This window comes from Orenia metallireducens (assembly GCF_003001995.1).
Lineage (GTDB): Bacteria > Bacillota > Halanaerobiia > Halobacteroidales > Halobacteroidaceae > Orenia > Orenia metallireducens_B.
The window spans coordinates 57,672-102,940 of record NZ_PVNB01000014.1; the positions used below are offsets into that span (position 1 = coordinate 57,672).

General features: G+C 33.7%; 38 protein-coding genes, 2 tRNA genes and 1 riboswitch (1 of these 41 only partly in view). Of the genes, 31 read left to right on the top strand and 9 right to left on the bottom strand.

The genetic code is table 11. The features are described from left to right. Window positions 1–297 carry the final stretch of a molecular chaperone HtpG gene (htpG, locus tag BX659_RS10610; RefSeq protein ID WP_097018695.1) on the top strand. The gene continues 1,605 nt to the left of window position 1, outside the view, so 297 of the gene's 1,902 nt are visible here — the last part of the coding sequence; the start codon falls outside the window, past its left edge; the stop codon is at window positions 295–297. A gap of 206 nt (window positions 298–503) precedes the next feature. Next, window positions 504–1,301, top strand: coding sequence for a hypothetical protein (locus BX659_RS10615; RefSeq protein ID WP_097018694.1), 798 nt, complete (start codon window positions 504–506; stop codon window positions 1,299–1,301). Window positions 1,302–1,470: 169 nt separating this feature from the next. Here the strand turns inward: BX659_RS10615 and BX659_RS10620 are convergent, their stop codons facing one another. Beyond that, window positions 1,471–1,917, bottom strand: coding sequence for a staygreen family protein (locus BX659_RS10620; protein ID WP_097018693.1), 447 nt, complete (start codon window positions 1,915–1,917; stop codon window positions 1,471–1,473). A 443-nt stretch (window positions 1,918–2,360) separates the two neighbouring features. Here BX659_RS10620 and treP point away from each other — a divergent pair, with 443 nt between their 5' ends. The 5 genes from treP to BX659_RS10645 all read left to right on the top strand — a co-directional run bounded on the left by treP (window position 2,361) and on the right by BX659_RS10645 (window position 8,551). Beyond that, window positions 2,361–3,785 (top strand): PTS system trehalose-specific EIIBC component, encoded by a 1,425-nt coding sequence (gene treP / locus BX659_RS10625; protein WP_097018692.1) that lies wholly within the window; start codon window positions 2,361–2,363, stop codon window positions 3,783–3,785. A 304-nt stretch (window positions 3,786–4,089) separates the two neighbouring features. After that, window positions 4,090–5,796: an alpha,alpha-phosphotrehalase gene (treC, locus tag BX659_RS10630; RefSeq protein ID WP_097018691.1), complete on the top strand. Its 1,707-nt coding sequence runs from the start codon at window positions 4,090–4,092 to the stop codon at window positions 5,794–5,796. Window positions 5,797–5,818: 22 nt separating this feature from the next. Next, window positions 5,819–6,532: a trehalose operon repressor gene (treR, locus tag BX659_RS10635; protein ID WP_097018690.1), complete on the top strand. Its 714-nt coding sequence runs from the start codon at window positions 5,819–5,821 to the stop codon at window positions 6,530–6,532. Window positions 6,533–7,140: 608 nt separating this feature from the next. Continuing rightward, window positions 7,141–7,869 carry a ZIP family metal transporter gene (locus BX659_RS10640; RefSeq protein ID WP_097019384.1) on the top strand — a complete coding sequence of 243 codons (729 nt, stop codon included), beginning with the start codon at window positions 7,141–7,143 and terminating at the stop codon, window positions 7,867–7,869. Between the two features lie 70 nt (window positions 7,870–7,939). Next, window positions 7,940–8,551 carry a DUF3298 and DUF4163 domain-containing protein gene (locus BX659_RS10645; protein WP_097019385.1) on the top strand — a complete coding sequence of 204 codons (612 nt, stop codon included), beginning with the start codon at window positions 7,940–7,942 and terminating at the stop codon, window positions 8,549–8,551. Between the two features lie 238 nt (window positions 8,552–8,789). Here the strand turns inward: BX659_RS10645 and BX659_RS10650 are convergent, their stop codons facing one another. Then, on the bottom strand, window positions 8,790–9,728 hold the full coding sequence (locus tag BX659_RS10650; protein ID WP_097019386.1) for a hypothetical protein: 939 nt from the start codon (window positions 9,726–9,728) through the stop codon (window positions 8,790–8,792). Between the two features lie 842 nt (window positions 9,729–10,570). Between BX659_RS10650 and BX659_RS10655 the strand changes: the two genes are divergently transcribed. Together BX659_RS10655 and BX659_RS10660 are read left to right on the top strand one after the other, a co-directional pair. After that, entirely contained in the window at window positions 10,571–11,104 is a 534-nt protein-coding gene (locus tag BX659_RS10655) for a DUF6155 family protein (protein WP_097019387.1), read from the top strand. A gap of 224 nt (window positions 11,105–11,328) precedes the next feature. Further along, window positions 11,329–12,192, top strand: a complete 864-nt coding sequence (locus BX659_RS10660; protein WP_097019388.1) for an AraC family transcriptional regulator — start codon at window positions 11,329–11,331, stop codon at window positions 12,190–12,192. Window positions 12,193–12,228: 36 nt separating this feature from the next. Here BX659_RS10660 and BX659_RS10665 read toward each other — a convergent pair whose 3' ends face one another. Then, window positions 12,229–13,053, bottom strand: coding sequence for a CPBP family intramembrane glutamic endopeptidase (locus BX659_RS10665; protein ID WP_097019389.1), 825 nt, complete (start codon window positions 13,051–13,053; stop codon window positions 12,229–12,231). A gap of 524 nt (window positions 13,054–13,577) precedes the next feature. Here BX659_RS10665 and BX659_RS10670 point away from each other — a divergent pair. Then, window positions 13,578–14,012, top strand: a complete 435-nt coding sequence (locus tag BX659_RS10670; RefSeq protein WP_181186434.1) for a hypothetical protein — start codon at window positions 13,578–13,580, stop codon at window positions 14,010–14,012. Between the two features lie 3 nt (window positions 14,013–14,015). Beyond that, window positions 14,016–16,175 carry a cell division protein FtsA gene (locus BX659_RS10675; protein ID WP_097019391.1) on the top strand — a complete coding sequence of 720 codons (2,160 nt, stop codon included), beginning with the start codon at window positions 14,016–14,018 and terminating at the stop codon, window positions 16,173–16,175. A gap of 189 nt (window positions 16,176–16,364) precedes the next feature. Here BX659_RS10675 and BX659_RS10680 read toward each other — a convergent pair whose 3' ends face one another. Continuing rightward, window positions 16,365–17,741, bottom strand: coding sequence for an MATE family efflux transporter (locus BX659_RS10680; RefSeq protein WP_097019392.1), 1,377 nt, complete (start codon window positions 17,739–17,741; stop codon window positions 16,365–16,367). 458 nt (window positions 17,742–18,199) lie between these two features. Between BX659_RS10680 and BX659_RS10685 the strand changes: the two genes are divergently transcribed. From BX659_RS10685 to BX659_RS10710, 6 genes are all read left to right on the top strand, one after another. Further along, entirely contained in the window at window positions 18,200–19,492 is a 1,293-nt protein-coding gene (locus BX659_RS10685; protein WP_097019393.1) for a glucose-1-phosphate adenylyltransferase, read from the top strand. A gap of 440 nt (window positions 19,493–19,932) precedes the next feature. Beyond that, a complete protein-coding gene (locus BX659_RS10690) occupies window positions 19,933–21,222 on the top strand; it encodes a glucose-1-phosphate adenylyltransferase (protein WP_097019394.1) in 1,290 nt (429 codons plus the stop codon). Between the two features lie 150 nt (window positions 21,223–21,372). Beyond that, window positions 21,373–21,474, top strand: a riboswitch (purine riboswitch). Between the two features lie 285 nt (window positions 21,475–21,759). Beyond that, the gene (locus BX659_RS10695; protein WP_097019395.1) at window positions 21,760–22,329 is read left to right on the top strand and encodes a xanthine phosphoribosyltransferase; all 570 of its coding nucleotides are present in this window, start codon (window positions 21,760–21,762) and stop codon (window positions 22,327–22,329) included. Between the two features lie 63 nt (window positions 22,330–22,392). After that, window positions 22,393–23,742 carry a nucleobase:cation symporter-2 family protein gene (locus BX659_RS10700; RefSeq protein ID WP_097019396.1) on the top strand — a complete coding sequence of 450 codons (1,350 nt, stop codon included), beginning with the start codon at window positions 22,393–22,395 and terminating at the stop codon, window positions 23,740–23,742. A 221-nt stretch (window positions 23,743–23,963) separates the two neighbouring features. Then, window positions 23,964–24,248: an autorepressor SdpR family transcription factor gene (locus tag BX659_RS10705; RefSeq protein ID WP_253250810.1), complete on the top strand. Its 285-nt coding sequence runs from the start codon at window positions 23,964–23,966 to the stop codon at window positions 24,246–24,248. After that, window positions 24,241–24,885 (top strand): SdpI family protein, encoded by a 645-nt coding sequence (locus tag BX659_RS10710; RefSeq protein ID WP_172432002.1) that lies wholly within the window; start codon window positions 24,241–24,243, stop codon window positions 24,883–24,885. Before BX659_RS10705 ends, BX659_RS10710 begins: the two co-directional genes overlap by 8 nt. A gap of 159 nt (window positions 24,886–25,044) precedes the next feature. Here the strand turns inward: BX659_RS10710 and BX659_RS10715 are convergent, their stop codons facing one another. The 3 genes from BX659_RS10715 to BX659_RS10725 form a co-directional block, all read right to left on the bottom strand. After that, window positions 25,045–26,328 carry an alpha-amylase C-terminal beta-sheet domain-containing protein gene (locus tag BX659_RS10715; protein WP_253250811.1) on the bottom strand — a complete coding sequence of 428 codons (1,284 nt, stop codon included), beginning with the start codon at window positions 26,326–26,328 and terminating at the stop codon, window positions 25,045–25,047. A gap of 426 nt (window positions 26,329–26,754) precedes the next feature. Continuing rightward, window positions 26,755–28,038, bottom strand: coding sequence for an alpha-amylase C-terminal beta-sheet domain-containing protein (locus BX659_RS10720; RefSeq protein WP_253250812.1), 1,284 nt, complete (start codon window positions 28,036–28,038; stop codon window positions 26,755–26,757). Between the two features lie 560 nt (window positions 28,039–28,598). Next, entirely contained in the window at window positions 28,599–29,708 is a 1,110-nt protein-coding gene (locus BX659_RS10725; RefSeq protein WP_097019401.1) for a tyrosine-protein phosphatase, read from the bottom strand. A 430-nt stretch (window positions 29,709–30,138) separates the two neighbouring features. Between BX659_RS10725 and BX659_RS10730 the strand changes: the two genes are divergently transcribed. Continuing rightward, window positions 30,139–30,441 carry a Dabb family protein gene (locus tag BX659_RS10730; protein ID WP_097019402.1) on the top strand — a complete coding sequence of 101 codons (303 nt, stop codon included), beginning with the start codon at window positions 30,139–30,141 and terminating at the stop codon, window positions 30,439–30,441. Between the two features lie 68 nt (window positions 30,442–30,509). On the opposite strand, the gene BX659_RS10735 is transcribed toward BX659_RS10730, so the two are convergent. After that, on the bottom strand, window positions 30,510–31,187 hold the full coding sequence (locus BX659_RS10735; protein ID WP_097019403.1) for a DUF421 domain-containing protein: 678 nt from the start codon (window positions 31,185–31,187) through the stop codon (window positions 30,510–30,512). A gap of 314 nt (window positions 31,188–31,501) precedes the next feature. Between BX659_RS10735 and BX659_RS10740 the strand changes: the two genes are divergently transcribed. Together BX659_RS10740 and BX659_RS10745 are read left to right on the top strand one after the other, a co-directional pair. Then, window positions 31,502–32,680, top strand: a complete 1,179-nt coding sequence (locus BX659_RS10740) for an SPL family radical SAM protein (RefSeq protein ID WP_097019404.1) — start codon at window positions 31,502–31,504, stop codon at window positions 32,678–32,680. 271 nt (window positions 32,681–32,951) lie between these two features. Further along, a complete protein-coding gene (locus tag BX659_RS10745) occupies window positions 32,952–33,764 on the top strand; it encodes a formate/nitrite transporter family protein (RefSeq protein WP_097019405.1) in 813 nt (270 codons plus the stop codon). 91 nt (window positions 33,765–33,855) lie between these two features. Here BX659_RS10745 and BX659_RS10750 read toward each other — a convergent pair whose 3' ends face one another. Next, complete coding sequence (locus BX659_RS10750; protein ID WP_097019406.1) at window positions 33,856–35,472, bottom strand: methyl-accepting chemotaxis protein; 1,617 nt, start codon at window positions 35,470–35,472, stop codon at window positions 33,856–33,858. Between the two features lie 828 nt (window positions 35,473–36,300). Between BX659_RS10750 and BX659_RS10755 the strand changes: the two genes are divergently transcribed. The 11 genes from BX659_RS10755 to BX659_RS10805 all read left to right on the top strand — a co-directional run bounded on the left by BX659_RS10755 (window position 36,301) and on the right by BX659_RS10805 (window position 45,264). Further along, a complete protein-coding gene (locus BX659_RS10755; protein ID WP_097019407.1) occupies window positions 36,301–37,122 on the top strand; it encodes a Cof-type HAD-IIB family hydrolase in 822 nt (273 codons plus the stop codon). Window positions 37,123–37,750: 628 nt separating this feature from the next. Then, entirely contained in the window at window positions 37,751–38,770 is a 1,020-nt protein-coding gene (asrA, locus tag BX659_RS10760) for an anaerobic sulfite reductase subunit AsrA (protein ID WP_097019408.1), read from the top strand. Beyond that, window positions 38,763–39,563 carry an anaerobic sulfite reductase subunit AsrB gene (gene asrB / locus BX659_RS10765; RefSeq protein WP_097019409.1) on the top strand — a complete coding sequence of 267 codons (801 nt, stop codon included), beginning with the start codon at window positions 38,763–38,765 and terminating at the stop codon, window positions 39,561–39,563. Before asrA ends, asrB begins: the two co-directional genes overlap by 8 nt. A 15-nt stretch (window positions 39,564–39,578) precedes the next feature. Beyond that, window positions 39,579–40,583 carry a sulfite reductase subunit C gene (gene asrC, locus BX659_RS10770; RefSeq protein ID WP_097019410.1) on the top strand — a complete coding sequence of 335 codons (1,005 nt, stop codon included), beginning with the start codon at window positions 39,579–39,581 and terminating at the stop codon, window positions 40,581–40,583. Between the two features lie 98 nt (window positions 40,584–40,681). Beyond that, window positions 40,682–41,359, top strand: a complete 678-nt coding sequence (locus tag BX659_RS10775) for a Crp/Fnr family transcriptional regulator (protein ID WP_097019411.1) — start codon at window positions 40,682–40,684, stop codon at window positions 41,357–41,359. 79 nt (window positions 41,360–41,438) lie between these two features. After that, window positions 41,439–42,113: a hypothetical protein gene (locus BX659_RS10780; RefSeq protein WP_097019412.1), complete on the top strand. Its 675-nt coding sequence runs from the start codon at window positions 41,439–41,441 to the stop codon at window positions 42,111–42,113. 319 nt (window positions 42,114–42,432) lie between these two features. Beyond that, entirely contained in the window at window positions 42,433–43,074 is a 642-nt protein-coding gene (locus BX659_RS10785) for a hypothetical protein (protein WP_097019413.1), read from the top strand. 238 nt (window positions 43,075–43,312) lie between these two features. Continuing rightward, window positions 43,313–43,996: an NAD(P)/FAD-dependent oxidoreductase gene (locus BX659_RS10790; RefSeq protein WP_097019414.1), complete on the top strand. Its 684-nt coding sequence runs from the start codon at window positions 43,313–43,315 to the stop codon at window positions 43,994–43,996. Window positions 43,997–44,092: 96 nt separating this feature from the next. Further along, the gene (locus BX659_RS10795) at window positions 44,093–44,806 is read left to right on the top strand and encodes an NAD(P)/FAD-dependent oxidoreductase (RefSeq protein WP_097019415.1); all 714 of its coding nucleotides are present in this window, start codon (window positions 44,093–44,095) and stop codon (window positions 44,804–44,806) included. 259 nt (window positions 44,807–45,065) lie between these two features. After that, window positions 45,066–45,150 (top strand) — tRNA-Tyr (locus tag BX659_RS10800). A 25-nt stretch (window positions 45,151–45,175) separates the two neighbouring features. Continuing rightward, window positions 45,176–45,264, top strand: a tRNA-Leu gene (locus tag BX659_RS10805). Window positions 45,265–45,269: the final 5 nt, after the last annotated feature.

Consider the following 45,269-nt stretch of genomic DNA (forward strand, 5'->3'; position numbering starts at 1 on the left):
AAATCAAGTGCAGTCTGCTTGGTCAGTGATGAAGCTGGGATGAGTATGTCAATGGAGAGAATCTTACAGGGGATGAATCAAAATCTAGGCAAAGCCCGTAGAATTTTAGAGATCAATCCAGATCACCAAGTCTTTTCTACTATAGAACGTTTATATGAGCAGGATGCAGAGAGTGAAACCTTAAAGGAGTATAGTGAATTACTTTATTCATTATCATCTTTAGTGGAAGGCTTTAACCCAGATAATCCTGTAGAGTTTGCTAATAAGATTAGTGATTTGATGGCAAAAGCTTATTAATATCATTAGATTATTTCAAAAGAGAGATTAGCTTAATTAAGCTAATCTCTCTTTTTTATTAAGAGGTTATAGCTAATCTATAAATTTTTAAACTCCCTTTAACCTCATCATAACTTGTTCTTAACAATAGTATTATAGATTATAATTAGAGCAGAGTATCTCAATATATCAAAAATGTAGCTAAGTAGAGAGGGGAGCAAATTTTAATGAAATACAAGGTATCTATTTTATCACTTATTGCACTGATATTTTTATTAAGCTTTAATAGCACAGCAGAAGAATTTAATAAGTTTAAAGGAGCTATTGAATTATTTCCAAATCATATTGAGAAGGAAGGGGAGTATATAGGTCCTACTAATGAAGAACCTGTTGAATTTAGATATAAGGTGGATGTTGATAAAGAAGCAAAAGAGATTTCTTATATCGCTCAGTCTCCATTATCCAAGAGGACATCTAGCTTGGATAGTTATTTAATGCCTATCAGAACTGAGATGAGATTTAATAGCAAATACCAAGAATTATTGAAATTACATGGCTATGAACAGCGAGTCTCAAAGTTTGATAGCAAGAAGAAGCAGATGGTTGTATCACTGTATAAAGAAGAGAAAGAGCAGGATAAATTTATAGTTAATTATGAGAATGAGACAATTGATGCAGATAATATCTTTCTTTATTTGCAGGCATATTTATTAATGGAAAAGAGAGATGATTTTCAAATAGATATGTTGGCTAATGAACGAGGGAAAACTGTGAAGATGGATTTTAATCTGATACAATCCAACAAACTCCAAGGTATCTCATCAGAATATGATCTTCCTAAAGGTTTATTAGAGATTATTGGGGGGATAGATAAATTCTATATCTTTGAAATGAAACTGTCAGGATTTCTAGGACTGATTTGGAGAACAAAATATTACTGTCTCTTTGAATATCAGCAACCATATAACTTTGTAGCTTATTGGGGTGGGTCTGAAGGAAAGGAAGAGTTTATATATTGTCGATAAATATCATAAAAATACTAAGATAGATGAACAACTCTAAAAAGAAATTTAAAACATTCTAGTTAATTAGTGTTAATTAGTGGCTAATTATTTTGTGATTTTATTTCACTTTAAGCTGGGGCATCTATATTTTAAGACTAAGTAGTAAAAGAGATCAATTAGCTTATTTTGGCTACTTATAAGTAGAGACTTTCCCCCAATATTCAGTCCGGCTGAAAGCAGGGTAGCTAGAGATAAAATTTACATAAATAGGTGACTTATTTAAGTTGGGATGGGCTTTAAAAAAATCGCGATCACCATAGACTATAGCTTCTAAAGCAAGGGGTAACTCTTGAATGAAGATTCTATTTCTGATAAATGCTTTGACTAAGCCAAACTCACCATCAACTAAGACACTTGCATACAGATAATAGCCATGTTCATCTACTCTCCATTCTGCCAATACCTCATCTCGATTTGGATTAATCTGATTATAGGCATATTTTTGAGCAATAGTCAAAAATAGTTCAGCAGTGATATCAGAATGGGTTAGAGTATATCTTCTAGGTGTAATAGGATCAGTGGGAGTAACTCCAGAACCAAACTCGACAGATAGCTTATCAGGGTCTAACCTTTTCATACTCTTCTCCTCCTTTGTTGAAACTAGATTAATATATCATATGGGATTATAGAGGGTTTGGTACGTGGTAATTTTTAATTGAGCTTTATAGCTGTTGAGGGAAGAGTAAATTTTTTTCTTGACATACTTGTATATACAAGTTATAATATTCTTAGAAAGAAAGTTGTATATACAAGTTTGAAAATGAGGTGTGTATACAGATTATAAGATTATAACCTATATAAAGATATTAATTTACAGGCTATTTTTTAGATTTCTGATTATAATTAGTTTTTGTTTAGAGAAAAGAATAAGATTAACAGCCACTATAACCCTATAATATTTGATAAGAGTGGATAGTTATCTAAAAAAGTTAATCAGATAATAATCTAGTCTTTCTTTTCTGAAACTAGTTCTCAGTTAATTTTAAAATAGTTTGTATAAAGAATATAGGGGGGTTACAAATGGCTAAATTTACAAAGCAAGCAGAAGAATTATTAGAGTATATCGGTGGCAAGGAGAATATTTCAGCGGTATCACATTGTGTTACAAGGATGCGTTTTGTATTAAATGATAATCAGAAAGCAGATATGGAAAAAATTGAAAAGATTGATTGTGTAAAAGGAACCTTTACCCAAGCAGGGCAGTTCCAAGTTATTATCGGTAATGAGGTCTCTGATTTTTATAATGATTTTGTCAAGGTCTCAGGTGTTTCTGGAGTGAGTAAGGATGTAGCTAAGAAGAATTCAAGGCAGAATCTTAATTGGTTACAGAGAATGATTTCACATTTAGCTGAGATATTTACACCATTAATTCCAGCTTTGGTAGTTGGTGGTCTGATTTTAGGTTTCCGTAATGTAATTGGAGATATTAAATTATTAGAAGAGGGTACTAAAACTCTAACAGATGTCTCTCAATTTTGGGCTGGAGTCCATCACTTCTTATGGTTGATTGGTGAGGCCATCTTCTTCTTCTTACCTGTAGGAATCACTTGGTCTATCTCTAAGAAGATGGGAGCAACAGAGATATTGGGGATTATACTTGGTGTTACTTTGGTCTCTCCACAGTTATTAAATGCTTATGCAGTAGCTGGTGGGGCAGAGGCTCCAGTCTGGGACTTTGGTTTTACCCAGATTAAGATGATTGGTTATCAAGCCCAGGTTATTCCAGCAATTTTAGCAGGATTTACTCTGGCTACCTTGGAGAATTGGTTACGTAAGTTTGTTCCAGAATATATCTCAATGATTGTGATTCCTTTCTTTGCCTTAGTGCCAACTGTCTTATTGGCCCATGTTGTCTTAGGTCCAATTGGTTGGACAATCGGTTCATATATTTCAAATGTTGTATATGCGGGACTAACATCAGCTTTTGGATGGTTATTTGCAGCAGTATTTGGTTTTACTTATGCACCGTTAGTAATCACAGGATTGCATCATATGACAAATGCTATTGATTTACAGTTGATGAGTGAATTTGGTGGAACTAACCTCTGGCCGATGATTGCTTTATCTAATATTGCTCAAGGTTCTGCAGTACTAGCAATAATCTATCTAAATAGAGATGATGAAGAGGAGAAGCAGGTTTCTATTCCAGCAGCTATTTCATGTTATTTGGGAGTAACTGAGCCAGCTATGTTTGGTATCAACTTAAAGTATATCTTCCCCTTCTTAGCTGCGATGATTGGTTCAGCAATTGCTGGTTTGGTCTCAGTAAGCTCAGGTGTTATGGCTAACTCGATTGGAGTTGGAGGACTACCAGGTATCCTATCAATCCAACCTCAGCATATACTGATGTTTGCTGTAGCAATGCTAATTGCAATAGTTGTTCCCTTTATCCTAACAATCTTCTTTGCTAAAAATAAGATTGCTGTAGGTAAGAAGAGGATATAAATATTATATCTAAATTTAGATTAGGATTTTGATATGGGGTTATAGAATGATAATGCGATACTTTTTTAATAGCCACTAGCTACTGGCTACTAGCCTCTAGCTTCATAAGTTCTTAGCTAATAGCAGATTTATCACGGAGGGTTTATGATTTTCAAACCCGTAGGAGAGGCCAGAAGCTAATAGCTAAAGCGTCACACTATACTCATTAAGCAACAATTTATAATCTTTAATAATAAAAAACAAATACAAAAGCTCTCCTGTTATTAAATTAATGGAGAGCTTCTTTTATAAGAGGTGATGTATTATGAAAAGTAATGGTAGTGAATGGTGGAGAAAATCGGTTGTCTATCAAATCTATCCTAAGAGTTTTAATGATACTACAGGAAATGGTGTGGGTGATTTACAGGGTATTATAGATAAGCTAGATTATTTAAAGAAATTAGGTGTTGACGTAATCTGGTTAACCCCTATCTATCAATCTCCCCAAAATGATAATGGTTATGATATCAGTGATTATTATAGTATCCACAAAGGATATGGTGATATGGAGGGCTTTGAGAGATTATTAGCAGAAGCACATCAGAGGGATATCAAAGTAATTATGGATATTGTCATCAATCATACCTCTACAGAACACCAATGGTTTAAAGAGTCTGCCAAATCTAAGGATAATCCCTATCGAGACTTTTATATCTGGAAGGAGTCTCAAGAGGGTAGAGAGCCAAATAATTGGAAGTCTAAATTTGGTGGTTCTGCTTGGGAGTATGATGGGACTACAGGAGAGTACTACCTACATCTCTTTGATGTGACTCAGGCTGATTTGAACTGGGAGAATGATGAGGTTCGAAAGAAGCTCTATCAAATGATGGACTTCTGGCTAGAAAAGGGTGTAGATGGTTTTAGATTAGATGTTATCAATTTAATCTCTAAGAATCAAGATTTTCCAGATGATGATGGATCAGTAGCACCTGGTGATGGAAGGAAGTTCTATACAGATGGTCCTAGAGTCCATGAGTATTTACAGGAGATGAATCAAGAGGTCTTCTCTAAATATGAGATGATGACAGTAGGTGAGATGTCATCAACAGATATTGAGAACTGTGTTAAGTATACTAATCTAGAACGTAAGGAGCTGAATATGACCTTCAGCTTTCATCATTTGAAAGTAGATTATCCTAATGGAGAGAAGTGGACTGCTGCAGACTTTGACTTTATTGAATTAAAGAGAATCTTATCAGAATGGCAAGTCGGAATGAATCAAGGTGGAGGGTGGAATGCATTATTTTGGTGTAACCATGATCAGCCACGAGTTGTAAGTAGATTTGGTGATGATGGTCAGTACCATAATCAGTCAGCCAAGATGTTAGCTACTACAATTCATTTAATGCAAGGAACACCTTACATCTATCAAGGTGAAGAGTTTGGTATGACCAATCCAAACTTTACAAATATTGATGATTATCGTGATGTCGAGTCCTTAAATGCTTACAAAATTCTTAAGGAAGCAGGAAAGAATGAAGAGGAGATTATGGCTGCTATTAAGGCAAAATCAAGGGATAACTCTAGAACTCCAGTTCAGTGGGATGCTACTGAAAATGCTGGTTTTACTACGGGTACTCCTTGGATTGGAGTAGCAGATAATTATCGAGAGATTAATGCTAAAAAGGCTGTTACAGATGAAGGTTCAATCTTCTATTATTATCAAAAGCTGATTAGACTAAGAAAGGAACTTGATATTATCACTTATGGTGATTATAAATTAATCTTAGAAGACAGTGAGGATATTTTTGCTTACCTAAGAAGCTATAATAATGAGAAGCTATTGGTTATTAATAACTTCTATGGCAAAGAGACAGAGTTTGAATTGCCTGCTGAATTATTAGATTTTAATGATTATGATAGTAGAATCTTGATCTCAAATTATGAAGATTCTGTAGAGGATATTCAGAATATAAGGCTAAGACCTTATGAATCTATCGTCTACCACCTTGCTAAATTACCTTTAAAATGATAGAATATTCTGGGTGATGATAATGAATAATAAATATCTAAAGATATATAATGAACTTGCTAAAAAGATAGAAACTGGAGAGATACGCCCTAAAAGTCAATTACCTTCTGAAAATCAGCTAAGCAAAGAGTATGATCTATCTAGAGGGACAGTCAGAAAGGCCTTGGACTTATTAGTGCAGAATGGTTATATCCAGAAGGTTCATGGTAAAGGCTCGATTGTACTGGATATCAATAAATTTGATTTTCCTGTCTCTGGTGTGGTCAGCTTTAAAGAGTTATCTCAGAAGTTGGGACAGGACTCTAAGACTATTCTCCTTGAACTAGATATATTACAAGGTGATGAGTTTTTAATGGAAGAGTTGCACTTGGACAAAGAGGATGAGGTCTGGAAACTGGTGAGGGTTAGAGAGATAGGTGGGCAGAAGATAATCTTGGATAAAGACTATCTTAAAAGAGATGCAGTTCCTATGTTAACCAAAGAGATATGTGAAGATTCAATTTATGAATATATTGAAGGTGAGCTTGATTTAAAGATTAGCTTTGCTAAGAAGTTGATCTCTGTAGAAGAGCCGACTTTAGAGGATAAAGAGAATTTAGATTTAGCTGGTTATAATGTAGTGGTAGTAGTTAAAAGTTATGTTTATTTAGAGGATGCAACTCTCTTTCAATACACTGAATCTAGGCATAGACCTGATAAGTTTAGATTTGTAGATTTTGCTAGAAGAAGCCATTAATAGATATTAAAGAGAAGCCATAGCAGTTGCTGTGGCTTCTCTTTTTTTATTTATAGATAGTGACAAGTGGAGGAGTAGATTATCTTATTATATATTTTAATTTTGAAGTTAGACTTAATGGATATATTACGACACTTTTTACTTTTAAAAAGTGAGCAAAATTATTAAAACAATTTTCGGGAAAGCTTATCAGCTTTTTTTCCGAGTTACTTTTAGCATTGCCCTAAAAGTAACCAAACCTACGGGTTTTAAAATACAAAAACCCTTCGTGATAAATCCGGTCTAGAAAAAATAAAACTCACTACGCAATCAAAATAATAAATATTATCACTTATTATCTCTCTAATTAAAACCTAATTGCACTCTAAATTCTATCTCAATTTTTGCTCCGTTCAAACAATAATTCTTTTCACCTCTAAAAACCTTAACTGTCAACTGTACACCGTACACTGTAAACTCAAACAAAAGTGTCGCAATCTCTCTTTACTCTCAATTCTTCTAGTATAATCAAGTAATACTAATAAAATCTTTTCTGATAATAAAAAGACCCTTGCTGAGGAATATTAAAGAATAACACTAAAATCTTTAAACACAAAGGAAGATAAGAGATGTTAAGAGCAGCATTATGGGGTGGGTTAGCAGGTTCAGCAGTCTTTTTAGGAGCAGCAGTAGGGTTATCTTTTGATATAGAGAAGAAGGCTATTGGCTTTATTATGGCCTTTGGTACTGGGATTTTGATTGGAGCAGCCTCCTTTGAATTGCTTACTGAAGCAGTGGAAGAGGGAGGGATAAAGCTAACCACGATTGCTTTTATAGTGGGAGCTTTATTATTTACTATCTTTAATCTATTGATAGCTAAGCAGGGCGGACATCAGAGAAAGAGGTCGAAGGGAAATCCAGTAGGTCATTCAGGTCTGGCAATTTTTATCGGTACCATTATGGATGCTATTCCTGAATCTTTGATTATTGGTGCTAGTCTAGTAGATTCTACCAAGGTAAGCTACTTATTAGTTATTGCTGTCTTTTTAAGTAACTTCCCTGAAGGTTTATCTAGTAGTATCGGTTTGAAGAAGGATGGCTATTCTAAGATAAAAATATTAGCTTTATGGATATTCGTTTCTTTACTTGCTTTGTTGAGTTCTTTATTAGGATTTATCCTGTTAAAGGATAGTTCAGCAGCTATTATTGCTATGATTAGTGCCTTTGCTGCTGGTGGAATAGTGGCCATGGTCTCATCAACTATGATGCCAGAAGCCTATGAAGAAGGTGGAGTGTGGGTGGGCTTAATAGCAGCCTTGGGGTTGATTAGCTCTGTGATTTTAATTAATTTAGAATAGTATCTCCTTAGCACTAATCACTCCTTTTATGAATAAGATAAAGGAAAATCATAAAAGGAGATGGATAGAAATGGATGATTATATTAAACTTCCTGTTAATATCAGTACTGTTAGGGTCCGTAAACCTAGATTAGAGCTCTATTATCCTAAGGTTAGGGGTTTAAGAGACAAAGGGATTCAGGATAGGATTAATAGCAGGATTCGTGAAGCAGTTGATGAATTGATTGAAGCACAAGGGTATTATGAGAATCCTCTAACAGAGATTACAGCCTATTATGAGATTAAGACAAATGAAAGGAATGTCCTTAGCTTATCTTTAATTAATTATGCTTTTTCAGGTGGAGCTCATGGGATGACCCTTGTTAAATCACTGACCTTTGATATTGATACAGGTAAGGAGTATGAGTTGAGTGAACTATTCAAAGAGGGTAGTAACTATCAACAGATACTATCTGAGATCATTAAAAAGCAGATTGAAGAGCGTGAGCTTCCTTTGTTGGGAGAATTTGAGGGGATTAGCCCCAACCAAGCTTATTATATTGCTGATAAATCCTTAGTGATATACTTTGCCTTATATGAGATATCTCCATATTATGTAGGTTTACCACATTTTCCAATATCTATTTATGAGATTGAAGATATAATTGCTGAAGGTAGTCCCTTAGCTAGGATGTTTGGATAAAGCAGGGCAGGTTTCAATCTGCCCTTTTATTAGAGTGGTAAATTTACTTGTGAGATGGTCAGTTATGACTAAATATAGAAAATTATTACAATATAAATATTTAATCTTTAAAGTAAAAAGCTCCCCCTTTTTAGTTTATATTTAAAGGGGAGTCCTCTGCATCACAGCCATTCTAAAAGAAAACGGATATATTAATCTTTTTACTGATTACTGCTTACTCGTCACTCTATACTGCCCCTCAAAGTTCTATACAGCTTGCACATTGACTTTTCATCATTGCTGCAGAATTTTTGATAGTGAACTTATAATCTGAAATTTGATAACTCTCTTTTTCGAAGACAGTAAAGCTGACAGAATTGTCTTCAAATTCAATGGTAACTGGTACAGTCATCTTAATCTCATTATTGAAAGGGTGTGTTTTAGAGCCTGGTTCAATTATGGTAATATTACCCTCTTTATTGGTGATTTCTATGATGTCAGTTGATGTCTTTAGTGATTTAAGCTCTCCAGATCGATAAAACTTAAGGGAATTGATATCTCCATTTATTCCCAGAGACTCACAGTCATAAGCCATAATAGTTCCTATAGGAGTTTCAATAGGTGTAGGCTGAATTGGTTCACAGGACTCTAATAAGCCATCTTGATATAGGGATAAGCCTATATGTATCTCTAGTTCTTGGTCTAAAGCCTTGATTTTTGCTCTCTCCTGTGGCCAGAGAGTGATACTCTTAATTGCTCCATCTTTGTAAAAGCGGATGTTGATGACCTTATTATCTAGCTTTCCACATTTCAAATCAAAGGATAGCTTCTCTGCCAGTTCATACTCATTCTCTTCAGTCCAGTACCCTGTAACCTTTCCATCTAAAGGGAAGATACATCTGATCTCTCCACTTTCATAAAATAAGATGCGCTCAGCCTTATAAACATCACTCTTCATCTCAATTTCTGTTGCTTTGTTTAGAGAGATACTCTTTATCTCACCATTTTCATAAAATGAGATGGAGTCTTTATATTTTCGTCTAGCCTCAGAGTCTTCATATTGTGGCACTAGTAAGCCATAAGGTGTTTCTATTAGATTGTATTCATTTAACCTACATGACTTTATTTCCCCATCAGAATAGGTTTCACAGGAACTAACACCTTTTAAGATCCCATATTTTTTATTAGCCTCTCTCATAGAATTGACCTCCTTATTTTAGATAATATTGAAAAGTCTATAATTTCTAATTAATAAAATTATTTCTTGATTATTAACATAAACCTTACATGTGTATTATCTGTAGTATATCCTATTAAGTCTTTGATGTCAAAAAATATGGTTCTATGTCAAGTATCATGGTAAAAATCTTACATTGAATTGTTGTCTTTAGCTATGCACATTTCTGCTCTCTATGAATATGATAAAGAAGTATGGATATTTGGAGAGGAGGGTGTCTAGTGGGCGATTATGCTGGAGGTGGAGATGGTATGTTACTTATCTTCTTAATTCTAATTTTATTGCTTATGGGTGGAACAGGATTAAAATACTAATGTTCAAAGCATAAAGAGCCTTTAAAAGGCTCTTTATCTATATAGAAACCGATAAAGATTTCATATTATATATCTAAAATTTAAGAGTTCATAATTATTTAAAAGCTTAAATTCAAAAGAATTTATTGGACGCAGACTTACGCAGACAAAAGCGGACTAAGGAAAGAAGATAAAAGAAATAGAGGGTATAATTGTTTTGAGTCAGCTCTTAGTCGGATTTTAGTCAGCATCAAAATAGGTTTTGACTTTAATTCATTGATAGATAAATTTAAATTCTTTTTCATGTTCTATATAATTGAGCTGTTTTTAGTAAGTCTCTAATTGTACGGATTACTAAATCATACTTTGGATTAATTTCTTAAAAATAGTGAATCCAATCTCCACATTAATTCCTGATACTATAAAAACTCTTTTTGAGTTTTTATATAGACAAGCTAAGGGTATATTTATATAATTTAGGTACATGTTACTTAGAATGGAGGAGATATTATGGCTAAGACCAAGATAAAAGTCAAGGAATTAAGAGATTATTTAAATACATTGGATAATAAAGAGATGATTAATGAGCTGGTGGATTTGTTTAAAACCTTTCCTGATGTTAAAGAGTACTATTTAGCAAGGCTTAAGCCTGAATATTTAGAAGAGGTTTTAGAGGATTATCGCAAGGTGATTATAGATGAGTTCTTTCCAGCTAGAGGTGATGGTAAGTTAAGATATTCTGTGATGAAGAAGGCTATCTCAGATTTTAAGAAGATAAGTGACAAAGCAGATTATATTGCTGAGCTAATGTTAACCTATGTAGAGCAGGGTGTGAAGTTTACTAATACTTATGGAGATATCAGTGAGCGGTTTTATATTAACATAGAGAAGATGTTTGAAAGTACATTAGATTACATAATAAAGAATGATTTAGAGAAGCAATTTAGGAAGAGATGTAAGAAAGCTATGGATAATTCTTCAGGTATAGGATGGGGATTTGCCGATTCTATGATGGATATATATTATACTTATTTCAGTGAATAATGATTTTTTCTATATCTACAGAGCTATAGGGCTAACTCCTGTAGTTTTTTCTTTTCTAAGGAGAAAAAATATCAATTCTTTCAAGGAATATAATGCTAGATGATTAATTTATATAAGTAATTATAATTAACTCTATATTAAGTAGAATCTGTCTGCAAAGAGCACATAATGACAGGAAAGACTAGATAATTAATGTTATTCTTATTGTAAAGGGGAGAGAAAGAATGGAATGCTTACAAAGAATGAATGATAGTCTAGATTATTTAGAAGAACATTTATGTGAAGAAGTAAATATTGAGAAGGTAGCCAAGGTGGCTTGTTTATCGAAATTTCATTTTCAGAGAATGTTTCATATATTAACAGATGTAACGATAGCTGAATATCTTCGCAAGAGGAGATTGACCTTAGCGGCTCAAGAACTAGCTACATTTGATAGTAAAGTAATTGATGTGGCCTTAAAATATGGCTATTCTACACCTGAATCATTCTCCAAGGCCTTTAAAAAGTTGCATGGGATAAACCCTTCAAAGCTAAGAGATAGTGGAGTAACTTTAAAAGCATATCCACGCTTTTTCTTTCAAATACAATTAAAGGGAGCTGAAAGAATGAACTATAAGATCATTGAGAGAGAGGCATTTAAGATTGTTGGGAAGGCTATTAGAGTTTCTACCGTAGATGGGGAAAACTTTAAAGCTATTCCTCAATTTTGGGATGAATGTTGTAGTAGTGGTTTTTATGATAAATTAACAGAGAAGATGGGTGGCTTAGGTGTCATGGGAGTATGTGGTGTAGACTGTGATGGTCAAAAAGATGAATTTACTTATATGGTAGCAATTGAAAAGCCAGAGGATAAGCTGGAGCTTGATATAGTTGAACGAGAAATTCCAGCTTCGACTTGGGCAGTCTTTGAATCTATTGGTCCTATGCCTGATGCTATTCAAGAAGTATGGAAACGAATTTTTGCTGAATGGTTTCCTTCCACTGGTTATGAACATGCAGGTACTGCTGAATTAGAGGTCTACTATCCAGGTAATCCAGATGATGCTGATTATAAATCTGAAGTCTGGATTCCAATCATAAAAAAATAAATTTAATGAAAGGTCTCAGCTCAAGCTGAGACCTTTTCAATTATCTCCTCTCTTTAAATCAATATATAGCAATAACACTCCTAAGATAAGTAGAACCACCCCTAAGAGGTTAAACCAAAGAGGCTGGAAGGTTGCTACACTGGTTAGTTTACTATTAAATCCTCTTATTTTATAGGGTAATAGATAAATTGCCATCATTGTAATACTATGATAGAGAATTCTTCCTAAGGTAGCATTAATTAAAGAGCCTGTCCTAGCATAAAGCCAGCCTAATAATAGGTGTAAGGTAAATAAACTGATAATATGCTGAAGGTCAAATGAAAATAAAAGGGCAAAGCATGAGGTTGAGAGTATAGCAATACTTACAGAGTATCTCTGTAACAAGGTCTTTAAGATAATTCCCCTAAAGAAGATCTCTTCTAAGGTAACTGTGATGACTGTTGAAATGATAGATATAATAGTAATTGGTAGAGAGCTATTAAAAAGGTGAATATTGATCTCTTTAACAGAGTTTTCTGAGAGTGGAAAGAAGCATTGTAGAATATTGTTCAATTCTGATAAGATGATATTTAAGGATATTGCCAATATCAATAAGGCTATAAGCTTAAGAAGAGATAGGTCTGTGTTTCTAAATAAGCTTTTGACTTTTATTTTACTCCTTTTGAAGCCAAAATATAAGATTAAGCCAAAGGAGATAGGTGGAATCGACAGACTATATATTAAATTAATCTTATCCTGTGTTAATTCAAAGGGTAATAAGATTAAATTTAAAATAATCATTGTAATATATTGAAAGAAAAGAAATACTAAAAATAGCAATAATAAGTCGAAAATTTTAGGTCCAAAATCTTTTTTCTTCATCAACTCCACGCTCCTGTTTTGGGATTAATTGTAACTGAAAGCTGTTATCATTATAATATATTTTAGATGAAGATGCAAAAACTTAATTATATATAAACAACTTTAGAACCAAAGTTAAATATGACGTTATAAAAAGATAGTGTGAGACTTTTACAAATAATAGTGAATAAATAAAAACTTATCTTTCTATAAGCTTTAAGGATTTTGAACTTAATTATTATTTATACTTTATTAATTATTCACTGGTTTAAAAAGTGTCATAATCTACCTATTAAGTAATAAAAATTCTACTGATAGAGTAATTCTATGTCGATTAAAGTATAATCTAAGGGAACTAAGCAGGAGATTAGCAAGAAAGGTTTAAATAAATATATAGTTGTAGTTGTGTTTAACAGAACAAATGATTGTTAATAGTTGATAATGAAGTTGGATTCTAGGTTTGAGATTGAATTTTTAGCTTAGTTTATATAATCTTAAATAGATGTGGAGCTGATAAGATGAAAAAATATTTTTTAATGATATTTATGTTATTGTTAATAAATGCCTCGGCTTTTGCTAGTGGTAGTTTAAATGCTGGTAAGTCTGAGCCTGCAAATTTAGTAGTGTACCGATCTAAGAGCTTGTCGACAGCAGGATATTGGGATTTATCAGACTATAAACTTCCTGCTAAGGCTGTCATTACTGGTATTAAAGTTAAGTGGGATTATTTTAGTAGTTTAAGTAATCAGCGTTATAGTGGGTTAGAGCTCTACCTTTATAATCAAAAAGGTAAAAAAGTCTTATTGAAAAATAATCTGATTGGTAGTTATGCTAGTACCGATAAGTTTAATGGAGAGCTACCTAAGCAGAAGTGGAAATTAAGGTATAAGGTCAAGGATTTTAAATATGAGGGAAGTTACTTTGCTATCACTCCCCAGTTGATTATTTATTATGAGTTCAAGAAGGATAAGGAGGACTAGTCTATGGAGATGAGAGAAGATGTAGTTTTTGCTTTAGATATAGGGACGAGAACAGTAGTAGGAGCTGTACTTGAAGGAACAGAGGATGGTCTAGAATTAATAGCGTCTGAAGTTATTGAACATAAAAGCAGGTCTATGTTAGATGGTCAGATTCATAATGTAAGTGATGTAGCAGAACAAGTTAAGGAGATTAAGAGAAGATTAGAGGAGAAGACCAATATTCAATTGAAGAAGGTAGGGATTGCAGCAGCAGGTCGTGCTTTAAAGACCTTGACAGGACACCATAAAATAGAGTTTAAGAATAAAAAAGAGGTTGATGTAGATGATGTTAAGATGCTGGAGTTTGCCGCTGTACAGGATGCCCAAAAACGGTTGGCAGTAGGGAAGGATAGGGATAAGGCAAGTGGTTATCATTTTGTTGGCTATACCTTATTACAGAGCAAACTCGATGGGATTAAGGTTGGTAGTCTTATCAGTCAGAGTGGAAAGGTGATAGAGGTTGATTTGATTGCTACTTTTTTGCCAAGGATAGTAGTTGATTCTTTATTAACTGTAATTAGACAAGCCGATTTAGAGGTAGATCATCTGACCTTAGAGCCGATAGCTGCTGCTAATATTATAGTTCCCCAGCAGATGTATAACTTTAATCTAGCTTTAGTAGATATTGGAGCAGGTACTTCTGATATTGCTATTACTAGAGATGGTGCTATCATCGGTTATGATATGGTTCCAGTAGCTGGTGATGAGATAACTGAGGCAATCTGCGAGAACTACATGGTAGATTACCATACTGCTGAAAGGATTAAACGGGAATTGACCAGTCAAGAAGAGGTAGAGGTGAAGGATATTCTAGATCAGACTGTGGCTATCTCTACTGCAAGTATTATCAAGATGATAGAGTCTAAGATCGATAAATTGGCTGAATTGATAGCTCAAGCCATCTTAAAGTTAAATAGTAGAGCTCCTCAGGCTGTTATCTGTATCGGTGGTGGTAGTTTGACCCCGTTATTAAAAGAGAAGCTAGCCCAACAGCTAGAGTTACCGATTAATCGTGTTGGAGTTAAAGATGGTAAAGAGATTCAAGGAGTAACTGGTAAGATTGAGGGTATCTCAGGAACACAATCTATCACACCCTTTGGAATTGCCATGAGTTGTAAGATCAATAAGAGTAGGGCGAACTTTATCGATATTCAGTTAAATAAAGACCCATTACATTTATTTACCTTAACTGAACCTAAGGTCTCGGATGCTTTACTAGCAGCAGAGCTTGATATTAAGGCTTTAAAGGCTACTCCAGGTCTTGCATTAGGAGTAGAGGTCAATGGTAACTTGAAGATGATACCTGGTACTATGGGAACTTCTGGTAAGGTCTATATTAATGGCGAAGAGGGAAATATTGATAGTCAGATTAAGCAGGGAGATTCTTTAGAAGTTCAATTAGGTGATCGTGGTAAAGCAGGAGAAGGTATAATAGCTGATGTAGTTGCTGATTTGCCAACAAGAGAGATATCAATTAATGGTGATAAGGTGACTATAGGAGCAATTTACTATAAAAATGGTAAACAGGCTAACTTAAATAGTAAATTAGCCGATGGTGATAAGATAGAGTATACTATTGTCCAGACTGTAGGTGATGTCTTGCAGGATATTATGGATATCCCTGTAACTCAGCTAAAGAAGAGTAAAATTACCTATATCCTCAATGATGAAGAACGGGAGTATAGACGTCAGAACTATCGCTTAGAGTTAAATGGTCAAGCTGCAACTTTGGAGATGGAGATAGATGATGGTGATGAACTGATTTTTATTGAAAACAGCAAAAAGAGACTAAAGATAGAAGATGTTTTAGGAGAAGATGCTACTTTAGCTAATCTTAATATTATCTTTAATGATAAACCAATAACTGTTCCAGCTAAAGATTATAAACTAATCAAGAATAACAAGCCTGCTCAATTGGATGATCTAATTAATACTGGAGATGTAATTGAATATCAAAGTGGAGGAATTAGATTGAATCAGCTATTAGATTATATCAATTATAAGATCCCAACCTCTCTAAGTGGAAAATTGATTATCGAAAGAAATGGCAAAAAGGCACAACTTATAGAACCTCTAAGTGATGGTGATCAGGTTAAGATCTATACTGAGAGTTTTAGAGATTAGATGTAAAAAGACTAATAAGTATGAGTATAAGTCTAAGACTAAGTAAAACATTAAAGCTATATTTTTATGATTTACTCAATCTTAGTCTTAATCTTAGACTTAAATTTAAACTATCATTTTATTCTATCAACTTTCAATTAGCATAATAAGCTAGAAATTAAAAAATTCCACTTATTTAAGTGGAATTTTTTAATTAGTAACTAGATTTCTCTTTCTCATCTTAGCAAAGACCTCTTTTAAAGTAGACCTTAACCAGAATATCATCAAAACTGATGCTATTAACTCAGAAATTGGAAAAGCAAACCATAGCATATCTAGGCCAAATAATCTGCCTAATAGATACATAATCGGTAGGAGCAGTATCATCTGCCTTAAAAATGATAGTAATAAACTAGGAAATCCCTTTCCAATGGCTTGAAAGGTAGTTGAGCCGATAATAGCAGGTCCAATGATAGGGAAGGCTAGACTGATTCTTCTTAAGGCTACCTCTCCAATGCTCAATAGCTCTTGGTCCTTATTAAATAATAATAGTAGTTCTTTGGGAAATAATTGAAATACGATAAGACCAGCTGTAGTAAAAGAGAAAGCTATGAATAAAGAGTATTTGATCGTCTTTTTCATTCTGTCAGGATTGTTATGACCATAATTGTACCCAACTATTGGCATAAATCCTTGATTTAAACCAAAGACTGGCATAAAGACAAAGGACTGTAATCTAAAGTAGACCCCCATTACAGCAATTGCTGTTAGATTATAACCGCCTATAATCATATTGACTCCAGCGATCATTATACTTGCTAATAATTGCATAATCATTGCTGGAAAACCAACCTGATAAATTCCTTTGATAATACTGAAATCAAATTGAAACTCCTCTAACTTTAATTTAATCTGATTCTTATCACTAAATAGGATAAATAATATAAATATACCACTGATTATTCTCGATAGTACCGTTGCATAAGCAGCCCCTGCTACACCTAATTTAGGAAAGATTCCTATTCCAAAGATAAAGAAAGGGTCTAAGATGATATTTAAGATAGCGCCGATTAATAGTGTAACCATTGGCATAATGGTATTTCCTTCTCCCCGTAGGATATTATTAGCGATCATGGGGAAGAAGAGTGCTAGAGAACCAATTAGGATAATTCTAGTATACTCTACCCCCAATTCAAGTAGTACAGGGTCTTGGGTAAAGATACTAAAAATCTCTCTAGTAAAGAAGAATCCTGCTAAAGCAGTTATGATTCCATAGGCGATTGTAACAAAGATAACATGTTCAGCTACATTATTGGCACGATGCTCCTGTTTTTGACCCAAAAGTCTAGAGATTAGAGAACTTGTTCCTACCCCAGTACCAACAGCAATAGCTATTAACACCATCTGAATTGGGAATGATAGTGATAGGGCAGATAAGGCTTCAGTGCTAACCCTACCAATATAGATACTATCTACTACATTATATAGTGCTTGGATTACCATCCCCAAGATTGATGGGATAGATAACTTTAATAATAAGGATACTATAGGTTCTGTTCCTAAGCGGTCTGATTTATTTTCTTCCATATGTATTCCTCCCTTAAATTCCTTAATTAGTCAGAACTAAATTACCTCTTTAGTTGATAAGCCAACTAATATCATATAACAACATAGCTTAACTGTCAATTGTATTGCTTGCTTTATATTATCTCTTATATATATTGACTGCTATTAAAGAAGATATACATAGGTAATTGTTTAATAAAGATTAGATATAGTCTATTATATCGATAGAGAAGTAATACTTCTGAATTTTTGTAATTAACAATGAAATTTAATTAGCATAGCGGGTAAATAAAAGACAGATAATCAGCTATATTTAATGATAAGCTATCAATAAAGTCTCTTTTTATCACTAGATATTTATTTCATTTGTTTTCTTAAGATAATCTTAAGAAAATAGTAATAATCGAAATAGATTATGATAAGAATAAAGGGTGTAATTAGGAAATCAACGACATAAAAATTGAATTAGGAGTGGTAGTGTGGAGACTTTAGCATTAATTTTAGCCGGTGGTAGGGGCACACGATTAGATCTATTAACAGAGTATCGTGCTAAACCAAGTGTCCCCTTTGCAGGAAAGTTAAGACTAATTGATTTTGCATTAAGTAATTGTGTCAATTCAGGAATCTATAATGTAGGTGTATTAACTCAGTATCTGCCTATGTCCCTTCATGATCACATCGGGATAGGTAAGCCTTGGGACTTAGACAGAAAGATTGGTGGTGTAAATCTCTTACAGCCTTATACAGGAAGGGATAAGAAATATGGTTGGTATCAAGGAACAGCCCATGCCGTTTGCCAAAATATCAATTATATCAAGAAGAATAATCCCAAATATGTACTGATTTTATCAGGGGATCATGTATATAAGATGGACTATAGTCAAATGATAGATCATCATCGCCAAAAGGGTGCTGAATTGACTATTGCTGCCCAAAGGGTTCCTTGGGAAGAAGCCAGTCGTTTTGGAATTTTAGAGACCGATGATAATTTAGAGATTTTAGATTTTAAAGAAAAACCAGAAGAACCATTAAATAATCTAGCTTCAATGGGGATTTATGTATTTAATGCAGACCTCTTAATTGATATGCTAGAAGAGTATTGTAATCAGGAAAATTCTGATTTTGGTCATCATATTATTCCGCCAATAATTGAAAGATCTAAGACTTTCTCTTATGAGTTTGAAGGATATTGGAGAGATGTGGGAACTATTCAATCTTTCTGGGAAACTAATCTCTCTTTAGCAGCTGCTGTACCTGAATTGAATCTCTATGATGATAATTGGAAGATCCATACTAGAAGTACAGAACAGCCACCAGCAAAGTTTGGAGCCAAAGGTAGTGCCAAGCAGAGCTTGATTTCAAGTGGGTCTATCATCAATGGTATTGTAGAGAATTCGATAATTTCACCTGGAGCCTATATTGAAGAAGGTGCAGTAGTTAGAGATTCGATAATCTTTAATAATACAAGAATTAAAGCAGATTCAATTGTCTTTAGCTCAGTGATAGACAAAGGGGTTGTGGTAGGAGAGAAGTCCAATATAGGATTTGGAAATGATTTAACTGCTAATGTGGACAAGCCAAATCTATATAAAACAGGGTTAACAGTAATCGGCAAAGGTGCGGTTATTCCAAATAAGATCAAAATAGGTCGTAATTGTAGAGTTCTTCCTTATATTGAGGAGAAGGACTTTGGAGATAAAAAAGAAATAGCCAGTGGTACGACTGTTAAACCAGTAATGGATAAAGAGCTCTCTTTAGTTGAAACTGGATAATAGAATATCTATGTTAATAATTTAATAAATTAGATATAAAAAATAAGACTATGTTAACATAGTCTTATTTTTTATATAACTATAATTGGGAATATAAGGTAATTTATGTTAAAATTAAGAAAGTGTGAATAAAATTAATTTTTAAGAGTATATATGATATGTAGAGTTATCATAGGTAATAAAGTTTAAAGGTTGAGCAGATATATATCTTATTATCTTTATAGATCTTATAAATAAGTATTCTAAGAGGAGGTGTTAATATGTAAGGGACTTACATATTATTATTTGTTCTTATCTATTATCTTTTTAGTAGAATTATAGGTAGTTGGAGAATAAATTATTGCTACTTTCTATGAAATATTAATAATTAAAATATATCTATAAGATTATAAGATGTTATTTAAAAATTGACTATAATTAAATAATTTAGGGGGAATATAATGAAGACATTAGCATTAATATTAGCAGGTGGTAGAGGAACTAGGTTGGATATTTTATCAGAACATAGAGCTAAGCCTAGCGTACCCTTTGCAGGTAAATTCAGATTAATTGATTTTGCATTAAGTAATTGTGTAAATTCAGGAATCTATGATATTGGAGTTTTAACACAATATTTGCCGTTATCATTAAATGACCATATTGGAATAGGAAAGCCTTGGGATTTAGACCGTAGAATAGGTGGAGTTACTATATTGCAGCCATATACTGGAAGAAAGGGTGGGTGGTATCAAGGGACTGCTCATGCTGTCTATCAAAATGTTAACTTTATTAAAAAGCATAATCCTAAGTATGTAGTTGTCCTCTCTGGAGACCATGTATATAAGATGAATTATGATGAAATGATATCATCCCATATAGCAAAGGGAGCAGATTTGACTATTGCAACTCAGAGGGTTGCTTGGGAAGATGCTCACCAGTTTGGAATTTTAGAAGTAGATAATAATATGCAGATTATAGATTTTAAAGAGAAGCCTGAGAATCCACCAAGTAACTTAGCTTCAATGGGTATTTATATCTTTACAGCAGATGTCTTAATTGATAAATTAGAGAGCTTTTGTAATCAAGAAAATTCTGATTTTGGTCATCATATCATTCCGGAGATGATTGAAAACAATAATGTATTTGCCTATGAATATAAAGGGTATTGGAAAGATGTAGGTACTCTTAAATCTTTCTGGGAAACAAATTTATCATTGACCGACCCAGTGCCTGAATTGAACCTATATGATAAAAATTGGCGGATTCATACAAGAACTGAACAGGAACCTCCTGCTAAGTTTGGAAGTAAAGGTAGAGCAATTGAAAGTCTTATCTCAAATGGTTCAATTATTAATGGGGTAGTGGAGAACTCTGTTATCTCTCCTGGAGTAGTAATTGAAGAGGGGGCAGTAGTTAGAGATTCAGTTATATTCAATAATACTACCATTAAAAAGGATTCAATAGTATGTAAGTGTATAGTTGATAAAGGTGTAGTTATCGAAGAGAATTGTCATGTAGGATTTGGCAATGATTATACTTCTAACTTAGAGAAGTCAGAGTTATTAACCAATGGGCTAACTGTAATAGCTAAGAGGGCTCATATCCCAGCCAATACTCAGATTGGACGTAACTGCAGGATCTTATCATATGTAGATCAGAATGATTTTGAAGATAAAATTGTTTTAAGTGGTAAGACTGTTAGGCATAAAGTCCAAGATGAGGTTTATACAAAGTTGACTGTAGCTAAATAATAGAGCTTTTAGAGAAAGGTGTTGCTGATATCAGCAACACCTTTCTCTCTTTCATAATTTTACATTAAAACTTATTATTTCTTAATAGTATCTATAAGTAATAATTTTTTCTTGCAAAAGAAACTTATATATGTTATTTTATTATTGATAAGGATAAATATTGCTAGTACTCGTATAATATCGAGAATAAGGCTCGAGAGTTTCTACCAGATGGCCATAAACTATCTGACTACGAGTGGAAGTGTACCTAAAAGACAGTTTACAGTTGATAGTTAGCAGTGTACAGTTAAGATCCATAAAAAATTAGAGTAATTGTAAAAGACTTTAATTTTGTGGTCTTAACTGTATACTGTAAATTGTACACTATACACTGAAGTCTAAGAGGTATTGATACATCTGTATTATCCAGAAGGAAAAAACCCAGATGGATAGCTTTCACTTGTAAAGGTGAGGTCTATCTATCTGGGTTTTTTGTATTTTAGTAGCTCAATTTAAAAATAATTATCATATTAGTTGAACTAATGGGAGGGAAGTATAATGAAGTTGTTAAAGGAGAAGATCAAGGAAGATGGAAAGTTGATTGGGAGTAATATTTTAAAGGTGGATTCCTTTTTAAATCATCAAATAGATCCTAAGCTGATGGCAGAGATAGGAAAAGAGTTTGCTCAACGCTTTCATAAAGAGGAGATTACTAAGGTTTTGACAATTGAAGCTTCAGGGATTGCAGTGGCTTTGATGGTAGGTTTAGAATTAGATGTACCAGTACTTTTTGCTAAAAAGAAGAAGGCGTCCACTATGGATGGAAGAGTCTATACTGGTAAGGTAGAGTCTTTTACTAAAAACCAAGTTTACGATATCAGTGTTGCTGCTAAATATCTAAATGAAGATGATAAGGTCTTAATCATTGATGATTTCTTGGCTATGGGTCAAGCTTCACAAGGATTGATAGAGATTGTTGAAGATGCTCAGGCAAAGTTAGCAGGTGTTGGAATTGTAATTGAAAAAGGGTTTCAGCCTGGTGGCAAGCAGTTGCGTAAGCAAGGGGTTAGAGTAGAATCTTTAGCTATTATTGAGAGTTTAGAGGATAATCAGATTAGTTTTGCTTAAGATAGAAGTTCTTTTTTACTTATTTTTAAAATTTTAATCACAATTATATAAGGAGGAAATGAGATGAGCCAAGAGTTAGTCTATCAAGAAGAATTAATTAATGAAGTAGAGTCTAAGCAGAAAATAGAGGGTGAATTGTCCTATGGGATTGAAGATAGACCGGAGCTGAAGATAGCTATTCCCTTAGCTATTCAGCATATTGTAGCTGCTTTTAGTGGAATAGTAGCTGTACCCTTAGTAGTTGGTGGTGTATTAGGCTTAACTCCAGTAGAGATGGGATATTTGGTTAGTGCTGCTTTATTTATGGCTGGATTGGCTACCTTTATTCAGGCTAAGGGCTTTGGGAAGGTAGGTTCTAAATTGCCTTGTATAATGGGAACCGATTTTACCTTTGTTGGTCCTTCAATAGCTGTAGGAAGTACTATGGGGTTGCCAGGAATCTTTGGAGCAACCTTATTGGCTGCACCAATTGAGATGATTATCAGTAAATTCTTTCCTAAGATTAAGAAGTTCTTTCCTCCAGTGGTAACAGGTTGTGTAGTAACTTTGATAGGTTTAACAGTTTTACCAGTAGGGATTGATTGGGCTGCAGGTGGTTTTGGAGCAGCTGATTATGGTAGTTTAGAGAATATTGGGGTATCTTTAGCTGTTTTGGCAGTAATTATTACATTAAATCAATTTGCTAAAGGTTTTTGGAGCTCTGCTGCTATCTTAATAGGTATTGTGTTTGGATATGTTATTTCATATCCATTGGGAATGCTAGATTTTTCTGCTGTTCAACAGGCAGCATTGATTAACTTACCAATGCCTTTTAAGTATGGAATTGCCTTCAGTTTAACAGGGTTTTTAGCTTTTATTCCAGCATATTTAGTGACTAGTGTAGAGACTGTAGGAGATTTATTGGCTGTGGGCGAGGCTTGTAATAAGGAGTTAGAGAGTGAGGATATTTCAAAAGGTTTAATGGCTGATGGTGTGGGAAGTATGTTAGCTGGGGTTTTTGGAGCTGGTCCTAATACTTCTTTTAGCCAGAATGTTGGAATTATTCCCTTAACAGGGGTAGCTAGTAGATTTGTAGTTATTTTAGCTGGAATTATCTTAATGATTTTAGGTATCTTCCCTAAGCTAGGAGCATTGATTGCTATTATGCCTAATCCAGTATTGGGTGGAGCAGGAATTGTCATGTTTGGAATGATAGCTGCTAGTGGAATTAAGGTGTTACATGATGCTGAGCTTAATAGAAGGAATTTATTGATTATTGCTATCTCTTTGGGCTTAGGCTTGGGTGTAGTTGTTAGACCAGATATTCTAAGCCATTTACCAAAGGGCTTAAATACCTTCTTCCAATCAGGGATTACTACAGGAACTTTAACAGCACTAGTGTTGAATATAGTCCTTCCGGAGATGGAAGAATAGAGTATAGATATGAGAAGACTCCAATGAGATTGGGGTCTTTTTTTATTGACACTGCTTTTAATTAAGATTATAATTAATTTAGATATTTAGATAATTATCTAAATATCTTTTAACTATTAATTTTAGCAAGTAGAGCTTATATTATTTCTACAGGTCTATTACTTCTTAATGTCTGACAATTTCATTATCTATTAATTATGGTAAAGAAGGGTGGAGAGAATGTGTCTTTAAATTTTGACAAGACCTTTAAAGCTTTGGCTGATGGGAATCGGCGTAAGATACTGATATTATTAAAGGGGGAGGATTTGACTGCTGGAGAGATAGCAGATAAGTTTAATATCAGCAAACCCTCTATTTCACATCACTTGAAGATACTAAAAAATGCTGACTTGGTAGATGATAGAAGGGAAGGACAACAGATATACTATTCTTTGAAGATGACCGTTTTTCAAGAGATAATGAATGGTTTTCTCAATATATTTGAAGGAGAGGATAGCAATGAGTAACTTCAATATTAAACGAGATTTATATGCAATTATTATTTTATTATTAGGATTAGGCGTTGTAGTTTGGGCTTATCCACAATTGCCTGAGCAGATACCATCACATTGGAATATGAAAGGGGAGGTTGATGGCTATACAGCTAAGCCTTTGGGAGCCTTTATAAATCTCTTAATTGCAACAGCAGTTTATTTAGGTTTTTATTTTCTAGCTAAGATAGATCCATTAAAGGATAACTATCAACGTTTCAATGGAGATTATCTTTTAATTAGAGATATAATGATTACTTTTTTTGTGATTCTTAATACGATGCCAGTCTTATTTGTATTAGGCTATATTGAAGATGTTAGTAGAAGCATCTTTATTTTATTTTCAGTACTGATGATATTTATGGGCAATTATATGCCTACCTTTAAACGTAATTGGTTTTTAGGAATTAAAACTCCTTGGACAGTTTCTAGTGAAGAGGTCTGGAACCGCACCCATCGATTAGGTGGAAAGTTATTTATGGTAGGGGGATTATTGGGATTAATAGAGGCTATCTTTATGGACAGTACCTATCTCTTTTTAGTAGGTGTTATTGGAGCTTCTTTGGGAAGTACAGTTTATTCTTATTTTTTATATAAAAAGATAGATAAGTAGGGTGAAGGGGTTCTATTGTGCAGGTTAAAGAGTCAATTATAGATCCAATAAGATATATCTGTAATGAAACTTATTAGCTATCTTATTTAAGTGTTTAGAGTTATAATATTTTCAAAGAATAAAACTAGCCAGATATAATATCTGGCTAGTTGTTAATTGTTATTGTGTCCAAACAGCCCATTCATTTCCAGAAGCACGAAGAATCCAGCCTGAACCAGGGCTCCAGTCACCGGGACCGATTTTTACTGCTAAGCTACTATTAATTATTGCTGCATATTTACTACTATCTGCTACTTGGATACTTACAGGACTTGTAGAGGTAATTCCTTGCTCTTTTCTAAGGCTGATCAAGGTCTTGATCTTTGATTGTAGATCATTACCCCAATCAAAGTAATGAGGCCAATAGACGCAAGGGGTTCCAGGATGAGTCAAGATATAAGCATATCCTTGCTCTACTTTAGCCATTTCAAAAGGCCAGTGCTCTTGCCCACCATCTGGTGAAGGGCCTGTATCATGGTTATCGATGAAGGTAACAGACATTTCAGGCCACCAGCCAATCGCTCCAATCGGATTTCCACTAGAATCCTGTAATCTCCAATATTCACTCTGTGAAGTTGCCAACATTAGCTGCCATTTTGTAGTAAAGTCAAAAGCTGTAGATTTTGCTCCAGTGGCATCGATCCAATCTATTAACTTTTGCCTATGATAATTTACATTATCACCTGAAGCATAGTAATCACCTGTGATATCTGGCCATAGCTCACCAACAGAGAAGTAAGGTGAGGTAGCATCATTGTAGACTCCGTTATAGTAAGCAGAGTAACCTTTGACATAGTCATAACGCCAACCTTTAAAGCCTACATTATCTTTTAACCAATTCATCCAATATTTAATTTCTGTCTGTACATCATAATAAGTATGGTCAAGGTCACGTGCAGCACCATAACTATCACCTGTATCATAGCTTCCTGCTCCCTGCCCCCATTCATCATCACTAGTAACTGCATTAGCGTTATCATCAAAGGCAGGATTACTAAAGTCAGCCCAATCTGCTGTTCCAACTCTATGGTTAATAACGATATCTGCGATAGGTTTTATTCCTCTGTTATTCATTGCACTTACAGCTGCTCTAAGTTGAGCCTCAGTACCATGATCAGAGTCCAAATTATACCATTCATTAGGCAGATAACCTGTTCCTCCAGTAGATTTTGATACAGGTGGGAACCAGACCATAGTAAAGCCTGCATTACTGATTGCATTAGCATTATTTATGATGGTATTCCAAGTTCCATACTGCCATGAGTTCCAATGAAAACCTTGAAGGATTACATCACTTCCTGATCCGGAATAAGCAGCTTCAACTGGAGAAGTTGCTGTAGAGAACAATAAAGTAAAACAAATTACTAGTAACCATAATATTCTTCTAAGATCTTTGATCCTCATCATATAACCTCCTTGTTTAATTAAAAAATAGTTTACTAACAGAAATTGAATCTAAATAAGCCATCGATACAAATGCAAATTGATAAAGAAGTGCTTAACTAAACTTTAATAATCACCTCCTTCTAAAACTGTTTAAAATATTCTGAAAATTAATTCTAAAAGATAAGAAGTGCTAATTTTAACTTAGTTAAATGCTATGGAGAATTTTTAATTATTTCTGTATATAAAATTAAATTTCTATAATTAGATAAAAATACCTTCTATTTAAATTACCTATAAATTTCCACTTTGATTATGGAAATTTCAAATTATAGATAAGTGGCTAATATATTTATACAGAAGTCATGATCAAACTAGATAGACAAAGGATATGTTGCCTATCTAGTTTGATTTGTTAAAGCTATAAGTACAAATTATATTTAAAGATTATTGTGTCCAAACAGCCCATTTGTTACCAGAAGCCCGAAGGGTCCAAGCTGAACCAGGACTCCAGTCACCAGGACCGATTTTTACTGCTAAGCTATTATTGATTATTGCTGCGTATTTACTACCATCTGCTACTTGAATACTTACAGGGCTTGTAGAGGTAATCCCTTGCTCTTTTCTAAGGTTGATTAAGGTCTTGATTTTTGATTGTAAATCATTACCCCAATCAAAGTAATGAGGCCAATAGACGCAAGGTGTTCCAGGGTGAGTTAGAATATATGCATATCCTTCTTCTAAATGATTATTATCAAAAGCCCAAAGATCTTGACCACCCTCTGGCGAAGCCCCTGTATCATGGTTATCAATAAATGTAACAGACATTTCAGGCCAGCAACCAATTGCACCAATTGGGTTACCACTAGAATCTCGCAATCTCCAGTATTCACTACGTGAGGTTGCCAGCATTAGTTGCCATTTTGTAGTAAAGTCAAAGGCTGTTGATTTTTGACCAGTAGCATTGATCCAATCCATCAATTGCTGCTTATGGTAATTTACATTATCACCAGAGGCATAGTAATCACCTGTGATATCTGGCCAATACTCACCAACGGAGAAGTAAGGTGATGTAGCATCATTGTAGATTCCATTATAGTAACCAGAGTATCCTTTGACATAATCATAACGCCAACCTTTAAATCCTATATCAGTTTTTAACCAGTTCATCCAATTTTCAATCCTTGATTGGACACTATAATAGGTATGATCAAGATCACGACCTGCAGCATATCCGCCACCTGTATCAGCATTTCCTGTTCCTTGACCCCATTCATCATCATTGGTAACTGCATGATTATTGTCATCAAAGGCAGGATTACTAAAATCAGCCCAGTTTGTTGTACCGACTCTGTGGTTGATAACGATATCTGCAATAGGTTTAATTCCCCTATTATTCAAAGCAGTTACAGCTGCTCTAAGTTCAGATTCACTTCCACGCTTTGAATTAAGGTTATACCATTCACTAGGTAAATAACCATTATCATCTGCAGAAGCTGAAACTGGTGGTAACCAGACCATAGTAAAGCCTGCATCATTGATTGCATCAGCATTATTTTTGATGCTATTCCAGGTTCCATACTTCCATGAGTTCCAATGAAAACCTTGAAGGATTACATCACTTCCAGATCCAGAATAAGCAGCTTCAACAGGGGTGATTAGTGTAGAAAGCAATAAAGCAGAACAGACTATGAACAACAATAATACTCTTTTAATCTCTCTAACTCTCATCATATAGACCTCCTTGTTTAGTTAAATACTTATGGTCCAACATAATTTAGAGTGAGCCAAGCCATCCATACAATGTTTAATTGATAAAAAAGTTTTAATAGATTATAATCCGTCAATCACCCCCTTATAAAATTATTTTTATATTCTAAAATGCTTAATTAGGTGATATAAAAAGCTGACTACTCATTTCATATAAAATCTATAAAATAAAACTTATGTAAATTTAATTTAGACACCCACCAGTAAAATCCTTTATATACATATTCTATATAAATTTCCATTTGACTTGTGGCAAATTAAGACTATTGAGATTTTTTAAAATGAAGATAGGTGCTTTAATCTCCTAAGATAGGGAGATAAAGTGCTAAGTTAAAGATTCTTCCATTAGAGTTTTTCTATAATTTGATTTTAGAATTTCTTACTTATTCCTGTTTAGAATTAAAATTTAGAGAAGGATAGCAGGTGAGCTTGTTAACATTAAAAAAGCCTATACATAATGTATAGGCTTAGGTTGGTGTAAGATTAATTAATTGCTCAGTAGTTTTTTATAGATATTAGAACTATAATTTTCCTGATAATTTGTTCTTAATTTTATTTAGTTGATTGTCTTTTAAATCCAGTTTATTCTTAAAGTAATCCTCCATCAATTTGCTTAGATTATCCTTAAATTTTGATCCTAACATTGCTATAAAAGCATATTCAAGTAGTTTTTCATCGCGGTATTCGCTAATTCCCATATTGTTAGACGCTTGATAATCTTTAACTATATCTTTCCAACTAGCCCCCATTAAGGCTGCTAAGATAGCAACTATAACTCCAGTTCTATCAGTTCCTATTCTACAATGGACTAAAAAAGGAGCCTTATTATTATCAGCAAGGATGAAATTAGCGATCCTTCTAACTAAATTAGCAAATTCCTCACTACCTGCAATATAATAAAAGACATCATAGTTATAACCTTTATTTGTAAAGATAGTATTATTATTTAGAATTAACTCCTTATAATAAGGAAACTTATTAAATATGCTTTCATCGGTATCTGATAGGTTAATGATAGAGTTGATTTTATTATTAGCTATTAGCTCTTGGGTAAGCATTAAACGTTTTTCCTCTAAAGGATGGTCAGCTCTAGATTCTTTTAAAGGATGATAAGATCTGTATAAGACACCTTCTCCTAAAGAGCCTAAATTAACTGATCTAAAGTTAGCTAATTCCTTATCGGAATTATAATTAGTTTTATATTCTTCTATTTGACTGTTTATCTTTTTAATTTTATTAGTCTTACTCTTATCTAAATGGATAATGTGTTTATATCCTCCACTGTGGCCATCATAAAATTTATCCTTTAGGGGAACTTCTGCTGGGGCATCTAAATAATACTTATCATTTATTACAAATCTGAACTCACCTTGTCCCGAGTTACCAGGAATATCGACTTCATTAATCTTTTTATTTAATACCCATAAATCATCAGTGATCTTTTCTAAGTTCCACAGATTTTTCCATGCTGTAAAGCTGGCATTTAAAGCTACCTCTTTTATTATAATATCATCATCCAATTGCTTACCTTGATAAAGGTTTTTATCAAAGATAAAGGTTATTTTATCATCTTCTAAAGAATAACCTTTCATTTTATCATCTTTTCCAATATCTATCTTAATTTCAATCATCTCCTCTAATAAAATTAAAGCTATTACTTATATATTAAATATAAACCTTTTAAATCCTTGTCTAGAAGTCTAATCTTTTTATAGAACACTAAATTATTGTTGCTACTATAATGATTCATTACATTAGATAACTGATAAGTAGTAGAGGTTACTGGATATATTGCGACAGTTTTTTTATTAGATAGTTAGAGGTTGGGTGGTTAGGTAGTTGGATTTTCCTAACACCTCTCCACCTACCTCCTAAATATCACTTTTTCTATCGATTATATCAAGTTCTACTTAAGAATCATCTATTGTTTACACAAAATCAGATGGATGGGTTAGCTTATAATATTAAATCCAATAGTAGGCAGGTAATTAAGATGATTTCAAGAAATAATAATCAAATAATTAGTTATACTAGATCAAGAAATAATAAGGAGGAGAATAAATGATTAAGCATATTGTAATGTGGACTCTTAAAGAAAAAGCAGAAGGAGCAAGTAAGAAAGAGAATATTGCAAAGATGAAAGCAATGTTGGAGTCTTTGGAGGATAAGATAGAAGAGATTAAGGCTTTTGAAGTAGGAGTTAATTATAATGATTCTAAAGCAGCTCATGATCTACTTTTATATTCAGAATTTGAAGATAAGGATGCTTTGGCAAGGTATCAAGTACATCCAGACCATGTCAAGGTTGCTGAATTTGTAAGAGCAGTAACTGAAGATAGAGCAGTAGTAGATTATCAGTTATAAAATGATTATAAGAGAATAGTTGCTTATTTTTAGGGTGAAGGTTTTCTTCACCCTTATATATTTAATTATTAACTAAAAGGAATTACATAAAGTTCTTCTCCTTCACTCCACTCTGCATAAAGAACATCATCAAAGCGGTGGATATTATTATTAAGTAATTCTTGCTCTAGCCATTTCTTAGTTAAATTATGTTTATGAATATTTTGCCATAATACTTGACCATCACTGATTAAAATAATCGGTAACTTTACACTCTTACCAGGTATATTTAAATCCTTGCGTGTTACTTGTTCGTGGTCAGATTTCTTTAAAACCGATAATTCACCATCAGTCTCTAAAATAGCATATTCAACCTCTTTGAGAGAAAAAACACTTTCTTGTCTAAGTAAAGAGCGTAATTGGGTAATATTCATTCGGGTTTCTTTTAATTTTTTATAATCAATTTGACCTTCTCTGATTACCATCGCTGGATTCCCAGATATAAATTTTCTTAATTTAATAGATTTTTGCTCAATTAATTGAACACCAAACATTAATAGTCCCCACAATGATAGGGTATATAAGATATACAGGAAATTAACTTCAGGGTCATATATTGCATTTCCTAAGAGTTCTCCTAAAACAATAGAGAATATGAAATCAAAGGCTGTAAGTTGTCTAATCTGTCTTCTCCCTAATAATTTTGTAAGAAGAAATAAAGCTATAAAACCAATTAGTAGGTCACTAGTAATAGATTTAAGTTCCATAGTTACCTCCTTTGGAATTTAATCATTTTCGATCATTATTTTTTACTAAATGGAGATTAATTAAACATTCTAACTATAAATAGACTAAACTTATATTAAAAAATATAATAAAGGTGATAAGATAAATATCTAGAAATAAATTCTATTATCAAGCTTTAATTAAAATGGTAAGTAGAATAGCTACTAAGAAGGTTACCGAGTTTAGCCGAGAAAACTTCGCCTATGTTAATGGGCGGGGATGAATCGGCTATTTTAATTTTTAATCGATTTGAAAATTAAAATTATTAAACCCATTGCTTCAACTAGGAGGAACTATGATAATTAATAAACATTATAAAAACTTACAGTCAATCTCTAAAAATACTAAACTTGTTCATACTTATTTCCCTAGTAAGTATGGCTTTTCTCCATATCAAGCCTGCCAGCATGGATGTAAATATTGTGATGGACGGGCTGAGAAGTACTATGTAGAGGGAGATTTTGAGCGTGATATAGTTATTAGAGAGAATATTCCTAAATTATTACAAGAACAGTTACCAAAGCTTAGAGAAAGGGGGACAATATCCATCTCTTCAGGTGTTAGTGATCCTTATCAACCTGTTGAAGCCCAAGAGAGAATTATGCCTCAAGTAGCAGAGATTTTAACTACTTATAGTCATTCAGTCTCTATTATGACTAAGTCATCTTTAATTTTAAGGGATATTGACTTATGGGAGAAGGTACATCAAAAGAGCGGGGTTATTTTGATGATCTCGTTAACCTTTTTAGATGATAAGCTACGACAGATATTTGAGCCACAGGCCAGTAGTGTAAAGAAGAGATTAGAGACAATTAAGGCTTTTAAGGAAAGAGGAATTTATGTGGGAGTTTTAGCTATGCCCTTTATTCCCTATATCTCTGATAGTAGAGAGGGTTTATTGGCTCTAGTAGATAAATTAGCAGAACTCGAAGTCGATTTTGTCTTACCTGGTGGATTGACCTTAAGACCTGGCAGACAGAAAGATATCTTCATGAGTATAATTAAGGACAAATTTCCCCAATATTTAAATGCTTTTAAAAATCTCTACAGAGAGAATCGCCAATCTGGTTTAGCAATTAGCTCTTATAGAGATAGGTTAAACCGAGAGTTTAATCAAATATTCTCTAAGCTTCCTATGGCTGTTCCCCATTATTTATATCAAGATCAATTTCCTATATATGATGAGCTGTATATTTTATTGGAACATATGAAGGAATTATACTCTAAGAAGGGGGTTAATACAACTAATCTAGAAGGGGCTTTACAAAGGTATACTAGGTGGTTATTAGCAGAAAAGAAGAATTTTAATCGGAGAAGAAATCTAAGAGATTTTGATTTAGAACAGAAACTATTATTTTTGATACATGGTGGTGAGTTTGCTAATATAATTAAAAATGATAAATTAATTAACTTTATTAAAGGAGTTATTCTTGAACGAAGAACTTTTGATTATCTCAAATTAAAGCTGGATTGATATTTTGAATAGACATGATAATTAGAGATTATCTTTTATTATATCTATCAAATCTCTATATCTATTGAATTCAATAGATATAGAGATTTTTTATATTATTGTGATATATCTCACAACAGATGAGAGATAGATATGGTATGATAAGATTGTGAAAGTGAGAACAAGAACTAATTAATTTTTTATTTAATATATGCAATTTTAGAAGATTAAAATTTTTATCTATCTAGTGTTAATTTTCACAAAGTGATTAAATAATAAGGGAGAGATGAAGATGTTTAAAGAGACAACTGATAAGGTGGCGATAGCTGCTAAAAAGAAAGTAGGATTTATGAATAGTGATTTAACACGATTCTTTGTATTATCTATGCTAGCAGGAGTCTTTGTAGGATTAGGAGTTATGTTAGTATTTTCAATTGGAGCACCATTGAAGGCAGCAGGATCTCCGATGGTTAAGACTATCATGGGGGCAAGCTTTGGGGTAGCGTTGACCTTAGTTATCTTCGCAGGTTCTGAATTATTTACAGGAAATAATTTATTTATGACTGTTGGCTGGCTATCTGGAGAGGTTAGCTTTAAAGATATGATAAAGCTTTATTTTTGGTGTTATTTAGGTAACTTAGTTGGATCTATTGGAGTAGCTTGGCTATTCTTTAAGACAGGATTGATTGCTAAAGCTCCAACCTCTACATTGATTTTAGGAGCTACTGCAGGGAAGATGAATGCCCCAATCTCTGAATTGTTCTTTAGGGGAATTTTATGTAATATGTTAGTCTGTTTAGCAATCTGGATGAGTTTAAGAGCTAAAGATGATATCTCTAAATTGGTCTTAATCTTCTGGTGTCTATTTGCTTTTATTGGTAGTGGGTTTGAACATAGTATTGCTAATATGACAATTTTGGCAATGGGCTTATTTATTCCAGGTCATCCTGAGACAATCACAGTTGCAGGTTATTTACGAAATTTAATACCTGTAACCTTAGGAAATATTGTTGGAGGAGCATTATTAATTGGAGCAGTTTACTTCTATGTTTCAAACAGTTCTAGGAGTATAAGTACTGAACAAAAGGCTCAGAAAGTGGCTTAATTTAATATAAAAGAAAGCTTGCTTAAATTTAAGCAAGCTTTCTTTTATATTATTTCAATTTTCAAGTTTATAGAAAATTTATTCTTAAAGTCTAATACTTAAATTTCATCACCAGTTGTTGTAGATTTTGTGCCATTTCAGCTAATTCTTGAGAGGACTTGCTTACCTCTTCCGACATAAGTCCAATATCATTAGCAGCAGTTATCAATTTATCACTATTTTCTGCCACATTTTTGGTAGAAAGAGAGGTCTGTTCAATATTAACTACTGTCTCTTCAGTAGATTTATTGATTTTTGCAAAAACTTCACCTGTCTTTTCAGCGATTTCTTGGCCTTTCTTAACCTTAGCTGCTGCAAGTTCAATAGATTCTAAACCATTTTGAGATTTATTCTTGATTATTTTTACCAAGTTAGCGATGTTCTCAGTAGCATTAGTGGTCTCTTCAGATAAAGCTCTTATCTCATCAGCTACTACAGCAAAACCTCTACCATGTTCTCCAGCTCTGGCTGCTTCTATAGCTGCATTTAGGGCTAGTAAATTGGTCTGTTCAGCTATATTAGTGATCAAATCTAAAATTCCACCAATCTCTTGGGAGGTATTATCTAAATCATTAATAATCGTAACTGTATTACTTACTGCAGAATTGATCTCTTCCATACTTTCTATAGTTGATTTGATATTATCACTACCAACTTCAGTCTGTCTAGCAGATTTTTTAGCAAAGGCTGCTATTTCATCACTACTAGCTGAAATCTGTTGCATACTTGCTGATACATTTTCGATTAGCTCATTGGTCTCTTCTATACTTGCATTTCCCTCTTGAGCAGAAGCTGATAACTCTTGGCTATAAGCTGAGATATCCTCTATACTATTCATAATATTTATGATTAAATCACTTAGTTTCTCAAGGGATTGGTTATAGCTTCTTGCCAAGTCTCCTAATTCATCTGCTCTATTGACTTCTAATTGATTACTTAAGTCACCAATAGCTAATTTGTCAATCCCCTCTTCTTTGAACTTTTTAATAGAATTTGTAAGGGATTTACCAATCAAATAAGAGACTATTATACATAATATTGATACCAATATTAATACAGCTAATATCTTTATATTTTGGGAATGTACCCTTCTAATATAATTGGATGCTTTAGTTTCCCCTAGCTGGTCAACTAATTCTCCTAATTGATTAACCTCTTCTCTAGTTTGATTAAAGCTCTTCATCATTGTATTTATTTCTGGTTTTTCTCCTCTGTTCTCATAGTTACTAATTATTCTTTCACTTTCGTCCTTCCAGTCTTTATAGTGTTTATCAAAGTTTAAAAATAACTCTTGAAAGTTTTTCTTTGTACTTTTATGAGATATACTTTTGAGATCGATAGATTCTGCTAAGAGATTTTTTGAACTGATAATTCTATCCCAAACTTGCTGTGAATTTTCCAAATAATCCTCTTTTTTTAGCTGGTATTGACTAGTAGCTGGATCTAATAAGAACATCTGTTCTAGAGCTAGTAGAGCTTGATAATAATCACGGTCGGCATTTAAAATTTTTGAACTTGCTGTATTAGAAATATCTTTCAGTTCACTTACAATCTGTTGTGAACCCAGCATTGTCCATTGAGTAGAAGCAATACTTAAGATAAGTAAGATCAACATGGGTATAAAGACTATTAAGAACATCTTTGTTTTTATAGATTTTAATTTGAACATAAGAACACCTCCTAATTGTAAATATTCGATAAAAAACCATGAGCACCTGCAAAATGCTATAAGAAGAAAATGGATTATATAGTGATTTTATGATATAATAAAAAATATAATTTTGCTGTTAATTATAGATATCCAATTCTAAAGTGGAATAAAAGACTAAAAGTCAAAAGCTAAAGACTAGCAGCGAATTAACACGAATTAGATATTAACAGACTAAATTAAAGATTTGAAAGCTTTTGATTTTAATTCGCATCAATTCGTGAGATTCAGCCCAGGACTACTTCTTTAGGAAGAGCACCTTCAGGGCACGTTGCAAAAAATTATTTTAGACTTTTAGTATTAATTTTAATGGAGTATCAATGATGGATATAAAACACGAAAAAGAATTTAAATTTCTTTAGCCACGAATTAACACTAATCAAACACGAATAAAAAGAGTAAAAAATTAATTTAATGAATAAATCTTTTGAACTTATTCACCCCAAGAGTACTTCCTCAGTCGTTACCTCCTTCAGGGCGCGTGTAAATTCGTGTGATTCGTGGCAAAAAATCATTCTTGCTTGCTCTTTTTCTTTTAAAATTTCTAATATGAAATCTTTATTGGTTTATATATAGGTTTATTATCATAGAACAGATTACTATTTTAGGAGTGGATATACTCAGTCAAGATTAGATAATTATCAGAATTAAAATAATTTATCTAATTTTAAAGGAATTTATATATTTTTATCTAATCCTTATCAATGGTAATTCTAAATTGGAATTATAGTTTATTAATTGAAGAATCAAGAAGTAAGAATCTTGTATAGATTCAGAGAGGGGAAAATTATGGAGTATAAAATAGTTGCTATGGATATGGATGATACATTATTAACAGATGATCAGAAGATTTCAGAGAAGACTAAAGAGGCTATTATGGAAGCTCAAAAATCTGGTACTACTGTTGTGTTAGCTTCAGGTCGTCCTACTTATGCTATGAAAAAATTTGCTAAGGAGCTAGAGCTTAAAGAGTACGGAGGCTATATCTTATCTTATAATGGTTCAATTGTGATCGATTGTGCTAGGGATGAGGTGATTTTTGAAAACTGCCTATCACAAGAGTTGGCTTTAGAGTTACATAAGATCAGTCAAGAGCATCAGGTTTTTTATCATACTTATATTGGTGATGATATCATAACTACTAAGAATAATAAGTATACAGAGATTGAATATGACTTAACTGGGATGAAAATTATTGAAGTTGATAATTTGGAAGAAAAGGTCACATCAAACCCTGTCAAGGCTTTAATGATGGAAGATCCAGCTTATCTTAAAGAGGTAGAAGATCGACTTCGTCCACTTTTAGAATCAAAGGTTAACTTGTTTCGTTCAAAACCATTCTTCCTTGAGTTTACTGCTAAAGGGGTTGACAAGGGGGCTATGTTAGCAAAATTAGCAGATCGTCTAGGGGTTAGACAAAATCAAGTAATTGCTATTGGTGATGGTTACAATGATTTAACTATGATCCAATATGCAGGATTAGGTGTTGCTGTAGATAATGCTAATGATCAGCTTAAGAAGAAAGCAGACTATATTACTACAAGTAATATGGAGGATGGAGTTGCTAAAGTAATTGAGGAGTTTATTTTTGCTAAAAGATCGATTGCTTAATGGATAAAATTAATTAGAACAGTTTACTGTAATTACAGTAAACTGTTTTTTTATTTTCTGTGTGGAGCTTGATATCAGCTTATGGGGATATTGCGACAGTTTCATATCAGTGTACAGTTAACAGTTGACGGTTGACAGTTAAGTTCAAACCCTTCAAAGCAATAGTTTTAGTTCTTAACTGTAAACTGTTCACTGTCAACTGTCAACTCAAAAGAAGTGTCGCATTATCTCTATATTGTATCAGTTTTTCTATTAGTACAGGGGGATATAAACAAGTTGGATAAATGATAATCATTATTATTTAATTTAAAAGTGAGATTAATCACAACATTAAAAGAGATGATATGATACTATATAGTTGTGAAGGAAAGAACAATCTTTTTAAAAATGAGTTTAAATTTTTTAAAATATATAGTGTTTATTTTCACAAAATAAGAAAATAAACTTTGATATCATAAATTTTAGTGGTGGTGATGATTGATAAAGTACTTGCTAATGTGAGTTTTATCACAAATTTGAACTTAAAATTATGGTAGGATAAAGAATAAGTGTAAAGCTGTCGAGTGCTTAATGAATTAATTCACAATCGAGGTTGAGTTTGAAAAAATCAAAGGGTAGGTGAAAGCGTATGTCATACAGAGTAAAAAGAAGTGAATTTGATGATATTTTAAGTAAGCTGCAAGAAGACTATAAAATCTATGCCCCAACTAGAAAAAAAGATAAAGGAACTTTTTCAGATACTGATTTGGTACTTTATGATAGAGTAAGCTCTTTAGAGGAGATTGATTTTAATTCTAAGACTAAATATTCTCCAAAAGAGGTTGTATTTCCAATTACTCAGACCTTATTCTATTTCAATGGTGATGAGTATATCGAGGCTGAGGATAAGGGTGAGAAGGTATTGGTCTTTTTAAGACCTTGTGAAGTAAATGCCTTCAAGCGTTTAGATAAAATCTTTTTAGAGAATGGACCACAAGAGGATATCTATTATAAAAGATTAAGAGAGAAGGTTAAATTCGTAGTAATGGAATGTACAGAAGGTTTCGACTCCTGTTTCTGTGTTTCAATGGGAACTAATGAGACTGAGGATTATTCAATATTTATCAAAGTTAGCGATGAAGAAGTCTTCTGTGAAATTAAAGATGAAAAATTAACAGAAGTATTTGCTGATCAAGAAAGCACAGACTATACTCCAGAATTTATTCAAGAGAATAAGCAGCAGGTGGAAGTACCTGCTTTAGAGGATATTACAACAGATTTATTCGATTCAGAGATTTGGAAAGAGTACAGTAAACGCTGTATCGGCTGTGGACGCTGTAATACAGTCTGTCCAACCTGTAGCTGTTGGACCATGCAGGATATCTCTTATCAAGATAATGAGAATATAGGGGAGCGAAGAAGAGTTTGGGCTGGCTGCCATATCGATGGATATACAGAGATGGCTGGAGGTCATGACTTTAGAACAACCTATGGAGATAGAATGAGATTTAAGACCTTGCATAAAATATATGACTTCCGTAAGAGATTTGACATTGATATGTGTGTAGGCTGTGGACGTTGTGAAGATGTCTGCCCTCAATACATCTCCTTTGTAGGAGCAATCAAGAAATTGAATCAAGCTATTAAGGAGGAAAAGAATAATGGTTAAGAATCCGTATATACCAACAGCAGTAGAGATTATCAGTATTAGACCTGAAAGTGAAGTAGATTACACTTATCGGTTAGCAATAGATTTAGATGTTGATAATGGGCAATTTGTGGAAGTATCTATTCCTAAGGTAGGAGAGTGTCCAATCTCAGTTAGTGATTTTGGTAATGATTATATTGATTTGACTATTCGCCATGTCGGTAAAGTAACCAATCAAATTGCTAATTTAGAGGTAGGAGATAAATTGGGAATTCGGGGACCTTACGGAAATGGCTTCCCAATTGAAGAGTATCAAGGTAAGGATTTAGTAATTGCAGCAGGAGGAACTGGTTTAGCACCAGTTAAGAGCATTATTAATCATTTCTATAGAAATCCAGAAGAGATTAACTCATTAACCTTATTATTGGGCTTTAGAAATCCAGCTAATATCCTCTTTGCCGATGAAATTGCTAAATGGGAGGAAGCAGACCATATCGATGTAATCTTAACTGTCGATGAAGGTGATGAAGAGTGGGCTGGTAATGTAGGATTAGTAACTGGCTTTGTTGAGCAGATTAATTTCACTGACTTAGCTAACAAAGAAGTTGTTATCGTTGGACCTCCAATTATGATGAAGTTCACTAGCTTAGAATTTATGAAGCATGATATCAAGGAGGAACAAATCTGGGTATCCTTTGAACGGAAGATGTCCTGTGGAATCGGAAAATGTGGTCACTGTAAGATGGATGATACTTATATCTGTGTCGAAGGGCCAGTCTTTAACTATACAAAAGCTAAGAACTTAGTCGATTAAGGAGGGGGAGAAGAGATGTCATTAAATGTTAAAGAGTTTAAGAAGAATGCTTATCGGATTACAAAGGACAGAGGAGTTACTGCCTTAAGGGTTAGAGTACCAGGGGGGCATTTAGAGGCTAAATATCTAACAATTTTACAAGAGATTGCTGAAACTTATGGAGATGGAAACCTCCATATTACTACTCGTCAAGGCTTTGAGATTACAGGAATTCCCATGACTATGGTAGAAGAAGTAAATAAGAAGGTAGCACCTTTAATCGAGGGAATGGAAGCTGGCATTGGGGTAGATATCGGAAATCCAGAGGATGGTTATCCTGCTGCTGGAACCCGTAACGTATCAGCTTGTATCGGAAATAAGGTCTGCCGTTATGCTAAATATAATACTACAAAATTGGCTCAAAGAATTGAGAAGAATATCTTCCCAAATGATTACCATGTTAAGATTGCAGTTTCTGGTTGCCAAAATGACTGTATCAAGGCACATATGCAGGACTTTGGTGTCTTAGGAATGGACTTACCTGTCTATGATGCTTATCGCTGTATTAGCTGTGGAGCTTGTGTGAAAAACTGTCAGAAGCGAGCAACTGGAGCATTAGAGTTTAAGAACTATAAGGTTGTTCGTGATGAGGATAAATGTATTGGTTGTGGAGAATGTATCGCTAAATGCCCTACCAATGCTTGGACTAGAGATGCTAGCAAGAAGTATTATAAATTATTGATTATGGGGCGTACAGGAAAGAGAAATCCACGTCTAGCTATGCCCTTCTTAGAGTGGGTAACAGAGGATGCTATCATCGATATTATTAATAAGACCTATGATTATGTAGATGAATATATTGATCGTAGCTTGCCTAAAGAGCATGTTGGATACATTGTAGATAGGACTGGCTTCCAAGTCTTTAAGGACTATGTCTTAGATGGAGTAGAGCTAAACCCTGAATGTAGAGTGGCTGAGCATATTGATTGGCCTGGATATAAGACCAATGTAAGTAATAACTTTAAAAAGGTAGGCAAATAGTTTAAAATAGGCTCAAGGGAAACTTACCCTTGAGCTTTTACTTTTTTTGTATCAGGAGATAATAAAGGGTAACAAAAAGGTGAAATAGGTGAAGTATAATGTATAAAATTAAAAGAATAATAGAAAAGTTTGACCAATTTAATGATCTAGATGAAAAGGTTATCCTAGCTATCGCTCAAAACTCTATCTTAAGACATTATCATCAAGGGGAGATAATCTTTTTTGATGGCGATGAAGTTGATTATCTCTATATTGTGGTGGAGGGTAAGGTTAAGATATCTAAATTCACTTCAAGTGGGAAGGAGAAGATAATACATATTCTGGAAGAGGGGGATATTATCAATGAAATCTCTTTAGATAGGCGTAAAAGCTCTATCACTGCAGAGATGTTAGAGGCTGGGGAGCTGATTTTAATTAATATCACCAGCTTATTAAGAATAATGGAAGAGAACTTTGTTTTAACTCTTCAGCTATTTAATTCATTGTCATTAAAATTAAGACAGAGTTATCGTCAATTGAGGAATTTGGGATTAAAGAAGACAGGACCTCGTGTTGCTAGTAGGTTGTGGAAGCTTGCTAGAGATTATGGCGAGAAGAATAGGCAGGGGATCAAGATTGATCTAAATTTGAGCCAAAGAGAGTTAGCTTTAATGATTGGTGCTAGTCGGGAGACGGTAAGCCGTTTTTTAAAGGAGCTAGAGCGGGAAGAAGTAATCAAGGTTGGAAATACTCAGATTACTATCTTAGATATAGAGAGATTAAGAGAGTGGACATGATTGTTCGAATTATATTATTTGGAGCTTTAATATTTGCTTGTAATAAGAGAAATACTTATTTAAAAGGGAGGAGATTAAAGTGAGTAAATTTCTTAAAGGGCATAAACTAGTAATTGTTGTCTTTGTTTTACAGTTTTTATTGGGGTGTTCAGCAAATAATGTAGTAGAAGAGCAAAATAAAGATGATAATCAAGTTGAAAGTAAAATTGACCAGCAGACAGAAGTCGACTTGAGAGCTTATCTTCCTATTAGAGAGGGAATGCTTTATAAGTATCAAGGTGAAGGAAATGAATATGCTACCTTTACCACTGAGACAAAGTTTATCAAAGATAATCTAATACAGGTTCACAAAAATAATGGCGGAACAGAGATAGCTTCTGTCTATCGAGTAGAGAAAGAAAAAGTGGTTCTTCTTCAGGAGAATCCAGAGTTTTATAGTGATACTAATCTATTAAATGATGTAGGTGATAAAGCTGATGCTAAAGAGGTTATCTTAAAATCACCTCTTAAGGTTGGAGAAAAATGGAATAATGCCAAGGAGAGAAGGGAGATTGTAGCGATAGATGAACAGCTAACAACTCCGGCAGGTGACTTCTATGATGTAGTTAAAATTAAGGTCACTTCTATAGAAGAAGATAGAGATTTTGAGAGCTATGAATACTATGCTAAGAACATTGGACTGATTATGTTAGAGAGCAGAGGGGAGGATTATCAAGTTACTTCTAAACTAAAAAGCTATGGTAGGCTAGAGTAGGTGATAATTATAAATTTTGTGGGTTTAATGGATATAGTGCGACACTTTTTCTTTGGAGGGTAGGAGTTAGAAGTTTAGGTAGTTAGGTAGTTCCTAACCACCTATCACCTATCTACCTAATACCTAAAGTGCCCAACCCTCTCTGCACTGACATATTTACTTAAAAAGCAAAAAATTAGATAAAAACTTTATCAAATATCTAAAAAATATTCCAGTATGTGATATAAATCAAGGAACTAAGATTGTTATTCTGGCATAATAAGATTAACCAAGAGATGAGAAAGTTAAATTACTTAAATATATAAAAGGAGTGGGTTAAATGAGTTTAGTATTAGGACATATTCATTATTGGTTATATGACCAGATTAAGGTAGTTGAAGATAGAGAGGTTGAGGTGGTTGATGCTTTTAAAGAGAAGTATGGTCAAGATGTTGAAGGGATTGCATCCAAAGTCAGAGAAGAGTATGGAGAGTTAAAGGGTGATACACCATTAGAAGATTTGATTGGTGAGAGTCATATCCATCCTTGGTTAGAGGGGGCAATTAGCACAGCCCAAAGTAGAGAAGCAGCTCTAGTTAGAGAGTTGAAGGATAAATATGATGATCAAGAATTATTAGTAGATACTTACCGTCGAAATGGAGCAGCTGTAGCACAAGAAGGATTAAAGGAGATTAAGAGTAATGACTTAAGGACAGCCTTTGAATTATTAAAGAATACTCTAGTAGAGAGAATGCCTTGTGATAGATTGTCTGCTGTAGTTAAAAGTGAAGAAGATATAATTGTATGGAGGCATGATATTAAACTCCATATCGAATTCTGGAAAGCAGCCCAAGCTCCAGTAGAGCTAATGCATCAGTTATATAGCAATTGGATAGAAAGCTTTATCACAACAGTTAATCCAGAGATTAAGCATGAAAGAAAGGTCTTAGCTGATCAGTATGAGGATATCTTTACTATATAGTAAGTAGGATAATAGCAAAAAAAGCGACATTTAGGAGGTAGATGGGTAGGGGTTAGGAAAATCCAACTACCTAACCACCTAAACACTAACTACCAAAGTGAAAAGTGTCGCACTATCCCCATTAACTAACATTCTCTAGATTGAAATTATTAAGTATCATATTTAATTAAGATAAGTATAAATTTAATTTTACCTCCAGATACTAATTTTGATTAATTATATCTAGGGAGGTAAACATATGGATGTGAAGAGTCAAGGAACTAAAAAAGATTTATTGGCAAAAGGGGCAGTCTTACAGCGTGATGGAACTTATGCAATTGCGCCCCATAGTCCAGGGGGAATCTTAAAGCCTGATGAGTTGATTAAGATTGGTGAAATAGCTAAGAAGTACAATGCTGCAGCCGTTAAAGCAACTAGCTCACAACGTCTAGCTATTGTAGGGTTACAGGAAGAGGATATAGATAATGCTTGGAATGATTTAGGGATGGACCCAGGATATGCAATTGGCGTCTGTGTTAGAAGTATCAAATTCTGTCCAGGAACTACCTTCTGTAAAAGAGGTCAGCAGGACTCTGTAGGGATGGGAATGGAGCTGGATAAGCGCTATCATGGTGTAGAGCTACCAGGTAAGTTCAAAATGGGAGTAAGTGGTTGTGTCAATAAGTGCATGGATACAGAATTTAGAGATTTAGGATTAATGGGTACAGCTAAAGGTTTTCATATCTATGCAGGGGGTCATGGTGGAGTCAGAGCTAGATTGGGACAAGTTATAGCTGAACATCAGACGGGAGAAGACTCTTTGCAGATTATAGATAATGTGATTAGCTACTTTAAAGAGAATGGTAAGAAAAGAGAACGCTTAGGAGAATTTATTGATCGGGTTGGGATGGAAGATTTTAAAGAAAGAGTATTAATTCAGTAGTGTGAGTTATATGTGTGGGTGTGAGCTAAAGATTTTAAGAGTATTTAACACACTCACACATTAATTACACATACTAATCAGATTGGAGGAACTAATATGATTCAATTACCACAAGGGGCAAATTTGCAACGGATTAAAAATGGCAAGAGAAGTTATGCAATCACTCCCCATATCAGTGGGGGATTAACCAATGCTAAAACCTTAAAAAAGATTGCTGAAGTGGCAGAGAAATATGATTGTATAATCAAAGTAACATCTGGTCAGCAGATTATGTTAATTGGTTTAGAAGCTGAGCAAGTAGAGCAAGCTTGGCAAGATTTAGGAATGAAGTCTAAAGATAAGTCTGGTTTAAGGTGTAGAGGTATTCGCTTCTGCCCTGGAACAAGTTTCTGTAAGCGAGGAAAGGCTGATTCAGTTAGACTGGGAATGGCTTTAGAGAATAAGTATTTAGGAATGGAATTACCTTCAAGAATGAAGATGGCTGTCAGTGGTTGCCATTTATCTTGTACGGCTCCAGCTATTAGAGATATTGGTGTAATAGGTCATGAAGAAGGTTTTGAGTTGAGAGTTGGAGGAGCAGGGGGGCATAATCCTAGTTTAGCTAAGACCATTGCTCATCACTTAAGCCATGAACAGGTACTATTATTTGTAGAAAAGATTATAGATTATTATAAACAAGAGGGTAAGGTAGGCGAGAGATTGGGTGAGATGATAGAGAGAATAGGTTGGAATGAGTTTAAAGATATAGTCATTGATGAAGAGCTTAGCAATCATATAGGAGTAGAAAATTTTGAAGAAATAGCAGAGTAATTATTATAATATTAACAATATATATATTACTTACATTATGCTTGTAATAAATTTAATCTTGTTTATTATAAATATTTAGCGTATAATTAAGAAGGCTATTTAGTAATTTTAATCTCTTGTTATTTATTATAAAGGTATTAGAAGAAATTAAAGTTTATGTTTGACATTAATTTTATGATATGATATTATACTAAATGTCGCACAGTAAATTATCCACTTAAGGTTGTATTCTTTATTTTATACAGCAACTAAAGATTATGGAGGGGTTCCCGAGTGGTCAAAGGGAGCAGACTGTAAATCTGCCGGCGACGCCTTCAGAGGTTCAAATCCTCTCCCCTCCACCATTTTATTAGCTAATACTAAAAGTATGCCGAGGTGGCGGAATAGGCAGACGCACCGGACTTAAAATCCGGTGGGATTTAACTCCCGTGTCGGTTCGAGTCCGACCCTCGGTACCATCTTT

What these genes read in the sequence shown, in the direction of transcription:
- BX659_RS10615 (WP_097018694.1), top strand. Translation starts at nt 504, where the DNA reads ATGAAATACAAGGTATCTATTTTATCACTTATTGCACTGATATTTTTA.
- BX659_RS10620 (WP_097018693.1), bottom strand. Translation starts at nt 1,917, where the DNA reads ATGAAAAGGTTAGACCCTGATAAGCTATCTGTCGAGTTTGGTTCTGGA.
- treP (WP_097018692.1), top strand. Translation starts at nt 2,361, where the DNA reads ATGGCTAAATTTACAAAGCAAGCAGAAGAATTATTAGAGTATATCGGT.
- treC (WP_097018691.1), top strand. Translation starts at nt 4,090, where the DNA reads ATGAAAAGTAATGGTAGTGAATGGTGGAGAAAATCGGTTGTCTATCAA.
- treR (WP_097018690.1), top strand. Translation starts at nt 5,819, where the DNA reads ATGAATAATAAATATCTAAAGATATATAATGAACTTGCTAAAAAGATA.
- BX659_RS10640 (WP_097019384.1), top strand. Translation starts at nt 7,141, where the DNA reads ATGTTAAGAGCAGCATTATGGGGTGGGTTAGCAGGTTCAGCAGTCTTT.
- BX659_RS10645 (WP_097019385.1), top strand. Translation starts at nt 7,940, where the DNA reads ATGGATGATTATATTAAACTTCCTGTTAATATCAGTACTGTTAGGGTC.
- BX659_RS10650 (WP_097019386.1), bottom strand. Translation starts at nt 9,728, where the DNA reads ATGAGAGAGGCTAATAAAAAATATGGGATCTTAAAAGGTGTTAGTTCC.
- BX659_RS10655 (WP_097019387.1), top strand. Translation starts at nt 10,571, where the DNA reads ATGGCTAAGACCAAGATAAAAGTCAAGGAATTAAGAGATTATTTAAAT.
- BX659_RS10660 (WP_097019388.1), top strand. Translation starts at nt 11,329, where the DNA reads ATGGAATGCTTACAAAGAATGAATGATAGTCTAGATTATTTAGAAGAA.
- BX659_RS10665 (WP_097019389.1), bottom strand. Translation starts at nt 13,053, where the DNA reads ATGAAGAAAAAAGATTTTGGACCTAAAATTTTCGACTTATTATTGCTA.
- BX659_RS10670 (WP_181186434.1), top strand. Translation starts at nt 13,578, where the DNA reads ATGTTATTGTTAATAAATGCCTCGGCTTTTGCTAGTGGTAGTTTAAAT.
- BX659_RS10675 (WP_097019391.1), top strand. Translation starts at nt 14,016, where the DNA reads ATGGAGATGAGAGAAGATGTAGTTTTTGCTTTAGATATAGGGACGAGA.
- BX659_RS10680 (WP_097019392.1), bottom strand. Translation starts at nt 17,741, where the DNA reads ATGGAAGAAAATAAATCAGACCGCTTAGGAACAGAACCTATAGTATCC.
- BX659_RS10690 (WP_097019394.1), top strand. Translation starts at nt 19,933, where the DNA reads ATGAAGACATTAGCATTAATATTAGCAGGTGGTAGAGGAACTAGGTTG.
- BX659_RS10695 (WP_097019395.1), top strand. Translation starts at nt 21,760, where the DNA reads ATGAAGTTGTTAAAGGAGAAGATCAAGGAAGATGGAAAGTTGATTGGG.
- BX659_RS10700 (WP_097019396.1), top strand. Translation starts at nt 22,393, where the DNA reads ATGAGCCAAGAGTTAGTCTATCAAGAAGAATTAATTAATGAAGTAGAG.
- BX659_RS10710 (WP_172432002.1), top strand. Translation starts at nt 24,241, where the DNA reads ATGAGTAACTTCAATATTAAACGAGATTTATATGCAATTATTATTTTA.
- BX659_RS10715 (WP_253250811.1), bottom strand. Translation starts at nt 26,328, where the DNA reads ATGAGGATCAAAGATCTTAGAAGAATATTATGGTTACTAGTAATTTGT.
- BX659_RS10720 (WP_253250812.1), bottom strand. Translation starts at nt 28,038, where the DNA reads ATGAGAGTTAGAGAGATTAAAAGAGTATTATTGTTGTTCATAGTCTGT.
- BX659_RS10725 (WP_097019401.1), bottom strand. Translation starts at nt 29,708, where the DNA reads ATGATTGAAATTAAGATAGATATTGGAAAAGATGATAAAATGAAAGGT.
- BX659_RS10730 (WP_097019402.1), top strand. Translation starts at nt 30,139, where the DNA reads ATGATTAAGCATATTGTAATGTGGACTCTTAAAGAAAAAGCAGAAGGA.
- BX659_RS10735 (WP_097019403.1), bottom strand. Translation starts at nt 31,187, where the DNA reads ATGGAACTTAAATCTATTACTAGTGACCTACTAATTGGTTTTATAGCT.
- BX659_RS10740 (WP_097019404.1), top strand. Translation starts at nt 31,502, where the DNA reads ATGATAATTAATAAACATTATAAAAACTTACAGTCAATCTCTAAAAAT.
- BX659_RS10745 (WP_097019405.1), top strand. Translation starts at nt 32,952, where the DNA reads ATGTTTAAAGAGACAACTGATAAGGTGGCGATAGCTGCTAAAAAGAAA.
- BX659_RS10750 (WP_097019406.1), bottom strand. Translation starts at nt 35,472, where the DNA reads ATGTTCAAATTAAAATCTATAAAAACAAAGATGTTCTTAATAGTCTTT.
- BX659_RS10755 (WP_097019407.1), top strand. Translation starts at nt 36,301, where the DNA reads ATGGAGTATAAAATAGTTGCTATGGATATGGATGATACATTATTAACA.
- asrA (WP_097019408.1), top strand. Translation starts at nt 37,751, where the DNA reads ATGTCATACAGAGTAAAAAGAAGTGAATTTGATGATATTTTAAGTAAG.
- asrB (WP_097019409.1), top strand. Translation starts at nt 38,763, where the DNA reads ATGGTTAAGAATCCGTATATACCAACAGCAGTAGAGATTATCAGTATT.
- asrC (WP_097019410.1), top strand. Translation starts at nt 39,579, where the DNA reads ATGTCATTAAATGTTAAAGAGTTTAAGAAGAATGCTTATCGGATTACA.
- BX659_RS10775 (WP_097019411.1), top strand. Translation starts at nt 40,682, where the DNA reads ATGTATAAAATTAAAAGAATAATAGAAAAGTTTGACCAATTTAATGAT.
- BX659_RS10785 (WP_097019413.1), top strand. Translation starts at nt 42,433, where the DNA reads ATGAGTTTAGTATTAGGACATATTCATTATTGGTTATATGACCAGATT.
- BX659_RS10790 (WP_097019414.1), top strand. Translation starts at nt 43,313, where the DNA reads ATGGATGTGAAGAGTCAAGGAACTAAAAAAGATTTATTGGCAAAAGGG.
- BX659_RS10795 (WP_097019415.1), top strand. Translation starts at nt 44,093, where the DNA reads ATGATTCAATTACCACAAGGGGCAAATTTGCAACGGATTAAAAATGGC.